The organism is Methyloceanibacter sp. (assembly GCF_050726195.1).
Lineage (GTDB): Bacteria > Pseudomonadota > Alphaproteobacteria > Rhizobiales > Methyloligellaceae > Methyloceanibacter.
In genome coordinates, this window is the sequence record NZ_JBOHJC010000003.1 from 171,516 (window position 1) to 222,419 (window position 50,904).

The 50,904-nt window shown below is 63.9% G+C and carries 55 protein-coding genes, 1 tRNA gene, 3 pseudogenes and 1 riboswitch (1 of these 60 cut by a window edge); of the genes and pseudogenes, 26 read left to right on the forward strand and 33 right to left on the reverse strand.

Annotated features, from left to right (window positions below; genetic code table 11):
* Positions 1 to 228, forward strand: the 3' portion of a protein-coding gene (locus tag ACRECX_RS03285; protein ID WP_431557377.1) for a DUF6460 domain-containing protein. 72 nt of this gene lie to the left of the window's left edge; only the last 228 of its 300 coding nucleotides appear in the window; its start codon lies off the left edge, out of view; it ends in the stop codon at positions 226 to 228.
* 17 nt (positions 229 to 245) lie between these two features.
* On the opposite strand, the gene ACRECX_RS03290 is transcribed toward ACRECX_RS03285, so the two are convergent.
* From ACRECX_RS03290 to ACRECX_RS03310, 5 genes are all read right to left on the reverse strand, one after another.
* Positions 246 to 776, reverse strand: coding sequence for a dihydrofolate reductase family protein (locus ACRECX_RS03290; RefSeq protein ID WP_431557378.1), 531 nt, complete (start codon positions 774 to 776; stop codon positions 246 to 248).
* Between the two features lie 72 nt (positions 777 to 848).
* Entirely contained in the window at positions 849 to 1,199 is a 351-nt protein-coding gene (gene arsC, locus ACRECX_RS03295) for an arsenate reductase (glutaredoxin) (RefSeq protein ID WP_431557379.1), read from the reverse strand.
* Positions 1,196 to 2,284, reverse strand: a complete 1,089-nt coding sequence (locus ACRECX_RS03300) for a quinone-dependent dihydroorotate dehydrogenase (RefSeq protein WP_431557380.1) — start codon at positions 2,282 to 2,284, stop codon at positions 1,196 to 1,198. Before ACRECX_RS03300 ends, arsC begins: the two co-directional genes overlap by 4 nt.
* Positions 2,281 to 2,631 carry a DUF952 domain-containing protein gene (locus ACRECX_RS03305; RefSeq protein WP_431557381.1) on the reverse strand — a complete coding sequence of 117 codons (351 nt, stop codon included), beginning with the start codon at positions 2,629 to 2,631 and terminating at the stop codon, positions 2,281 to 2,283. The genes ACRECX_RS03300 and ACRECX_RS03305 overlap by 4 nt, the downstream gene beginning before the upstream one ends.
* 57 nt (positions 2,632 to 2,688) lie before the next feature.
* Positions 2,689 to 2,853 carry a hypothetical protein gene (locus tag ACRECX_RS03310; protein WP_431557382.1) on the reverse strand — a complete coding sequence of 55 codons (165 nt, stop codon included), beginning with the start codon at positions 2,851 to 2,853 and terminating at the stop codon, positions 2,689 to 2,691.
* Between the two features lie 277 nt (positions 2,854 to 3,130).
* Between ACRECX_RS03310 and ACRECX_RS03315 the strand changes: the two genes are divergently transcribed.
* The gene (locus ACRECX_RS03315; protein ID WP_431557383.1) at positions 3,131 to 3,607 is read left to right on the forward strand and encodes a hypothetical protein; all 477 of its coding nucleotides are present in this window, start codon (positions 3,131 to 3,133) and stop codon (positions 3,605 to 3,607) included.
* Between the two features lie 236 nt (positions 3,608 to 3,843).
* Here ACRECX_RS03315 and ACRECX_RS03320 read toward each other — a convergent pair whose 3' ends face one another.
* Together ACRECX_RS03320 and ACRECX_RS03325 are read right to left on the reverse strand one after the other, a co-directional pair.
* Complete coding sequence (locus ACRECX_RS03320) at positions 3,844 to 4,362, reverse strand: hypothetical protein (protein WP_431557384.1); 519 nt, start codon at positions 4,360 to 4,362, stop codon at positions 3,844 to 3,846.
* A gap of 9 nt (positions 4,363 to 4,371) precedes the next feature.
* The gene (locus tag ACRECX_RS03325; RefSeq protein WP_431557385.1) at positions 4,372 to 5,484 is read right to left on the reverse strand and encodes an ImmA/IrrE family metallo-endopeptidase; all 1,113 of its coding nucleotides are present in this window, start codon (positions 5,482 to 5,484) and stop codon (positions 4,372 to 4,374) included.
* 119 nt (positions 5,485 to 5,603) lie between these two features.
* Between ACRECX_RS03325 and ACRECX_RS03330 the strand changes: the two genes are divergently transcribed.
* The 3 genes from ACRECX_RS03330 to ACRECX_RS03340 all read left to right on the forward strand — a co-directional run bounded on the left by ACRECX_RS03330 (position 5,604) and on the right by ACRECX_RS03340 (position 7,989).
* On the forward strand, positions 5,604 to 6,488 hold the full coding sequence (locus tag ACRECX_RS03330) for an IS1 family transposase (protein WP_431557386.1): 885 nt from the start codon (positions 5,604 to 5,606) through the stop codon (positions 6,486 to 6,488).
* 83 nt (positions 6,489 to 6,571) lie between these two features.
* Positions 6,572 to 7,213, forward strand: a complete 642-nt coding sequence (locus ACRECX_RS03335) for a S24 family peptidase (RefSeq protein ID WP_431557387.1) — start codon at positions 6,572 to 6,574, stop codon at positions 7,211 to 7,213.
* A 47-nt stretch (positions 7,214 to 7,260) separates the two neighbouring features.
* Positions 7,261 to 7,989, forward strand: a complete 729-nt coding sequence (locus ACRECX_RS03340) for a thermonuclease family protein (protein ID WP_431557388.1) — start codon at positions 7,261 to 7,263, stop codon at positions 7,987 to 7,989.
* An 85-nt stretch (positions 7,990 to 8,074) separates the two neighbouring features.
* On the opposite strand, the gene ACRECX_RS03345 is transcribed toward ACRECX_RS03340, so the two are convergent.
* The 4 genes from ACRECX_RS03345 to ACRECX_RS03360 all read right to left on the reverse strand — a co-directional run bounded on the left by ACRECX_RS03345 (position 8,075) and on the right by ACRECX_RS03360 (position 11,014).
* Positions 8,075 to 8,299: a hypothetical protein gene (locus ACRECX_RS03345; protein ID WP_431557389.1), complete on the reverse strand. Its 225-nt coding sequence runs from the start codon at positions 8,297 to 8,299 to the stop codon at positions 8,075 to 8,077.
* A 28-nt stretch (positions 8,300 to 8,327) separates the two neighbouring features.
* Positions 8,328 to 8,549, reverse strand: a complete 222-nt coding sequence (locus ACRECX_RS03350) for a hypothetical protein (RefSeq protein ID WP_431557390.1) — start codon at positions 8,547 to 8,549, stop codon at positions 8,328 to 8,330.
* A 237-nt stretch (positions 8,550 to 8,786) separates the two neighbouring features.
* Positions 8,787 to 9,152, reverse strand: coding sequence for a hypothetical protein (locus ACRECX_RS03355; RefSeq protein ID WP_431557391.1), 366 nt, complete (start codon positions 9,150 to 9,152; stop codon positions 8,787 to 8,789).
* 191 nt (positions 9,153 to 9,343) lie between these two features.
* Positions 9,344 to 11,014, reverse strand: coding sequence for a lysine--tRNA ligase (locus ACRECX_RS03360; RefSeq protein ID WP_431557392.1), 1,671 nt, complete (start codon positions 11,012 to 11,014; stop codon positions 9,344 to 9,346).
* 167 nt (positions 11,015 to 11,181) lie between these two features.
* On the opposite strand from ACRECX_RS03360, the gene ACRECX_RS03365 reads away from it, so the two are divergent.
* Together ACRECX_RS03365 and ACRECX_RS03370 are read left to right on the forward strand one after the other, a co-directional pair.
* Entirely contained in the window at positions 11,182 to 11,595 is a 414-nt protein-coding gene (locus ACRECX_RS03365) for a tellurite resistance TerB family protein (protein ID WP_431557393.1), read from the forward strand.
* A gap of 112 nt (positions 11,596 to 11,707) precedes the next feature.
* On the forward strand, positions 11,708 to 11,983 hold the full coding sequence (locus ACRECX_RS03370; protein ID WP_431557394.1) for a hypothetical protein: 276 nt from the start codon (positions 11,708 to 11,710) through the stop codon (positions 11,981 to 11,983).
* 9 nt (positions 11,984 to 11,992) lie between these two features.
* Here the strand turns inward: ACRECX_RS03370 and ACRECX_RS03375 are convergent, their stop codons facing one another.
* A complete protein-coding gene (locus tag ACRECX_RS03375; RefSeq protein ID WP_431557395.1) occupies positions 11,993 to 13,246 on the reverse strand; it encodes a hypothetical protein in 1,254 nt (417 codons plus the stop codon).
* A 386-nt stretch (positions 13,247 to 13,632) separates the two neighbouring features.
* Here ACRECX_RS03375 and ACRECX_RS03380 point away from each other — a divergent pair, with 386 nt between their 5' ends.
* The 4 genes from ACRECX_RS03380 (at position 13,633) to ACRECX_RS03395 (ending at position 17,197) form a co-directional block, all read left to right on the forward strand.
* Positions 13,633 to 14,565, forward strand: a complete 933-nt coding sequence (locus tag ACRECX_RS03380) for a LysR family transcriptional regulator (RefSeq protein WP_431557440.1) — start codon at positions 13,633 to 13,635, stop codon at positions 14,563 to 14,565.
* Positions 14,566 to 14,718: 153 nt separating this feature from the next.
* Positions 14,719 to 15,372, forward strand: coding sequence for an HdeD family acid-resistance protein (locus ACRECX_RS03385; protein ID WP_431557396.1), 654 nt, complete (start codon positions 14,719 to 14,721; stop codon positions 15,370 to 15,372).
* A 72-nt stretch (positions 15,373 to 15,444) separates the two neighbouring features.
* Entirely contained in the window at positions 15,445 to 16,293 is an 849-nt protein-coding gene (locus tag ACRECX_RS03390) for an aldo/keto reductase (protein ID WP_431557397.1), read from the forward strand.
* A 76-nt stretch (positions 16,294 to 16,369) separates the two neighbouring features.
* The gene (locus ACRECX_RS03395; protein ID WP_431557398.1) at positions 16,370 to 17,197 is read left to right on the forward strand and encodes a sterol desaturase family protein; all 828 of its coding nucleotides are present in this window, start codon (positions 16,370 to 16,372) and stop codon (positions 17,195 to 17,197) included.
* 12 nt (positions 17,198 to 17,209) lie between these two features.
* Here the strand turns inward: ACRECX_RS03395 and ACRECX_RS03400 are convergent, their stop codons facing one another.
* Complete coding sequence (locus ACRECX_RS03400; protein WP_431557399.1) at positions 17,210 to 18,079, reverse strand: transporter substrate-binding domain-containing protein; 870 nt, start codon at positions 18,077 to 18,079, stop codon at positions 17,210 to 17,212.
* 220 nt (positions 18,080 to 18,299) lie between these two features.
* On the opposite strand from ACRECX_RS03400, the gene ACRECX_RS03405 reads away from it, so the two are divergent.
* A complete protein-coding gene (locus ACRECX_RS03405) occupies positions 18,300 to 19,541 on the forward strand; it encodes a glycosyltransferase (protein WP_431557400.1) in 1,242 nt (413 codons plus the stop codon).
* Between the two features lie 24 nt (positions 19,542 to 19,565).
* Positions 19,566 to 20,426, forward strand: a complete 861-nt coding sequence (locus tag ACRECX_RS03410) for a hypothetical protein (protein ID WP_431557401.1) — start codon at positions 19,566 to 19,568, stop codon at positions 20,424 to 20,426.
* On the opposite strand, the gene ACRECX_RS03415 is transcribed toward ACRECX_RS03410, so the two are convergent.
* Positions 20,423 to 20,647, reverse strand: a complete 225-nt coding sequence (locus ACRECX_RS03415) for a DUF6471 domain-containing protein (protein WP_431557402.1) — start codon at positions 20,645 to 20,647, stop codon at positions 20,423 to 20,425. The genes ACRECX_RS03410 and ACRECX_RS03415 overlap by 4 nt on opposite strands.
* Positions 20,648 to 20,750: 103 nt before the next feature.
* Here ACRECX_RS03415 and ACRECX_RS03420 point away from each other — a divergent pair.
* The 4 genes and pseudogenes from ACRECX_RS03420 to ACRECX_RS03435 all read left to right on the forward strand — a co-directional run bounded on the left by ACRECX_RS03420 (position 20,751) and on the right by ACRECX_RS03435 (position 23,473).
* Positions 20,751 to 21,709: pseudogene (locus tag ACRECX_RS03420) on the forward strand (IS1595 family transposase).
* Positions 21,709 to 22,164: a hypothetical protein gene (locus ACRECX_RS03425; protein ID WP_431557403.1), complete on the forward strand. Its 456-nt coding sequence runs from the start codon at positions 21,709 to 21,711 to the stop codon at positions 22,162 to 22,164. The pseudogene ACRECX_RS03420 and the gene ACRECX_RS03425 overlap by 1 nt, the downstream one beginning before the upstream one ends.
* A gap of 122 nt (positions 22,165 to 22,286) precedes the next feature.
* Complete coding sequence (locus ACRECX_RS03430; protein WP_431557404.1) at positions 22,287 to 22,448, forward strand: hypothetical protein; 162 nt, start codon at positions 22,287 to 22,289, stop codon at positions 22,446 to 22,448.
* A 377-nt stretch (positions 22,449 to 22,825) separates the two neighbouring features.
* Complete coding sequence (locus ACRECX_RS03435) at positions 22,826 to 23,473, forward strand: glycosyltransferase family 2 protein (protein WP_431557405.1); 648 nt, start codon at positions 22,826 to 22,828, stop codon at positions 23,471 to 23,473.
* Here the strand turns inward: ACRECX_RS03435 and ACRECX_RS03440 are convergent.
* Both ACRECX_RS03440 and ACRECX_RS03445 read right to left on the reverse strand, forming a co-directional pair.
* Positions 23,442 to 23,609, reverse strand: a complete 168-nt coding sequence (locus ACRECX_RS03440) for a hypothetical protein (RefSeq protein WP_431557406.1) — start codon at positions 23,607 to 23,609, stop codon at positions 23,442 to 23,444. The genes ACRECX_RS03435 and ACRECX_RS03440 overlap by 32 nt on opposite strands.
* An 82-nt stretch (positions 23,610 to 23,691) precedes the next feature.
* A tRNA-Gly gene (locus ACRECX_RS03445) sits at positions 23,692 to 23,766 on the reverse strand.
* 125 nt (positions 23,767 to 23,891) lie between these two features.
* Here ACRECX_RS03445 and ACRECX_RS03450 point away from each other — a divergent pair.
* A complete protein-coding gene (locus ACRECX_RS03450) occupies positions 23,892 to 24,869 on the forward strand; it encodes a radical SAM protein (RefSeq protein WP_431557407.1) in 978 nt (325 codons plus the stop codon).
* A gap of 6 nt (positions 24,870 to 24,875) precedes the next feature.
* On the opposite strand, the gene ACRECX_RS03455 is transcribed toward ACRECX_RS03450, so the two are convergent.
* The 3 genes from ACRECX_RS03455 to ACRECX_RS03465 form a co-directional block, all read right to left on the reverse strand.
* Positions 24,876 to 25,451: a hypothetical protein gene (locus ACRECX_RS03455; protein WP_431557408.1), complete on the reverse strand. Its 576-nt coding sequence runs from the start codon at positions 25,449 to 25,451 to the stop codon at positions 24,876 to 24,878.
* Positions 25,452 to 25,552: 101 nt separating this feature from the next.
* The gene (locus ACRECX_RS03460) at positions 25,553 to 26,914 is read right to left on the reverse strand and encodes an alanine/glycine:cation symporter family protein (RefSeq protein ID WP_431557409.1); all 1,362 of its coding nucleotides are present in this window, start codon (positions 26,912 to 26,914) and stop codon (positions 25,553 to 25,555) included.
* A 55-nt stretch (positions 26,915 to 26,969) separates the two neighbouring features.
* On the reverse strand, positions 26,970 to 28,175 hold the full coding sequence (locus ACRECX_RS03465) for a 2'-deoxycytidine 5'-triphosphate deaminase (protein ID WP_431557410.1): 1,206 nt from the start codon (positions 28,173 to 28,175) through the stop codon (positions 26,970 to 26,972).
* Positions 28,176 to 28,293: 118 nt separating this feature from the next.
* A riboswitch (SAM riboswitch) is annotated at positions 28,294 to 28,371 on the forward strand.
* A 79-nt stretch (positions 28,372 to 28,450) separates the two neighbouring features.
* On the opposite strand from ACRECX_RS03465, the gene ACRECX_RS03470 reads away from it, so the two are divergent.
* The 3 genes and pseudogenes from ACRECX_RS03470 (at position 28,451) to argE (ending at position 31,216) form a co-directional block, all read left to right on the forward strand.
* On the forward strand, positions 28,451 to 29,656 hold the full coding sequence (locus ACRECX_RS03470) for an O-succinylhomoserine sulfhydrylase (protein WP_431557411.1): 1,206 nt from the start codon (positions 28,451 to 28,453) through the stop codon (positions 29,654 to 29,656).
* 76 nt (positions 29,657 to 29,732) lie between these two features.
* Positions 29,733 to 30,007: pseudogene (locus ACRECX_RS03475) on the forward strand (DUF2277 domain-containing protein).
* 45 nt (positions 30,008 to 30,052) lie between these two features.
* Positions 30,053 to 31,216 carry an acetylornithine deacetylase gene (gene argE / locus ACRECX_RS03480; protein ID WP_431557412.1) on the forward strand — a complete coding sequence of 388 codons (1,164 nt, stop codon included), beginning with the start codon at positions 30,053 to 30,055 and terminating at the stop codon, positions 31,214 to 31,216.
* Here the strand turns inward: argE and ACRECX_RS03485 are convergent.
* From ACRECX_RS03485 to ACRECX_RS03495, 3 genes are read right to left on the reverse strand one after another with little or no spacing between them, the layout of a single operon-like run.
* Positions 31,213 to 32,157 carry an Hsp33 family molecular chaperone gene (locus ACRECX_RS03485; RefSeq protein ID WP_431557413.1) on the reverse strand — a complete coding sequence of 315 codons (945 nt, stop codon included), beginning with the start codon at positions 32,155 to 32,157 and terminating at the stop codon, positions 31,213 to 31,215. The two genes, argE and ACRECX_RS03485, sit on opposite strands and share 4 nt — an antisense overlap.
* Positions 32,154 to 33,170: an ornithine carbamoyltransferase gene (gene argF / locus ACRECX_RS03490; protein ID WP_431557414.1), complete on the reverse strand. Its 1,017-nt coding sequence runs from the start codon at positions 33,168 to 33,170 to the stop codon at positions 32,154 to 32,156. The genes ACRECX_RS03485 and argF overlap by 4 nt, the downstream gene beginning before the upstream one ends.
* 22 nt (positions 33,171 to 33,192) lie before the next feature.
* Entirely contained in the window at positions 33,193 to 34,380 is a 1,188-nt protein-coding gene (locus ACRECX_RS03495) for an aspartate aminotransferase family protein (protein ID WP_431557415.1), read from the reverse strand.
* Positions 34,381 to 34,764: 384 nt separating this feature from the next.
* On the opposite strand from ACRECX_RS03495, the gene ACRECX_RS03500 reads away from it, so the two are divergent.
* Positions 34,765 to 35,271 (forward strand): GcrA family cell cycle regulator, encoded by a 507-nt coding sequence (locus tag ACRECX_RS03500; protein WP_431557416.1) that lies wholly within the window; start codon positions 34,765 to 34,767, stop codon positions 35,269 to 35,271.
* Between the two features lie 176 nt (positions 35,272 to 35,447).
* Here ACRECX_RS03500 and phoB read toward each other — a convergent pair whose 3' ends face one another.
* The 7 genes from phoB to ACRECX_RS03535 form a co-directional block, all read right to left on the reverse strand.
* Positions 35,448 to 36,173: a phosphate regulon transcriptional regulator PhoB gene (phoB, locus tag ACRECX_RS03505; protein WP_431557417.1), complete on the reverse strand. Its 726-nt coding sequence runs from the start codon at positions 36,171 to 36,173 to the stop codon at positions 35,448 to 35,450.
* A 3-nt stretch (positions 36,174 to 36,176) separates the two neighbouring features.
* Positions 36,177 to 36,908: a phosphate signaling complex protein PhoU gene (phoU, locus tag ACRECX_RS03510; RefSeq protein ID WP_431557418.1), complete on the reverse strand. Its 732-nt coding sequence runs from the start codon at positions 36,906 to 36,908 to the stop codon at positions 36,177 to 36,179.
* A 26-nt stretch (positions 36,909 to 36,934) separates the two neighbouring features.
* Entirely contained in the window at positions 36,935 to 37,708 is a 774-nt protein-coding gene (gene pstB, locus ACRECX_RS03515; RefSeq protein ID WP_431557441.1) for a phosphate ABC transporter ATP-binding protein PstB, read from the reverse strand.
* An 89-nt stretch (positions 37,709 to 37,797) separates the two neighbouring features.
* Positions 37,798 to 39,429 (reverse strand): phosphate ABC transporter permease PstA, encoded by a 1,632-nt coding sequence (pstA, locus tag ACRECX_RS03520; protein ID WP_431557419.1) that lies wholly within the window; start codon positions 39,427 to 39,429, stop codon positions 37,798 to 37,800.
* Positions 39,422 to 40,801, reverse strand: a complete 1,380-nt coding sequence (gene pstC, locus ACRECX_RS03525) for a phosphate ABC transporter permease subunit PstC (RefSeq protein WP_431557420.1) — start codon at positions 40,799 to 40,801, stop codon at positions 39,422 to 39,424. Before pstC ends, pstA begins: the two co-directional genes overlap by 8 nt.
* 143 nt (positions 40,802 to 40,944) lie before the next feature.
* Complete coding sequence (locus tag ACRECX_RS03530) at positions 40,945 to 42,003, reverse strand: PstS family phosphate ABC transporter substrate-binding protein (RefSeq protein WP_431557421.1); 1,059 nt, start codon at positions 42,001 to 42,003, stop codon at positions 40,945 to 40,947.
* 189 nt (positions 42,004 to 42,192) lie between these two features.
* Positions 42,193 to 43,533 carry an ATP-binding protein gene (locus ACRECX_RS03535; protein ID WP_431557422.1) on the reverse strand — a complete coding sequence of 447 codons (1,341 nt, stop codon included), beginning with the start codon at positions 43,531 to 43,533 and terminating at the stop codon, positions 42,193 to 42,195.
* A gap of 571 nt (positions 43,534 to 44,104) precedes the next feature.
* On the opposite strand from ACRECX_RS03535, the pseudogene ACRECX_RS03540 reads away from it, so the two are divergent.
* Positions 44,105 to 44,654 (forward strand): annotated as a pseudogene (locus tag ACRECX_RS03540) (2OG-Fe(II) oxygenase).
* A 12-nt stretch (positions 44,655 to 44,666) separates the two neighbouring features.
* On the opposite strand, the gene ACRECX_RS03545 reads toward ACRECX_RS03540, so the two are convergent.
* Positions 44,667 to 45,014, reverse strand: a complete 348-nt coding sequence (locus tag ACRECX_RS03545) for a gamma-butyrobetaine hydroxylase-like domain-containing protein (protein ID WP_431557423.1) — start codon at positions 45,012 to 45,014, stop codon at positions 44,667 to 44,669.
* A gap of 19 nt (positions 45,015 to 45,033) precedes the next feature.
* Positions 45,034 to 45,228 (reverse strand): DUF6494 family protein, encoded by a 195-nt coding sequence (locus tag ACRECX_RS03550; RefSeq protein ID WP_431557424.1) that lies wholly within the window; start codon positions 45,226 to 45,228, stop codon positions 45,034 to 45,036.
* A gap of 90 nt (positions 45,229 to 45,318) precedes the next feature.
* Between ACRECX_RS03550 and ACRECX_RS03555 the strand changes: the two genes are divergently transcribed.
* The 3 genes from ACRECX_RS03555 (at position 45,319) to ACRECX_RS03565 (ending at position 48,690) form a co-directional block, all read left to right on the forward strand.
* The gene (locus ACRECX_RS03555; protein WP_431557425.1) at positions 45,319 to 45,519 is read left to right on the forward strand and encodes a hypothetical protein; all 201 of its coding nucleotides are present in this window, start codon (positions 45,319 to 45,321) and stop codon (positions 45,517 to 45,519) included.
* Positions 45,520 to 46,524, forward strand: coding sequence for a GTP 3',8-cyclase MoaA (moaA, locus tag ACRECX_RS03560; RefSeq protein ID WP_431557426.1), 1,005 nt, complete (start codon positions 45,520 to 45,522; stop codon positions 46,522 to 46,524).
* Positions 46,525 to 46,722: 198 nt separating this feature from the next.
* Positions 46,723 to 48,690, forward strand: coding sequence for a putative bifunctional diguanylate cyclase/phosphodiesterase (locus ACRECX_RS03565; protein WP_431557427.1), 1,968 nt, complete (start codon positions 46,723 to 46,725; stop codon positions 48,688 to 48,690).
* Positions 48,691 to 48,693: 3 nt separating this feature from the next.
* Here ACRECX_RS03565 and ACRECX_RS03570 read toward each other — a convergent pair whose 3' ends face one another.
* The gene (locus tag ACRECX_RS03570) at positions 48,694 to 49,320 is read right to left on the reverse strand and encodes a hypothetical protein (protein WP_431557428.1); all 627 of its coding nucleotides are present in this window, start codon (positions 49,318 to 49,320) and stop codon (positions 48,694 to 48,696) included.
* An 85-nt stretch (positions 49,321 to 49,405) separates the two neighbouring features.
* Positions 49,406 to 50,587 (reverse strand): iron-sulfur cluster carrier protein ApbC, encoded by a 1,182-nt coding sequence (apbC, locus tag ACRECX_RS03575; RefSeq protein WP_431557429.1) that lies wholly within the window; start codon positions 50,585 to 50,587, stop codon positions 49,406 to 49,408.
* Between the last annotated feature and the right edge of the window lie 317 nt (positions 50,588 to 50,904).

Here is a 50,904-nt window from a genome sequence, read left to right on the forward strand (position 1 = left end):
GTGGTCCTTGCGGCACTCGGCTTCAGCCCCTACGACCTCATCCAGAACATTCGCGACCTGGCTCAGCGCATCTACGACATGGGCTTCGCCGCGGTGGAAAAGGCGTTCCGCTACTTCCTGCTCGGCGCGGTGATCGTGTTCCCGGTGTGGGTTGTGATGCGCGTGCTCAAGATGTTTGGGCGCGAACCGGGCACCGAGGTGGCCGAGACCGGCCAGCAGAAGCGCTAGGCCGGCAAGTCGCGAGATTAAGCAGGAACGTAGGTCAACCTGATCACATCCTCGCCAATCCGATCACTCGTCATAAGGCGGAGCGGCGGCCGGGGTCCGGCGAAATATGGCTTGCCGTGACCGAGCACGACGGGGTGCAGATAGATTCGATACTCATCAATCAGGCCAAGTTCGGTGAGGCTTTGCGCCAAGTCCGGGCCAGCAACTTCGATCTCCCCGTCGCGCTCGGCCTTTAGCTTGCTGATCGCGCCCTCAAGATCATCCTCAACAAGCCTGGCGTTGGGGCCGACCGACTTCAACGAGCGCGAGACGACCCATTTCGGCTGGTTCCGCCACGCCGCCGCGAAGGCGTGTTGTTCTGCATCCCATTCAGGATGATCGTCGTCCCAGTAACGCATGACCTCATACATTTGGCGACCGTACACACTGCCCGCCTGCCCCTGAGCCTCCTCGATGAAGTGGCGGAAGAGCGTGGGGCTTGGCGCAAACGCCATATGATCGACGTAGCCGTCCAGGGACTGGTTCATTCCGAACACGAGCTTAGCCATACCTACTTCCTTTCCTTACACGGCGCATCCGCGCGGTTCCCTAGTAGGTGGGCACGCTTCACTTTGCCCACCCTACGGAAGAATCTTCAGCACGGCTTCGGGCGGGCGGCCGATGGCGGCCTTGTCCCCGCTCACGACGATGGGCCGCTCGATGAGGATCGGGTTCGCCGTCATGAGGGCAATCAACGCGTCGTCCGTGAGGTCCTTGTCCTTGAGACCAAGCTCGGCGTAGCGCGGCTCGCTCTTGCGCAGGATGTCGCGCGGCTTCAGGCCGAGCTTGGTCAAGATGCGCTTGAGCTCGGCTGCGGACGGCGGGGTCTTGAGATACTCGACGATCTTCGGCTTAACGCCGCGCTCCTCGATCAGCGCCAGGGTCGCCCGCGACTTCGCGCAGCGCGGGTTGTGGTAGATGGTGACCGTCATACGACGACCTCCGGCAGTTTCTTCTCGGCCCATTCCTCTGCACGGCGCCCGACAAATGGCGCCAGCGACTCGACTTTTGCGCCCGCCATCGCCTCGACCAGCTTACGCTTGACCCGGCCGATGAGGCCGGGCCCCTCGAACACTAGCCCCGTATAAAGCTGAATGAGGGAGGCGCCCCCTTCGATCTTGGCGAGCGCCGTCTCTGGCGAATCGATGCCGCCGACGCCGATCAAAGGCAGCTTCCCTTGCGTCGCGAGATAGACGCGGGCGAGCATGCGGGTCGCGCGGTCGAACAGCGGACGTCCCGACAGGCCGCCGGTCTCGCGGGCGAAAGCCCGGTCAAGGAAAGCCTCGCGGGCGAGCGTGGTGTTGGAGACGATGACGCCGTCGACGCCGTTCGCCGCAATGACACGGGTCACTTCCGGGAGATCGGCATCGGCGAGATCGGGCGCGAGCTTGACGAAGAGCGGCGGCGGCTTCGGCCCGATTGCCGCCCGCGCGGCCTGCACTTTGCCCAGCAGCTGATCGAGCTTCCGCGGCGCCTGGAGATCGCGCAATCCCGGCGTATTGGGCGAGGAGATGTTGATGGCGAAGTAGCTCGCCACTGTCGCCATGCGCTTCACCCCTTCCACGTAGTCGGCAATGCGGTCCCGGCTGTCGCGGCCCGCGCCGAGATTGACGCCGACAATGCCGCCGGGCCGGCGCTGCAGGCGCCTGAGCGCCGCCACCTGGCCCTCGTTGTTGAAGCCGAGCCGGTTGATGACGGCGCGGTCGGCATGGGAGCGGAACACGCGGGGGCGCGGGTTGCCGGCTTGGGGCAGAGGCGTCAACGTGCCGACCTCGGCGAAGCCGAAACCCATGGCGAGCAACTCGCGCGGCACGCGGGCATTCTTGTCGAAGCCCGGCGCCATGCCGACGGGATTGGGGAAGTCGAGGCCGAACAGGCGCCGCTTGAGGCGCGGATCGTCGGGGCCGGCGGCACGCGGATAGATGCCGAGCTCCAGTGTCTTGACGGCAAGATCGTGGGCGCGCTCGGGATCGAGGGCGAGGAGCAGCGCCTGGCCCAACCCGAACAGCGCGCTCACGCGAGCATCCCTTCCGGCAGGACGTGGCGGCCGCCCTCCCCGAGCGTCAGCTTCTGGGCCCACAGGACCGCGGCGAGGTCGAGCGGCGCGTAGAGGTGCGGGAACAATGCCCCGCCACGAGATGGCTCCCATTTGAGGCTCGGCCCAAGCCGCTCGGGATCAAGGGCCAGGAGCACAAGACGGTCTTGTCCGGCGAAGTGCTTGGCGAGTGTGCCTTCAAGCTGATGGTCGGCGGAGAGATGGATGAAGCCGTCGCGGAGGTCGTCGGCGGAGCCCGCGAATCGCCCGTCAGTCTTCATCGCGGCATAGGCGGCTTGGGAGAGGATCTTGTAGACGGACTCTGGCATGGCGCGGAGACTAACCGCCGCCTTCCATCCCAACAAGGAGAGCCGCGCCCTCGCGTCTCAGTTTGATTTCTTCTTGGGTTTCTCGGTTGAAGCGCCGTCGCGTTCGGCGATCGCCTGGGCGAGACACCAGTCCGCCATAGACAAATCCTGGCTGATCACCTCGGGGGTGGTGGCGTCACGGGCGCGCTGGATAAACTTCTTCGCTTCAACGAGATAGTCCATCGAACCCTCCCCATATGCCGGCACTCTTCGTCATATGGGTACGGGCCGGTGCGGGGGCAATCGGCCAGGAAGCGGGCCCGGCGCGCTCTTTGTACGGAAGCGTATCAAATTCGGGCCAGCCCGCGCGGGATCGCCCCGGGGGCCGAAATCCGGTGGACGGCAGTAGGGCGGGTAGTGTCTCAGTTTGAATTTAGTCTCCCTTGACGCGCTATCGAATCCGCGCCTCGCTTCCTATAGGCTTAGCGGAACGCATGGCAAGCCGTTGGGAGCGTGAATTATGGAGCCCAAGGAAAAGTTCGATGCATTGATGCAGATCGCTAATTTCGCGGTGGCTAGATGCGATGGTCGGCGTCAGTACGAATGGAAGCTTACCTTTGGTGTTTGGGCCCTGTTGAGTGCTACCCTGATTTACGTGAAAGCCGACGCCTTTCCTCTGGTGTTCGGTTTTGCCGTGCTTGTACTGTATGGAGCTTGGTTACAGGCCATTCTGAAAAGAAACCAAAATGATACTGTAATAGCATGGCATTCTCTTAGAAAAGCTAATTCTGATCTAAAGCTTGGCCTTGATCTAAAACAACCGTCGTTTATCAAACCGTTGGAAGGCTGGCGCAACTATTTCGGGTTTTTTGTGAATTGGTCGATGGGTTTGCAATTTTGGTTCACCGCTGGGCTCATAGCGCTTTTTTACTCGTTAAAGGTAAATGAGCCTACATGGTTCTGTGCTACGAACATGACAATTGATAGGGGAATCTGATTTCCCATGCCCAAAGGACCCAAAGGCGAGAAGAGACCGGCCGACGTGATCGGTGCGGCAATCACTGTGGCGAAGATCGCAACAGGTGAGGTCGAGGAAGGGAAGCCGACGCGAACCGAGAAGCGTGCAAGAAAGGCGGGGTCGAAGGGGGGCCCAGCGCGCGCGAAAGCTCTTACGCCAGCGCAGCGTTCGGAGATTGCCAGGGCAGCGGCCAGCGCGAGATGGAAGAAGGGCGGCTAGGCAGCAGCGGCTGCGCCTCCGCTAGGCGGCTCGCCTTTGTCATCATCATCTAGCCCTCTCGCGATCTTCATTTCCTCAATGTCCTCCTCGAAGTTGAAGGGGATTTGCAGAGGCTCTTCTCTGGGGTGGCTGGCATTGTAGTGCTCCACCTTCATCGCGAGTGCGAAACAATCGTTCGCGATCTGGCGTCGTTCGTTTTGGACGCCCTTTTCAACATGAGTGCGAGGTGCGAGGTCGATGTCGGCCCACTTGAACAGCGGCGCTCCGTCCTTGCTAGTCGATTTGGCCGGGATAAATGCGCGGTACTCACGGCCGTCCTTGTCCACGCGTACTTGTTCGCGAAGAATATCCGCCATGTCGCGGGCGAAGCTTGCGCTCACGTCTACCGGTTTGGGCGCCCAGAGCTTCTTTTTGATCGCCCAATTTCCTAACTCTCGCAGGTCGGCCGGCTCGGAGGAAACCTCCTTGCAGTACTTTTCCCAAATCGCCAGCATGTTTTCTTTGTAAGTGCCCATGTCGGTTCCTTATCTTCCCACGGGGACAACGTCGCCCCACCCGTCCATCATCATCGACCCGGCGAGGTGGGAGCGAATCCTAACCAAGTGCTTGCGCAGAAGGTCATACCGCTTTGCCATGCGCTGTAACTGACCAACCGCCAGACCAGGGTGAACACTCATGCGCTTTGAAAACGCGATGACATCGCTCTCGGAGAAGTAAGGGTTCTTACGAAGATAAAACGACCGCATTTGTTCAGAAGGAACGCAAAACTCTGCGGCATCGGTGTTTGCAACGCGTTCTTCTTCACTGGTCGGCGACATGCTGTTCGCCTCAATGTCTTCATCGAGGATAGCTTGGTCCTTGCCATGGCCGTGAAGAACATGCGCGCATTCGTGTCGTAGCACGAACCAAAAATTATCAATGCGATCGAACCTAATTGACATGCCGATGACCGGCGCCTTCGGATCAAGCCAGAAGCAAACGCCATCAATTAGCGCGCTTGGCAGACCTTCCGACACCACGTACCGGACCCCGGCCTCGTTTAGGAATCGCGGAACGCGGCGCACCGATTCTGGGTCGCCGCGCATATCTTTAAATGCCTCGACTGCATCTCGAAGCTTCGCCTCGCTGTAGGTGGGAGGGTGCATCTCTAATGCGATTTGGCGAACGCGGAATAGCCAAGCAAGCTGTGCGGGGGGAATGTCGGAATAGTCCGTTTTCTTCGCTGAGTGATTCAGATGTGGCACTTCATCAAGGGACCGCACGCCGAAGAACTGGCAGACCTGTTCTTCAAGTGTGCCCGGACGGTGGTCGGGGTCAATCCAGCCGCGCTTAACCATTTCGCGAAGTGGATAGCGCGAAAGAATGCGAGAGCGAGATGAAACAAGCGGGTCTGGGCCATCGGCTCGTTGAACATCGTACTCAGCCTGCGCCCGAGCAAATTCCTCTGCGGGCCGGTCAAGGGCCGCGCCAAGCGCCCTAGCCATGGCAAGACTGATGCTGCGGCGGTCATGTAGGATCTGGTTGATGGGTCCTGGAGCCGTGCCGATGGCGAACGCCAAATCACGTTCTCCCCAGCCTTTCGCTTCCATTGCCTCACGCACTAGCTGGCCCGGGGTCTTTGCTTGCAAACTGTTCATGCCGCCCTCTACGAATCATCTTTATAGACCATGGGCTTAAATAGTCAATAACGGGTTAACGAACTCTGTAACCTGAACAAAATGCTTGACTTAATAGGGGGGTTGTAGTTTATTGGGGCATGAACAGGCTGCCCCTTGAAAAGCGCGTTCGTATCCTTTCGATGATGGTGGAAGGTTCGTCCCTCCGCTCGATTTCTCGTGTCTGCGACGTGTCAATCAACACGATCTCGAAACTGCTTGTTGACGCGGGCGCAGCGTGCGCAGCATTCCACGATGTGAAGGTCCGCAACGTCAAAGCCGAGCGCGTTCAAGCCGACGAAATCTGGTCGTTCTGCTACGCCAAGCGCGTGACCGCTCCGAACACGAAGAAGCAGGTTGAAGGTCGCGGCGACGTTTGGACCTGGACCGCGCTTGATGCTGACAACAAGCTGATCATTTCGTGGATCACCGGCTATCGTGATTCGGTGGCCGCTTGGGCCTTCCTAGACGATCTTCGCAGCCGCCTTGCTAACCGGGTACAGCTGACCAGCGATGCCTTCCCCGCTTACGTGCAAGCCGTAGGATCGACGTTCGGCGATGAAATCGACTATGCGCAGCTAGTTAAGCTCTATGGCCCCGCGCCCGAAGGTGAGCGCCGCTACAGCCCTCCGGTGTGCATCGGAGCCCGCAAGAGGACGCTGACCGGCAATCCCGATCCGAAGCATATCAGCACGTCATTTGTTGAGAGGCAGAACCTCACGATGCGCATGTCCATGCGGCGCTTCACGCGCCTCACCAATGCGTTCAGCAAGAAATTTGAGAACCACTGCCACGCGCTCGCGATCTACTTTGTTTGGTACAACTGGGTTCGCCAGCATAAGTCCCTCAAGGGCCTGTCCCCGGCAATGGCCGCTGGTCTAACGGACACTCTCATGGGCATGGAAGATATTGTGGCCCTAGTTGACGCCCGCGAACAGAAGCTGCTACATGAGAAGCGGTTAGGAATGCTGACCTATTCAAACTGAGACACTACCGTAGGGCGAATAAGTCATAATTCCTACGGATAGGCATGAATTCCCGTGGCACCTCTGATTCGGGACGGTCTTCCATGAACAAGCTTACCCATGCCAGGGTTTGGTCCGCCATCGACGCGCTCGCGCGGCGCTACGGCTTGTCTGCGTCTGGCCTCGCCAAGCGCGCCGGGCTCGACCCCACCGCTTTCAACAAGTCGAAGCGGGTGACTGGCGAGGGACGCCCGCGCTGGCCGACCACCGAGAGCATCGCCAAGGTCCTCCAGGCGACCGGCGCGTCGTTCGACGACTTCACGACCCTCGTCACCGCCGAGCCGCGGCGCCGCCACACCGCCCGACCCATACCGCTGATCGGCATGACGCAGGCAGGCGCCGGCGGTTTCTTCGACGACGGCGGCTTTCCCGTAGGCGGGGGCTGGGATGAAATCCGCTTCCCCAAAGTGGACGACGAGAACGCCTACGCGCTCGAAGTCACCGGCGACAGCATGGCGCCGCTCTATCGCGACGGGGACATCCTCATCGTCTCGCCTAACTCGGCACCGCGCAAAGGCGACCGCGTGGTGTTGCGCACCTCGGACGGCGAGGTAATGGCCAAGGTGCTGGTCCGGCGCACGACAAAGACCGTGGAGCTTGCATCCCTCAACCCGTCCCACCCCAATCTCGTGTTCCCTCTGGATCGGATCGAGTGGATGGCGCGCATCGTGTGGGCGAGCCAATAGGGGGCCGCGACCTTAAAGCCGCCCAGCATCTGGGCTAGCATAAGGCCATGTCATTCGCCTCACGCATCGTCACCGCCGTGCTCGGCCTCGCGGTTGTTCTCCTGTTCTGGCCGATCGGCATGCCGGTCGGGTTTCAGCAGGCGTGGTGGGCCCGGGAACAGGTCATCGGGCCGGTCGAGCCGCCGCCGCCCGACACGCGGCTATTCACCAAGCCGCCAACGCCACCGCCTGCTCCAGCTGCGGCACCTGGCGAGGTCGTGGGGCCAAAGCAGACTCATGCCGTTCCGGCACCGGAGCCCAAGTCGAAGGCCGCGCCTGATGCTCCGGCCGAGGCCAAGGCCGATGCGGCCCAGACGGCCGCCATCAACAAGACCGACGAAGCGGCCGTCACGCCGCCGGTCAAGCCCAAACTCCATTATCGCGTGGTGGTACGCGATGGCGGCACGCTCGAGCTTAACGGCGTCGTCATTAAGCTTGGCGGCATCGTAGCGCGGGACGCCGATGCCAAATGCATGGACAAGACGGGCCGGTCCTGGGCCTGCGGTGCGCAGGCGCGCACGGCGCTGACGCGGTTGATCCGCGGCCGCGCCGTCTCTTGCGACCCCCCCGCGTCAAGCAAGGCCAAGTCGATTACGGCGCGCTGCACCGTGGGCGGCACCGATCTCTCAATTTGGATGGTCGCGCAAGGCTGGGCCGTGCCGAGTGAGACGACACAGGCGCAGCTTAATGAGGCCGCCGGCGCGGCGCGCAAGAAACGCCTCGGCCTATGGCGTTAGCGCAAAAAGATGCGGACCGGGCTGTGTGCCCGATCCGCATCGTGAAACGAAAAACGCCGCTTTGGACGGCGGCGCGTGAAGTGACTTACGAGTTGTCGCAGATCACCTTGACGTCGATGTTGGCTTCCTCGCGGGAGGGATAAGCCTGCTTGCCGATCTGCATGCCGAGCTCATCCTCGCTGACGAGGTGCTTCTCGATCACGCGGCAGTGCTTGTTGGCGTCCTTGATGATAACGAACTGGCTGGCGTCGGCGGCGATGGCGGCGCCGGCAAAGCCGAGAACCAGAGCGGCTGCGAATACGTACTTCATGTCGTCGTCCTTTCTATCGGTTGGGGCGCTAGTTGCAGATCACCTGGCTATGGACCTCGGCTTCCTTGCGGGTCGGATAGCCGTCTTTGCCGATCAACATGCCAAGCTCGTCGTCACTTGCCGTGTGCTTCTCGATTACGCGGCACTGCTTGTTCGGGTCCTGCACGATCACAAACTTGGGGTTTTCGATGGCGATGGCCGTGCCGGCAAAACCGAGAACCAGCGCGGCGGCAAGCGTGTACTTCACCATGGGGGAGCGTCTCCTCAGATGTGGGGCTGACTAGCGTTCGTCAGATGGCGCCTATCTTCCAGGCGCGGCTTAAGGAGCAGTGAAAATCGACGGGCGCCGCGCCACAGTGGTTAGCGCCGCGCTACATCGATCGCTCAAGTTAAGCGCTAAGTCACGCGAGCCCCACGAGCGGATAGAAAACAGCGGCCTCGGAACTGCCCGAGGCCGCTGGTCTTAGCCTAACAGGGAACGCTCGGATTACATCTTTTTCTGCTCGGGATCAGAAGGCGTGCCCTCCATATCCTGCTCGGTCGCGGCGTCGGCGCTGACCCAGCCTTTGGCGCAGCCTTCCTTCCACTCGTCGGCGGAAATCTTGGCATCCTTGGACGTGTCCACCATTTGGAAATTGAGGATGAACGGCGTGGCCTTGTCCTCCGATAAAGTGTCGCCGTCGGGGCCCGCCGTCTCCCAAGCCTTTTGGCACTCAGCCTCGCTCAGCACCTTGCCCGGACGCCCCGAGGGAGGATCCTCTTGCGATCCTTCGGGTACGGGCGCGCCGCCGCCGGCGAAGGCATAGGTGCCGGTGGCGAGAAGCGCGATTGCGGTAAAGGTCGTGAGTTTCATTACAGTGACCTCCTTGGTTTTGCTTGAGCCCTGCCGCGGAAGATGGCTTCCGCCGGACCTATTAGATACTAAACGCGGGGGTCGTTGCTTGAGTTCCGGGGGAAGAGCGCGTGGACTGCCTGAGCCTGTTCTGTGCGCTACCGCGCTTCCGCCTTCGCGAAGCCCGCTTCGGCGGGCGAAGAAAGGTCGCGCTATTTGAGCGCCTGTTGAATCAGCGCGCGGGTCTCGGGAACGCCGTAAAGCTCGACGAACGAGCCGAAGCGGGGGCCTTGCGTTTGACCGAGCAGCACCTGGTAGAGCGCCTGGAACCAGTCGCGCAGGGGCTCGAAGCCATGCTCCTTGCCGACGGCGTAGACCTCGGCCTGGATCTCCTCGGCGAGAACCTTCTTCGGCAGCACGCCAAGCCGCGCATCGAGGTCGAGAAGCGCGGCGCGCTCCTTGCCGGTTGGCGCGCGGTATTGTTTCGCCGGCTTCACGAAGTCGTGGAAGTAGCGGATGGCGTAGCCGACCAGTTCGTCGAGCAGCGGGTGGCCCTTAGGCGTGGCGTCCGGCGCATAGCGTCGGATGAAGCCCCATAGCACCTCGCGATCCTCAGAGTTCGACGCGGAAGCGAGATTGAGCAAAAGCGCGAAGCTGATGGGAAGCTCCGCTTCGGGCGGCGCGCCGCTATGGACATGCCATACCGGGTTCATCAATTTCGCCGCCTGCTCCTCTTTCGGATACGCGGCAAGATGGCCGATATATTCGTCGACCGCGCGCGGGATCACATCGAAGTAGAGACGCTTCGCCTTTCTCGGGCTCTGGTACATGTAGAGCGCAAGACTCTCCGGCGACGCATAAGCGAGCCATTCCTCGATGGTGAGACCGTTGCCACGCGACTTTGAGATCTTCTCGCCGTTCTCGTCGAGGAACAGTTCGTAGTTGAAGCCTTCGGGCTGCTGGCGACCGAGAATGCGGCAGATGTGGCCGGAGAGGCGGACCGAGTCGATCAAATCCTTGCCGGCCATCTCGTAGTCGACGCCGAGGGCCGCCCAGCGCATGGCCCAGTCCGCCTTCCATTGCAGCTTGCAATGGCCTCGGGTCACGGGAACCTGGGTAAGCTTGCCGGTGCCGGGGTCCTTGTAGACGATCGCGCCCGAGGCGAGGTCGCGATCGATGATGGGCACCTGCAAAACCTGCCCCGTCGAGGGCGAGATGGGCAGGAACGGGCTATAGGTGGCGCGGCGCTCCGGGCCCAAGGTCGGCAGGATCACGTCACGAATCGCGTCGTAGTGCTCCAGCACCTTTAGCAAGGTCGAGTCGAAGCGCCCGCTGGTGTAGCACTCCGTGGCGGACAGGAACTCGTAGTCGAAGCCGAACGTGTCGAGGAAGGCTTTCAGCCGCGCGTTGTTGTGATGGCCGAAGCTCTTGTGCTCACCGAACGGATCGGGGACTTGCGTTAGCGGCTTGCCGAGATGCTCCCTCACCATCTCCTTGTTGGGGATGTTGTCCGGCACCTTGCGCAGGCCGTCCATGTCGTCGGAGAAGCAGATCAGCCGCGTCGGCACCTTGTCTTCGGTGAGGACGCGGAAGGCATGACGCACCATGGTGGTGCGGGCGATCTCGCCGAAAGTGCCGATATGCGGCAGCCCGGAGGGCCCGTAGCCCGTCTCGAAGATGATGGGGCCGGTGGGCTGCGGGATGCGCTTGATGCGGCTCAGGACCTTGCGCGCCTCCTCGAACGGCCAGGCCTTGCTCACATGGGTGTGGGCGAGGAGCTCGGAATTGATCTCTATAGGGGGCACGGCCTTGGGCTTTCCGCCCGTGGGCTTTGCGCCTTGGGTCTTGGCGTTTGACGAGGTCGCGGAGGTCGGGCGGGCCATGATCGGGGAGGCGTCTGACGGTTCTTGAGGCATTTTTCGTCCGACAAATTTCACAGTTTTTCGAACGACGCCAGCATTTCCGCCTTTCCCCCGACTCGGCGCTTGCCCGGATACGCGCAATTTCCTACGGTCGCGCCGCTTCAATGGCGCCGAAACGAGGGAACCCCATGACCGAGCCGTTGCACCATCACGATGCGCTGATCTATGCGATGGTCACCATGTCGGCCGTGGACCGCACCATGACCGACGCCGAGCTTGCCCGCATCGGCGAGATTGTCGCCAACCTGCCGGTGTTCGCTGGCTACGACGGCGACAAACTGGTCCAGACATCGCAGACCTGCGGCGAGATCCTCGGCTCGGACAACGGGCTCGAGCAGGTGCTCCAGTTGATCCGCAGCGCGCTGCCGAAGAAGCTTCGTGAGACCGCATACGCGGTGGCGCTGGAAGTCGCGGCGGCCGATCTCAGCGTGCGGCCGGAGGAGCTGCGGTTCCTCGACATGTTGCGCGACAACCTCGACCTCGACAAGCTGACCACCGCCGCCATCGAACGCGGCATCCGCGCACGCAACATGGTGCTCTAGCGGCGCGCCAGCGTCGCGGGACTCTCCAAGCGGAACAAAGACGAGCCGCGTCCGTTTTTGCTATGATCGGCACGAGACGGGTGCGCACGCCGCTTCAAGGGAGGACTGGATCATGTGGGGCCTGGCCGAGCGCAAGACGTCGAGGTTACGCGATCTCGATTTGGACGATCTCTACGATCAAGTCGATACGTTGCGCGGGTATGTGCAGGACCTGTCGCGTAGCGCCGGCAAAAGTGCCGGTCATAGCTATGGACGCGCCCGCGATCTCGCCTCGGAGGCGGCGCAAGACGCCGAGGAGGCGATGAAAGATCACCTCGTCGCGTCGCTCGTTCTCGCGCTTGGTCTCGGCGTGCTGGTCGGCTACTTCCTCCGCCGCGGTACGGAGTAGTCTGCTTCCTCAATGGGCGAGCTTGGCGGCGCCGGTATAGAGCGCGCCGCCGATCACGCACGGCACCGCGATCTGCGCCTGGCCGAGCGCGGTGGCGGCGACGCAACCGGTGGCGATGGCGATCGAGCCTGCGCTCATGCCTTTCGACATGCCGGCCTCGGCCGATAGCTGCCGCTTCTGGGCGTCCTCGATGGCGCCGAACTGATCCTTGCGGATGCTCTCCGATTCGAACAGCTCGGCCGCCTCGATCACGTCCTTCAAGGGCTTGGAAATCTCCGGCGGTTGACGCTCGTACTCGGAGCGGTAGAGTCTGATCAGCTCGCGGTCGCGCTCGGCGTAGGAGGCCAGCGTCCATTTGGCGGTGCCGCCCGTGGTGATCTTGTCGACGGCGCTTGGGTCGGTCCCCCAGCCGGAGAAGATCTTGCGGAAGGAGAAGCCCGAGTCCTCCTTGTTCTTGGACCACTTCAAAGCTTCCATGATGCGCATGACCGGCTCGTGCTGGCCGGTGGCGACATAGTAGCCCCACAGCGCGTAGATGCCGGGAGCGCCGCCGTGATCGAGCGGCAGATCCATGAGAACAGGCCGCTTGCCGTTGAGGAAGTCGTCGATCAGCGGCCGCCTGAGCGGCATGCGCGACGAGTTTTTCTCCAGCAACTCGCGCCAGTCGGGACGACCCGAATAGGCGATCGCCCGGATGAGGACCTCCTGCTCCTTGTCGGGCATGGGAAACATCTTGGTGATGAGCGCCGGGCCATCTTTCGGATTGGTGCCGAGAATGCCGGCGATGAAGCCGATGCAGAACCACTGCTTCTCCTCGTCGCCGAAGACGCCGTAGTCGAGCATGGCGCGCACGGCGGGAGGCACACTCCAGATGTTCGGATGCTTGCGGTAATTGGAGACCCAATCGATCAGCCGCTCGGGCGACGAGAACGCCGACTGCTGCTGCTGTTCGGTGCGCTCGATGTAGACCGGCTCGATTTCCGGCGCGGGAGGGAGGACATCGTGCGGCTTTGGGGCCTCCACTTCCTGCGGCGGCACGCGGCGCGGCGCGGCGGCAACGGGCTGCGTCGATTCCGGTTGCGTATCCTCACGCGCGGCCTTCGGGGCAGGCGCCTCGGGCGGACTCAGACGCTGAGGGGCGGATTGCTTCGCCACGGAGCTGGTCTTAGGCGTCACGGAAACGGCGCCGGACTGCGCGGCGCAAGGCAACGCAGCTACGAGAACGCCGATGGCGGCGAGCGCTAGGGTCGCAGCAATACGCATGTCATCAGCTTCCTCCCCCCGGCCCCTGAGTGCTGACGATTACACAGACATAGTTAATGCCTGCGGGCGCCCCAGCCCGCAGGCAACATGATGATTTTCAAGCGTTTCGTGGCATTTTGAAGGCCGGGCCGTTAACCATAACAAAAGGTTACCGCCGCTCGGCCAACGATCCGCCGTCCAAACAATGTCCGGCCGCCCTTCCAACTCGCGGAGTAGAAGGACGGCCGGGGCCTCGCACTCACGCCGCTAGGGAGCGATTTTCATCGCGCGAGGTCGACCTTTGGTCCTGGCATCTCCTGGGTCCGTCGGTCTTCCGTCCTTTCAATTCGGCTGTTGCTTACAACATGGGCCCTTTAGTACCATTATTCCAATCGATGGGATCGATGATGAGTATCGACCACGCTAATCTCAGCCGGCTGGACCTCAACCTTCTCGTCGCCTTCGACGCGCTCCTGACCGAGCGCAGCGTCACCCGCGCTGCGTCCCGCGTCGGGTTGGGCCAATCGGCCATGAGCCATAACCTCGCCCGGCTCCGAACCTTGTTCGGCGACGAACTCCTGACACGCGGCGCCGACGGCATGCGGCCGACGCCGCGCGCGCTCGCGCTGGCCGATCCCGTGCGCGTGACCCTCGCGCAGATTCAGTCGGCGGTCTTGCAGCGCGAAGCCTTCGATCCGGCGACCGCCGACCGCGTGTTCCGGATCGGACTTGCCGATTCCATCGAGGTCGCGGTCATCCCCGGCCTCATGGAGCGCCTCCAACACCAGGCGCCCGGGGTGTCCTTGCGGCTCCGCTCCACCAATCGCATCAACATTCTCGAGGATCTCGATAGCGGCAATCTCGACCTCGGCATCGGCGTATTCGATCACGGCCAAACCCATCACAAGCGCCGGCAGCTTTACACCGACAGCTTTCTCTGCCTGTTCAATCCCGAGCAGCTCCAACTCACGCCGCCGATTTCACTGGAGGACTATCTGCGCTGGCCGCACGTGCTGACCAGCATCGCCCACGACGCGCATGGCGCGGTCGACGAGGCGCTCGCCAAGCGCAAGCTGCGGCGCAGCATCGTCATGACCACACCCGGATTTCTCGCCGTGCCGTTCGTCGTGCGCCGCGCGAGGGTGATCACCACCATGCCCTCGCGCCTCGCCCGCTACTTCTCCGAGACCTTCGGACTGGCGACGAGCCCTGTGCCGATCCCGCTGCCGAGTTTCACCATCTCGCTTTTGTGGCACGCGAGCTTCGACAACGACCCGGGACATGTATGGCTGCGCCAGACCGTGGCTGGGCTTGCCGCCGAAGACAATTTGGAGCTTTGAGCGTCCTTACGGGGTGTGGACAACCGCCGAATTTGCGGCGCTTTGACTTTATATTGGCTTCATCATTGGCGCCGATTCGAGTCGCGCGTTCCGGCGTAAGTGGCAAAGATTCAATAACGATCAAAACCCCCGCTGGTCGAAGGAGGTCATCTCATGGCTGCAAGCACGACATCGACGAGGGGTCGCACATCGCTGGGAAAAGCGAGCGACCCGCTCAGTGAAGTCTTGACCGACAGTTGGTGGGCGGTAGGCCTGCGCGGCCTGCTCGGCATCGCCTTCGGTCTCATCTGCCTACTGGTTCCGGCCGCAGCGATCCTCGCGCTCATCCTGTTGTTCTCGGCCTATATGCTGGTTGACGGCGTGCTCGCCATCATCTCCGGCATCAAGGCGGCGCGGAGCGGCGAACGTTGGGGCCTGCTCATCCTCGAAGGCGTCGTCGACATCGCCGCCGGCGCCGTCGCCTTCCTGTGGCCTGCGATCACGGCAATCGCCTTCGTCATCCTCATCGCCGTGTGGGCGATCATCTCCGGCGCTCTGATGCTCACCGCGGCGTTCAGCCTCAAGATCGACCATGGGCGCTGGTGGCTTGCGCTCGGCGGCATCGCCTCGGTGGTGTTCGGCATCGTGCTGCTCATCGCGCCAGTGGTGGGCGCCGTGGTGCTGACCTGGTGGCTCGGTGCCTACGCCATCGTGTTCGGCGTGTTCCTGCTCGTCCTCGCGTTCCAGCTCCACGCCAAGAAGGAGCAGCGCGAGTCGAAGAAGCCGGCGTCGAAGCCGGCGGGGCGGGCCGCGGCGAAGAAGGCCTAAGAACCCTGGCCTAGCCAACTCAATCGGGGGCGGCGCCACGGTGCCGCCCCTTTGACATTGCACTGACAGATTATGCAGGGCGCCGCTCTACCACTTGTGAAGTTGCCTTCAGGCGAGATGGTGCCGCAGCTCGGCCAGGGAACCTGGCACATGGGCGAAAGCCGGCGCGCCTTTGCCGACGAGGTGCGCGCGCTCCGGCTCGGTCTCGATCTCGGCATGACCTTGATCGACACGGCCGAGATGTACGGCGACGGCGGCGCCGAGCTCGTGGTGCGCGAGGCGATCGCGGGACGCCGCGAGGAGGTGTTCCTCGTCTCGAAGGTCCTGCCGCAGAACTCCACGCGGGCCGGCACCATCGCCGCCTGCGAGCGGAGCCTCAAGCGGCTCGGCACCGACCGTATCGATCTCTATCTCCTGCATTGGCGCGGCGCGCCGAGGCTGGAGGAGACGTTGCGCGGCATGGAAGCGCTGCGCGACGCGGGCGCGATCCGCTATTGGGGCGTGAGCAATTTCGACGTCGACGACATGAGGGAGCTGTCCGCTCTTCAAGGCGGCGAAGCCTGCGCGTCGAACCAGGTGCTCTACAATTTGATGCGCCGCGGCCTCGAAGCGGGGCTCTTGCCTTGGTGCCGTGCGAAAGCCATGCCGATCATGGCCTATAGTCCGATCGAGCAGGGCCGGCTCTTGCGCAACCGGACGCTGCGCGCCGTCGCGGTGCGCCATGGAGCGAGCCCGGCGCAGATCGCGCTCGCCTGGGTGCTCAGGCAGCCAGACATGATGGTGATCCCGAAGGCGACGGCAGAAGCGCATGTGCGGGAGAACCGCGCCGCCCTCGACATCACGCTTACACCTGAAGACGAGGCCGAACTCGACGGGGCCTTCCCGCCGCCAAGAGGCCCGCGGCCCCTGGAGCTGCTCTAGGCGCGTTGTCATTTGGCTTGTCCCGCGGCGCGCGGCACACTAACTGACAGTCACCGCAACAGTTCAGGGCAATTCGATGGATGGTTTGTTCGGCCAGAGCGACGGCTTGATCCGCTTCGCCGTATTCCTCGCCGTGTTCGTACTCATGGCGCTGATCGAACTTGCCTGGCCGAAGCGGACCTTGATCGCCTCGAAAGGGCGCCGATGGCTCACCAATGTCGGCATCAGCGTCACCGCAAGCATCGTGCTCCGGCTCATGGCTGCGCTTGCCGTGCCGGTGGCGGCGATTGCCGCCGCGTTCTATGCCGACCGCCACGGTATCGGGCTCCTGAACCAAGTGACGTGGCCCGAATGGGTGAAGGTCGCTATCGCCCTTATCGTGCTCGACCTCGCCATCTGGGCGCAGCACCTCGCCTCCCACAAGATCTCCATCCTGTGGCGCTTGCACAAAGTGCACCACGCCGACCGCGACATCGACGTGACGACGGCGGTGCGCTTCCACCCAATCGAGATCGCGCTGTCGATGGTATGGAAGATCGCAGTGGTGGTGCCGCTCGGCGCCTCGCCGCTCGCGGTGTTCCTGTTCGAGGTGATCCTCAACGCCTGCGCCATGTTCAACCACGCTAACATCGCGCTGCCGGACTGGCTCGATCGCGTGGTGCGGCTCATCATCGTGACGCCGGACATGCACCGGGTGCATCACTCGGTGCTTCACCGCGAGCACAACACCAATTACGGCTTCAATCTCTCGGTTTGGGACCGGCTGTTCAGGACCTACACCGCCCAGCCGGAGGGTGGCCATCAAGGGATGAAGATCGGGCTCACGCCATATCAGAGCGAAGAGCCGACCCGCTTCGGGTGGAGCCTGTGGCTGCCGTTCCGATCCGGGGACAGAAATCAGTAGTCAGTTATCAGCCTAGAAGAAGCTCATGGGGAAGTAGCGCAGGAACAGCTCCTCGTAGCGGCCGCTCGCGTGCACCTGCTCGAGCCCATAGGTGAGAATGTCGGCGAGCTTGCGGTCGCCCTTCTTCACGGCGATGCCCACCCCCTCGCCGAAGAACTTCGCCTCGATGTAAGGTCCGCCGCGGAACTCGCAGCAGGCCTCGCTGGTCACGCCGTTGATCCAGAACGTGAGGCTGATCCCGTCGCCGAAGATGAGATCGATGGCGCCGTTCTTGAGCGCCTTCTGCGCGTCTTCCGGGGTATCGAAGGAGGCGACCGCAGCGTCGGGGAAGAACGTCTTGAGGTAGGCCTCGTGGCCAGTACCCGTGGCCACGCCAATCTTGAGGTCTTCGATCGTCTCGGGGCGGACGTCGGTGAGCTCGCTCTCCTTCCGCGCCACGAAGCGCGCCGGCGTGGCGTAGTAGCGGGAGGTGAAGTCCGCCTCCTGTAGCACCTCCTTGGTGATGCGGATGGAGGCGATCGCCGCGTCGGCCTCGCCCTTATCGAGGCTCGGGATGAGATCGCTCCAGTTCGTGGCGTTGACCTCGCACTGGACCTCCAGCACCTCACAGATGGCCTTGGCAAGATCGACGTTGAAGCCGGTGAGCGCGCCCACCTCGTCGTAGTAATGGAACGGCGGGTAGTCGGAGTCGGTGACGAATCGGATCTTCTCCAGATTCTTCATGTCCGGCTTGGGGCGGAGCGCATCGCCCTGCCAATTGTCCGGAACGATATTGGTTTTGTCCTGCTCAGCCGAAGCAGGCGAAAACCAAACGAGCGCAAGCGCCACCGCGGTAAGCCCAAAGAGCGCCGCGCGGCTTGGCTGTGACAGGGGATCGCTCATCTTCACATGCAATCTCTAGCGCGGCTTTGTGGCCGCCGCTAGGGCGATGATACCCGCTTTACTAGTATGTGCCGAAAAAACAATTCCTGCTTGTATCCGCCCATACGGCCGCATCGCGCAATCAATGGTTGCGTCTCGGCCGAAAGCGCAAAATACTATCGAGGGAGTTGTGGGGGGCGTTCCCGTGTCGCTTGTAGCTACAAGCGGCCGGGCCGCGCGGTTGGGCCTACGTTTTTTCGGCGCAGCCCCGCGTGTTCCGGCCGAAGCCGAATACCACTTTCTTCTAGGCCGCTATATCGATGCCGCGACCTTGGCGCGGGCGAGCGCGCTTGCCGCGCGGTGGGGCGTCCACCCGCATGAGGTCCTGATCGCCAACGGCTGGCTCGATCCGGACGACTACTACCGCGCGCTGGCCGGCACCTGCGATGCGCCTTTCAAGGCAGCGCTTCAGCCTGGCGCCGCGACGCCGCCCGGCGGAATGACGCCGCGGCAATGTCTGACGAACGGACTCATATACGAGCGCACATCCTATGTGATGGCGGCAGACCGGCTAAGGCCGAACGCCTTGCGTGTGATGTTGGCGCGGCTTGGGCGTCCCGACCTCGCGCTCGCCTCTCCGGCCACCGTCAGGGAGTCGATCTATCACCATTTCGCTCCCATCTTCTTGCGGAGCGCGGTCGACGCACTCGCCGCGCGCCGGCCCGATTTGAGCGCGCGCAGCGGTACGGCACCCTGGCAGCGGCTTGTCATCGCCATCGGCGCCGCTGCATTCGTCGGCGGACTCCTCATCGCGCCAATCGAGACCATACGCATAGTCTCGCTCATGCTTGCGGTTCTGTTCGTGCCGGTGATCGGGCTCCGCCTCATCGCCGCATTCGGACTGGTCAGCGGCAAGGCTGAGAACCGCGATCAACATGCGCCCCGCATACCCGACGCCGCGCTGCCCACCTACACGCTTCTCGTGCCGCTGCTGCACGAGGCGGACATGCTGCGGCCTCTGGTTTACGCACTCCGGCAACTCGACTGGCCGGCGGCGAAGCTCGACATCAAACTCATCCTCGAGGCGACGGACAAGGAGACGGTGGCTGCCGCGCGGGCGCTGCGCTTCCCCGGCAATGTCGAGATCGTCGTGGTGCCGGACGGGGCGCCGCGTACCAAGCCGAAGGCGCTGAACTATGCCCTGCCGCTTGCGCGCGGCGAATATGTCGCGATCTACGACGCCGAGGACCGGCCCGATCGCGACCAGCTGCGCCGCGCGTTCCACGCGTTTCAATCGGGACCGCCCAACCTCGCCACGGTCCAGGCGCGGCTCAACATCTACAACGCACAAGACAGCTGGCTGACCCGGCAGTTCACGCTGGAATACTCCGCTCTGTTCGACGGGTTGCTTCCAGCGCTCGACCGGCTCCAGCTGCCGATTCCGCTCGGCGGCACGTCAAACCATTTCCGCGGCATTGCGTAGCAAACGCATAACTGCGGAGATGAAATGGTAGATGACAACCTAGGGCTGCGTTCCTATGCTGCCGCAATGGCAAAGGGCGAGCCATTCATCATTCTGAGGCTTAGCACTGAGGAACCTATTGAAATTGGGGCCTTTGTGGGGGCGTTCGCGGCGCTTGGCGACGAATACGACCGTTACATCAAGACAACGAACCCTGACCTGGTTGGCGTGGCGGACATGTACGTCCGCGAGGTTCGCCCTGGCAGCATTGAGGCCGACTTGATCCCATGGTTATCGACCTTCGCGCCCTTCATTAGCGAGATGGACAAGGCGCTCATTGTCGAGAACTTCATCCGAGCGTGGGGTGGGCGCTTCCAGGCTCTACTCGGCAAGGGGCAAACGGAGCCACCAGCAACGCGCTCCGAATTGAAAGATTGGGCCGATGCCGTAGAGGCCGTCGCAAATGACCCCAACGGTAGTGCGACACTTGAGGCTGCGACCTTCGAGGACGGCAAGAAGAAGGTCCGTGCGGCCTTCAAGTTCACGACCCCAGAGGCCCGCCACGCGCGGCGTGCAATCGAAGCTAGACAAATCAACCTTGAGCGAACGGAACGCGCCGATCACCAGCGCGTGCTAATGCGCTTCACACGGTCTGACATTGGCGACGTGAACGTGGGCAAGCGATCCGGCGAGCGAGTCGTAATCGAGGAAATCTCGACCAAGCCCCTTGCCCTGATCTACGCCTCGGAACTTGCCGAGCAACGCATCAAGCATGAAATCCGCGATGCCGATGAGAATGTTTACAAGAAAGGCTTTGTGGTTGACGTGAACGTGCGGTCCAGCGGGGGCAAGCCTGTGGCCTATGCCATCACGAACGTTCACCAAGTCATTGACCTGCCCGACTAGCTCAGGCGTACCTCCCTCACGCCAACTGCCTCTAGGCACGCGAGCATGAAGGCGGCGGTGAACTTGCCCCGGCTCACCTTGTTCCGCAGGTTCCGCTCATCCTCTTTGACGCCTACCGCTGCCAGCCTCTCGACGAGCTGGGCGTAGGTAATCCCTTGGCGGGCCATCTCCCCCCGGATCAGCCCCCTAGCCCTGGATTCCCAATCTGTGCGCTCTGGCATGTCACACTCTGCGATGCTTTCTGTCATCATATAGCGTGCTTTTGCCCTTGACAAGGTGACACTGTATCATTATCTCTAGTACATAAGCACTGGAGACGATGACGTGTCTACCCATTTCCTTCTCAGCACCGCCGCCCGGACCCTGTCTCTCATGGCGGTGTATTCCATGGGCGAAGAGAAGGCCTATGAGACGTTCTGCAAGCTCCGCTGGCACGATACCGACGGCGAGCCTGTCTGCCCGCGTTGCGGCTGCGTTGACGTGTGGCAGATCAAGACCCGCCGCAAGTTCGACTGCAAAGGTTGCCGTCACCAATTCAGCGTGACGAGCGGAACCATCTTTGCTTCGCGCAAGCTCAGCTACACCGACTTGCTGGCAGCCATTGCGATCTTCACCAACGCGGTGAAGGGTATTAGCGCCCTTCAACTCGCTCGCGATCTCGATTGCCAGCACAAGACGGCTTGGGTTCTGGCACACAAAATCCGTGAGGCCATGGCTGCCGAGACGAAGGGCTTGAAGCTCTCGGTGACGTGGAAATCGACGGTGCCTACTTTGGCGGTCACATTCGCCCGGCCAACAAGGCAGAGGATCGCATTGACCGCCGCTTAGCGCAGCACCAAACCGGCAAGCGCCGTGTCGTTGTCGCCCTTCGTCAGCGCGAAGGCCGCACGCTGACCTTTGTGGTTCGCAACGAGGCTGACGGCGTGTTCTACGCCAACCAGCGCGCCGATATGGCCGCCCGTATCCATGCCGACGAAGCTACGCATTGGGACGTGTTGCACGCCCGTTTCGACACGAAGCGCATCAATCACTCGGTTGCCTACAGCTTGGACGGCATTTGCACCAATCAGGCCGAAAGCTATTTCGCCCGCCTTCGCCGGATGGTCGAAGGGCAGCATCATCATGTGAGCCCGCAGTACCTTCACCAATACGCCAGCGAAGCAGCGTGGAAAGAGGATCACCGCCGTCTCGACAACGGCGCGCTCGCTCACCGCGCGCTTCGTCTCGCGATGGTGCATCCGAAATCGAAAGACTGGTGCGGCTATTGGCAGAGGGCACGATAATGGCTAGGACCGAGACATACGAACACACGATCTCAGGTTTGCTCCAGAAGCGGGCGGACCTACTGGGCGAAGCTGAACGTATCCGTGATCGGCTCGCCGAAATCAAAAATGACGTGAGCGCCGTTGACCGCGTGCTGACGACGCTCGGCTACACTGGCGACCTTGACGCTCAGATGCCGCGCCAGAAGCGCGAAGTGATCTTCGGTCGCGGGGAACTAACCAGGGCCATCCTTGGCGAGCTACGCGGCGCTGACGGGCCAATGACAAGCCGAGAGATTGCCCAAGCCATCATCGCCGTCAGCGGTCAAGACGCCCGCGACCGCAACTACGTCTCCGATCTCACCAAGCGCGTGTCTAAGGCGCTGCGCTCGCTTCGCGAGGAAAACGTGGTCAGGTCGTCCGTGGATACGAAGGGCAACGTCATGTGGGCCACGCGCAGCCTCCGCCAACCATAAACGTCAGAATTGCTGACCTAAAAAGGACTCGCTTAGGGCCAGCGAATCGCTGAACTTTTAATCAGCGGTCATGGCTTCCCTGCGCATGACCGCGTTTTTTCACCGAACGAAAGGAACCCGCCATGCCTAAGAAAGACCCGTGGCACTCGATTAAGCAGCACGTGCATCACAACAACACCGAGTGCAACACCGGCAACAACATCGAGCGTGAGAACCTTCGCTCCGGCACTGGCGGCAAGCCGCTGTGTCAGGAGTGCGCCAATCTGAACCGGCAGGGGCGCTAGAAGGTCAATTCCCAATATGGCCCGTGCGGCTCATCATTTAGCACGGGCCATACCCTTCTTAGACACGCTGGATTAAGCCCCGCGTGCATTGCGGCGGCCAACGCTCTTAGGCCCTCAGCCTGATCGCCATGGAATCGGACGGTCGGCTCTGCATAGGCGTGGCCGGAGCCGCCCTGGCAGGACTCAAAAGTATCTACCCCCGCAGCCCTTAGAGCCTCGACGGCGTCAAAGATGCCAGGATCAAGCGCCGGGTCATACGGTCCGCTCATTATTACCATCTCCTGCTACGTCAACTCGGAATCCAGGCCGACTCTCAAGAGTCGGTGATTCCCCGTTAACGAAACGACTCCGGCCAGATTTGGTGCCTTTGCTACCTAATGCCGCATTTCCGCGTGTCGGCGCTGAAATGGCTCATGGCGTGGGACCCGTACAACGTGACCGAGGACGCCGATCTCGGGACGCGGCTCGCACGTGGCGGCTATCGCTGCCAGGTCATCGGCTCCACCACCTATGAGGAGGCGCCGCGCCACTTGGGGAACTGGCTCCGCCAGCGCACGCGCTGGCTCAAGGGTTTCGTGCAGACCTGGCTCGTGCATATGCGCGCGCCGCGCATTCTGTGGCGCCAGCTCGGACCGCGCGGCTTCCTTGCCTTTCAGGTCATGGTCGGCGGCACTATTCTTTCGGCGCTGGTGCATCCCTGGTTCTACGCGCTGGCCATTTGGGAGCTTCTCGGCGGCGGCTTCTTGGCACCTCCTGAGAGCTGGCTCGGCGTGCCCTTCTGGGTGATCGCCTGGTTCGCACTCGCCGCCGGCTATCTCGCCGCCATGGGGCTCGCATTCCTCGCGGCACGCCGCCGAGGGCTCCCGCGCTTATACCGGCAGATCCCCCTGATGCCGCTCTATTGGCTCTTGATCTCGGCCGCCGCCTACCGGGCGCTCTGGCAGTTCGCCACCGCGCCGTTCAAATGGGAAAAGACGGCGCACGGTCCCGCCGCTAGCCGCCGCGGCGATAGTTCTCGCGGGTAACTTCCGCTTGCTCATGCTTCGCCGCATAGTCCTTGCGGCGATGACGCCACATGTCGTTGCCATAGGCGATGCCCAAGCCCAGCACGATCACGCCGAGGCCGACAAGGGCCCATATCCAACCACCAAGGTCTTCCATAGGAGGGCTCCTTCCGTCGTTTCTCCTGGGGAAAACGCGGAGCGGGGGCGGCAGGTTTCGCCGGGCGGAGAAAAGGGGGAATTGGAGCGGGTAGCGGGAATCGAACCCGCGACACGTAGCTTGGGAAGCTACTGCTCTACCACTGAGCTACACCCGCGCCGACTCGCAGTTGTACAATGACGGGCAGCCGCCGAAAAGCAAGCCGGCTTCACGGAGTGGTGAAACGCTTTGCCTTGCGGCCGACAGCCGCCCGCCTGTTAATGTTATGGCTGGAGGGTATTCATGACCGACGCCGCGGTGTTATTGCCGGAGGCGAAATTCGCCGAACCCGACCTGACCGCCACGGGCGAGCGGCGGGCGCGAGTACCGCTCATGGCTTTGCGGACGCTGTGGATCAATACCGGCAGCCTCTGCAACATCACCTGCCGCAACTGCTACATCGAATCGAGCCCGGAGAACGACCGGCTCGCCTATATCACGCGGGGGGAGGCGGCGACCTATCTCGACGAGATCGCCCGTGACCGGCTGCCTGTCACCGAGATCGGCTTTACCGGCGGCGAACCATTCATGAACCCCGAGATTCTGGAAATGCTCGGCGACGCGCTCGAGCGCGGCTTCTCGGTGCTGGTGCTGACCAACGCCATGCAGCCCATGCTGCGGCCACGTATTCGCGATGGCCTAAGCGCGCTGCGCGACGTCCACGGCAACCGGCTCACTTTGCGGGTCAGCCTCGACCATTACTCGAAGGCCTTGCATGAGGAGGAGCGTGGTCCGCAGACCTTCGACAAGACCTTGGAAGGGATCGACTGGCTGGCGCAAGAAGGCTTTTCGATTGCGCTCGCCGGACGCACCTGCTGGGGCGAGAGCGAGGCGGACGAGCGCGCCGGCTATGGGGCGCTGATCGAAGCGCGCGGCTGGCCGGTCGATGCGCACGACCCCGCCTCGCTCGTGCTGTTCCCCGAGATGGACGAAAAAGCTGACGTGCCGGAGATCACCGAAAGCTGTTGGAGCATCCTCGGCAAGACGCCATCAGACGTCATGTGCGCGTCGAGCCGCATGGTGGTCAAACGCAAGGGCGCGGAAGCGCCCGTCGTGCTCCCCTGCACGCTGCTTCCCTACGATCCCGCGTTCGAGATGGGCACGAGCTTGGCCGAGGCGGCGCGCGCCGATGGCGGCATGTTCGACCGTGGCGCGGTCAAGCTCTGCCATCCCCACTGCGCCAAGTTCTGCGTGCTCGGCGGCGGATCCTGCTCGGCCTGACCACAGCTACTTGATCTCGAAGGGCAGCGCGAACTTCGCCGACTTGTCGCCCATCTGATCGCGAAAGGTGCACTCGACGACATACTTCCCCGGGGGCGCGCCGGTGAAGTCGATGGTCAGCACGGCCATGACCTCCATATTCTGCTCATGGCTGTCGAACCTGAACTCGCCGAAGCTTTCCTGGCTGGCGACGACGTTGCCATCCTCGGCACGCAGCACGAGATCGGCGACGAGAAGGGCGTGCTCGAGACCATCCTTGTTCTGCCATTTGAAGCCGACGGGTTCGGCATAGATGACGAGCTTCTCGCCAGGCTTGAACACAGTGTCGGGGCGCGCATTGTAGATGCCGAAGCCGCCAGGGGAGTCGGCAACAAACAGGGCGCGGCGGAACAGAAGCGGCCCTTCGTCCCAAACCTTGAGCCGCGCTTTGCGCATGCTTTCGAGGGCTTCGAGATTCTTGGCGGCTTCAGCTTCGCTCGCCGCCGGCGCCGCTCCTTGCGCCGGGGCGTCCTCCGCGGACGCCGTCCCGGCAAGGCCGGCGCCCAGCAGGACGAGCGCGACGACGAGCGCTGCATGTTTCATGATGGCCTCCCGAAACCCGCGCAGAATCGAGCGGCGGGAGCATGGCACACAAGCCCCGTGCGTGCCAACGGCTCGCGCCGCAACCTCCGGCGCTACGGCACCTAGAAGGGATTGTCCTCCGACTTGCCGCGCGTGCGGAAAAACTCCTTGGAGAGCGCGAATACGACGGGGCTCAGCAACGCCAGGGCGATCAGGTTCGGCAGCGCCATCAGGGCATTGAGCGTGTCGGCGAGCAGCCAAACGAAGGCGAGCTCCATCGTGGCGCCGACGATGATGGCGAGGCACCAGACAATGCGGAACGGGGTGATGATCCTGACGCCGAACAGATACTCGAGCGCGCGCTCGGAGTAGTAGCTCCAGCCGATCAAGGTGGTGAAGGCGAACAGAGCGAGCGAGAACGACACGATGTGATGGCCCACGACCGGAAGCGTCGCCTCGAAGGCGTTGGAGGTCAACGCGGCGCCGGTGGCGCCACTCGACCACACGCCGCTCGTGAGGATGACGAGGGCGGTGAAGGTGCAGACGATAATCGTATCGATGAACGGCGCGAGCATGGCGATCAGCCCCTGACTCACGGGGCCGTGCGTCTGCGCCACGGCATGGGCGATCGGGGCCGAGCCGAGGCCCGCTTCGTTGGAGAACACGCCGCGGGCGACGCCAAATCGGATGGCCGCCCAGACGGCCGCGCCGGCGAAGCCGCCGGTCGCCGCGGCAGGCGAGAACGCATGGGTGAAGATCAGCGCAAATGCGCTCGGGATGGCGGCCGCGTTGAGAATAATGACGAGGAGACCGGCGGCGACATAGGTGATCGCCATGAACGGCACTAGCTTGCCGGCGACCGCGCCGATGCGCTTGATGCCGCCGATCAACACTGCGCCCACGAGCACAAACAAGACGAGACCCGTCACCCAGAGCGGGATCGATAGAGAGTTCTCGAGCGCGTGGGAGACCGAATTGGCTTGCACCATGTTGCCGATGCCGAAACCGGCGATCCCGGCAAACACCGCGAAGCAGGCGCCGAGCCAGGTCCAGCGTTCGCCGAGCCCGTTCTTGATGTAGTACATGGGGCCGCCGACCCATTCGCCGCGCGAGTCTTTCTCGCGATAGCGGACGGCAAGGACGGCTTCCGCATATTTCGTGGCCATGCCGACCAGCGCGGTCATCCACATCCAGAACACGGCGCCCGGACCGCCCAGGAAGATGGCGGTTGCCACCCCGGCGATATTGCCGGTGCCGATCGTGGCGGAGAGTTCCGTCATCAACGCATTGAAGGGCGTGATCTCGCCCTTGCCTTCGGGCCGGCGCCCGCGCCACAGCATCCAAAGGCTCAAAGGCACGTTGACGATGGTGCGGAGCTTCAGGCCGAAAGTGAGAAAGAGCCCGACCCCCAGGATCAGGATCAGCATCGGCACGCCCCAGACGATGCCGTTCAGCCAGTTCAACGCCTGGGTAACCCCGTCCATGCCATCCCCCCGTCCGATAATGATTGTTTAGGCTGCCCCCGCTCCCTCTAGCGGGTCACTCCTGGCGGAAGTGTTTCGACAGCTTCAGTCCTTGTGCCTGATAATGCGAGCCAATGCCCTGGCCGTAAAGTGTTTCCGGCACGTCCGTGAGCTTGTCGTAGACGAGGCGACCGACAATCTGGCCGTCCTCGACGATGAACGGGATGTCGAGGCTGCGCACTTCGAGCACGGCCTTGGCGCCTGGCGCCTTGCCCTCGGCGTAGCCGAAGCCGGGGTCGAAGAAGCCCGCATAGTGCACACGATACTCGCCGATCAGAGGATCGAACGGCGCCATCTCGGCGACATAGGCGGGCGGCACCGAGACGCTCTCCTTGGAGGCGAGGATGTAGAAGTCATGCGGGTCGAGCACGAGGCGCCGGTCGTCGCCGAGACGGACCTTCTCCCAGAACTGGTCGATGTCGTAGGCGCCGACCTGATCGATGTCGACGACGCCGGCATAGCGCCGGGCGCGATAGCCGACGAGCCCGGACGGCGGAATGGGCGCGAGGCTGATGCGGAGTTTGAGCCCCTCGCGGATCGCCGCCTCTCCTTCCACCAAGCCCACATCGGAGTGGATGGCGCGCAGGTGACGGTCGCCGACGCGGCCCGGGTGATCGTCGGCGTCGATCTGCTGGCTGACCCTACGGCGGAAGCGGATCTGATTGAGCCGCGAGCCGTAGCGGACCTTGATGGAGAAGGTGCGCGGGCAGACCTCGGCGAACAGCGGACCCGCGTAACCCTCCTCGACCGCGTCGAACGAATCCTGGTGATCGCCGATGAGACGGGTGAACACGTCGAGGCGCCCGGTCGAGCTTTTCGGGTTGGCGAAACCGGCGATGGTGGAGCGGAGCTTCAGGCGCTCTATCAAGGGCACGAGGTAGACGCAGCCCGCCTCGAGCACCGCACCCTTGGTGAGATCGATCTCGTGGAAAGTGAGGGCGGTAAGCTTCTCGCGCACGGTCGCCTTGGTGCCGGGCAGGAAGCTCGCGCGGATGCGGTAGGCGACCTTGCCGAGCCGCAGGTCGAGGCTCGCGGGCTGGATTTGGCCGTCGTCGATCTCCGGCGCGGCGGCAATCTCGCCGGCGGCGATCAGGGCGCGGATGGCTTGGCTCGGCAGGATGCCGGTGCGCACCAGGGCGCTCCTCCGTGCCTCGCCAGCCGTGGAGGGCGGGTCCTCAGGCAGCGCCTCGAACAGCTGATCGCTCTGGCTCATAGGCGGCATGGACGATGTTCTTGCATTTGCCGGGGCTTCGGTCACCTTAAGCTCGGCCTTCTCCCCCGGATTCACAAGGGGCACCTTTGCCCGAGAAGGCTTGACGGGGCGCGCCAGGGGCGCGATTAATCGCCCCCGTGGTGATTTGGCCGGCCGGCTTGCAGCCACGTAAAACAAGTCGCTAAAAGGCCGTGGACGTGGATCATCCCGGCTTTCGGCGGCAGCCAAAGTCCGGGTTTTTTTGTGCGGCCGGCCTGGTGCAGAGAGTTCAAGGAGGACTGGTCATGGCCGCAAAGGACCGGACGGGGCGCCGCTCAAGCTGGCAGCCCGCCACGCAACTCGTCCACGAGGGGACGCTCCGCAGCCAGTTCGGCGAAACGTCCGAGGCCATCTTTCTCAACTCGGGCTATGTCTATGAGAGCGCCGAGCAGGCCGAGGCGCGCTTCAAGGGCGACGAGGACGGCTATGTCTATAGCCGCTACGCCAACCCGACCGTCGCCATGTTCGAGTCCCGCATGTGCGCGCTCGAAGGCGCGGAAGCCGCGCGCGGCACGGGTAGCGGCATGGCGGCGGTGGCGGCTTCTCTTCTGTGCCATCTGAAGGCCGGCGACCACGTGGTCTCGGGCCGGGCGCTGTTCGGCAGCTGCCGCTATATCGTCGAGGACCTCCTGCCGCGCTACGGCATCGCCTCGACCTTGGTCGACGGGCGCGACCTTGCCGCCTGGGAGGCGGCGGTCAAGCCCAACACCCGTGCCTTCTTCTTCGAATCGCCGACCAACCCCGTGCTCGAGCTCGTCGACATCGAGGGCGTGTGCGCCATCTCCAAGCGCGCCGGCGCGCTCACCGTGGTCGACAACGTGTTCGCGACGCCGCTTGGCCAGCGGCCGATCCCGCTCGGCGCCGACATCGTGGTCTATTCGGCGACCAAGCATATCGATGGCCAGGGCCGCTGCCTCGGCGGCGTCGTGCTCGGCAGCAACGAGTTCATCGAGGAGAAGCTGCACAACTACTTGAAGCACACCGGGCCGTCGCTCAGCCCGTTCAATGCCTGGGTTATGCTGAAGGGGCTCGAGACCCTGCCCTTGCGGGTGGCGCGTCACAACGAGACGGCGGCGGCGATCGCCGATTTCCTCGCCGGGCGGCCGGAGGTGGCGCGGGTGTATTATCCCGGCCGCGTCGACCATCCCCAATATCAGCTTGCCACGCGGCAGATGATAGGCGGCGGTCCCATGGTCGCCTTCGAGATTAAGGGCGACAAGAAGACAGCGTTCCGTAGCCTGAACGCGCTCGACATCATCAGGATCAGCAACAATCTTGGCGACGCCAAGAGCCTCGCCACACATCCCGCCACGACGACGCATCAGCGGCTGACGCCGGAGGCGCGGGCCGAGCTCGGCATCTTCGACAATGCGATCCGCCTGTCGATCGGGCTCGAGGACGCCGGCGACCTTATGGCCGATCTCGACCAGGCGCTGTCCGCCGCGCGCTAGCCCGTGGCGCCCACCGTCTTGCGGGCTACGCCTCCCATGTGTCACCCTTCCAAGACCAATTTGCGTGAGGATCATCATGTGCCGGAACATCAAGACGTTGCATAACTTCGAGCCGCCTGCGTCCGACGACGAGATCCGCGCGTCGGCGCTGCAATTCGTGCGGAAGCTGAGCGGCGCAACGCGCCCATCAAAGGCGAATGAGCCGGCTTTCAACCAGGCCGTGGAAAAGTCACCGAGGCCGCCCGTGAATTGATCGATTCGCTTGTGACCAGCTCACCGCCCCGCAACCGCGAAGTGGAGGCGATGCGGGCGAGAGCCCGCTCGGCCGAGCGCTTCGGCCGCGCCGTCTAGCCCGCAGCGAGAAGCCGACGCCAGTAGCCCGCGCGCCGCAAAGGAGTGTCCTTGTTGGCTTCTCAATCCACCGTGCAGGAGCTGCTCGCCAAGCTCGTGGGCTTCGACACCACGAGCGCCAAGTCGAATCTTGAGCTGATCGCGTTCGTGCAGGACTATCTCGCGAAGCGCGGAGTCGCTTCGGTATTAGTCCCCTCGGAGGACGGGAAGAAGGCGAGCCTCGTCGCCACGATCGGCCACGGTAGCGGCGGCATCGGGCTTTCCGGCCATAGCGACTGCGTCCCGGTCACCGGCCAGACCTGGACCAGCGACCCGTTCACGCTCACAGAACACGACGGCAGACTCTATGGGCGCGGCACCTGCGACATGAAAGGCTTCATCGCCTGCGTGCTCGCCTCCGTGCCGCTGTTCAAGGCGCGCCCGCTGAAAGAGCCGATCCACATCCTCATCTCGTACGACGAGGAGGTGGGCTGCGCCGGAGTACGGCCGCTGATCGCCCGCCTCGGCGCGGACTTGCCGCGGCCGCGCGTTGTGATCGTCGGCGAGCCCACCAGCATGGGCGTGATCGACGCGCATAAGCGCATCGACGCCTATCGCACCATCGTCACCGGCAAGGAAGCGCATTCAAGCCTGCCCGCCATCGGCGTCAACGCCATCTCGGCGGCGGCGGAGTTGATCGGCGAGCTCGACCGGCTCGCAGAGGAGATCGCCGAGACGGAGAACGATCCGCGGTTCGAGCCGCCCTGTTCCACGGTGAGCGTCGGGGTCGTCGAAGGCGGCACGGCGACCAACATCGTGCCCAAGAATTGCGAATTTCGCTGGCAGGTTAGGAGCTTACCGACCTCTTCTGCGGGCGAGACGGCGCGCGATCTCGCCGCCTTCGCAGAGACGGCGCTGCTGCCGAAAATGCGCAAGGTGGCGAAGGACGCCGCGGTCGTGACCGAGAGCCAGACGTCGGTGCCGGCGTTCGTCGCCGCGCCGCACTCCGATGCCGTGGCGCTGGCGCTCGCGCTCACCGGCGCGAACCGCACGGGCACCGTGTCTTACGCTACGGAGGCAGGCTTGTTCGAAGAGTCGGGCTGCCCGGCAGTGATCTGCGGGCCAGGCGACATCGCGCAAGCGCACGCGGCGAACGAGTTCGTGTCGATCGCGCAGCTCGAGACGTGCATGACGTTTCTTGCCGACCTCACGGACATGCTTCGCGCTTAGTTGTTGCCCACGAACTCCGCCGGGTCGAAGTGGTAGCGCCTGTTGCAGAACTCGCAGGTGACCCACACCGCTCCGTCGACCACCATGTCGGCGAGATCCTCCGGCGAGAAACGCCTGAGCAGCTCCTCGACCCTGTCGCGCGAGCAGCTGCAATAGGTCTCAAGTGGGATCGCGCGGTAGACGCGCACCTGCTCTTCGTGGAACAGGCGGTAAAGCAGCCGGTCGGGCGTCAGCATGGGGTCGAGCAACTCGTGATCCTCGACCGTCTCGGCGAGGCTCTTGGCGCGGGTCCAATCCTCCTCGAAGTCCTTCGCGCTCGACACGCCGCCCTCGCGGGTGAGCTTCTGCACGAGGAGACCGCCCGCGCGCCAGGTCCATGTACCCTCGCCTGACTCGCCGGCGCGATAGTGGCGCGCCACGGCGAGGCGAATGAAAGTGGGGAGTTGCTCCGATTGACGGAAATAGGTGTCGGCGGCTTCCGTGAGGCTTTCGCCTTCGAGCGGCACGACGCCCTGGTACCGCTCGGTCTCTGACCCACGGTCGATGGTCATGGCGAGGTGGCCTTCGCCGAGCAGCGACGCGTCGTCGTCGCGAGCGACCTCCGCCAGACGATCCGCCGAGAACCGCGCGTAGCCGCGCAAAGCCCCCGGCACCTGGTAGTCGGCGACCAGGAGATCGACCTGGCCGTCGGTCGCCGCCTGGAGGATGAACTTGCCTTCGGTCTTGAGGGACGCCCCGAGGAGCGCGGTGAGCGCCACGGCCTCGCCGAGGAGCCGCGACACGGGCTCGGGATACGCGTGGCGGGACAGGATGGTGTCGACGGTCGGCCCGAGCTTGACCAGGCGGCCGAGCACGTCGGCGTGCTCCGCCTGGAACGGCAGGATCAAATCGTCCGCCGGGATGGTGAGCCCGCGGCGCGCTTCCGGGGCGGGCTCGGTCACCGCTTCGTTCCTCGGCGTTTGGCGGCTGGACGTTTAACAGGGCTGCGCTTCGCCGTGCCGCGCTTGGCGCGTTGCCGGCCGGTGCCGAGACACCAGGCGAGAATGGCCTTTTGAACGTGAAGGCGATTTTCGGCCTCGTCCCACACGGCGGATTGCGGCCCGTCGATGACCTCGGCGCTCACCTCGTCGCCCCGGTGGGCCGGCAGGCAGTGCATGAAGATCGCGTCCATCTTGGCGGCCTTCATCACCGCCCCGTCGACTTGGAACGGGCGGAGCGCCGCCTTGCGCTTACTTTCGTCATTGTCGTCCATTGACACCCACACATCCGTCACCACACAGTCGGCACCGGTTGCGGCCTCGAGCGCACTTTCGCTCACCTCGATCCGGGCGCCCTGGCCCCTCGCCCACGCCAGAAGCTCGGCCGACGGCGCAAAGCCGGCAGGCGCCGCGATGTGCAAGGTGAACCCGAAGCGCGCGGCAGCATGCACCCAAGACGTGGCGACATTATTGGCGTCGCCGATCCAGGCGATGGTGCGGCCTTTGATCGGCCCCTTCAGCTCCTCGAAGGTCATGACGTCGGCCATGACCTGGCAGGGATGGGACCGCGCCGTCAGCCCGTTGATCACAGGGATTGAGGCATTCCCAGCCAATTCGGTCAGGGTGGCGTGCGGGCCGGTCCGCAGCATGACGGCATCCACGTAACGCGACAGGACCCGCGCGGTGTCGGCCACCGTCTCGCCGCGGCCGAGCTGCATGTCTTGCGCATGGAGCACGATCGAGACGCCGCCCAGCTGGTGCATGGCGACCTCGAAGGAGACGCGCGTGCGCGTCGATGGCCGCTCGAAGATCATGGCAAGCACCGCTCCCTGCGGCACGCCGAGGGATTTCGGCACCTTGCCCTTCCTTTTGATCTCAGCGGCAGCATCGATGATGGTGCGCAAGGTCTGCGCGTCGAGAGCATCGAGATCGAGAAAATGCTTGGGTGACGTGTCGGATGACATCTTGGGTGTCATGGGCCAGGCCTCGGGAGAACCGTTAGACCCGGACGCGCGCGTCGCTTTTCAAAGCGACGCACGCGGCATCGATGGTGTCGCAGGCAAGGTCGATCTCGGCCTCGCTCACAATCAAGGGCGGCAGCAGGCGCACAACATTGTCCCCCGCCTGGACGGTCAGCAAGCGGCGGTCGCGCAGCGCCGCAAGCAGCTTCTGATTTTCGATCCTGCACTTCATGCCGACCATCAGGCCCTGGCCCCGTATCTGCTCGACGACGTCGCCATGCTCGTCAACGATGGCGGCGAGCCGCTGTTTCAACCTTAGCCCCATCTGCGCGACACCTTCGAGAAAGCGCGGCGCGAGAACCACATCGAGCACGGCATTGCCCACGGCCATGGCGAGCGGGTTGCCGCCGAAGGTCGAGCCGTGGCTACCCGCCGTCATGGCACTGCCCACCGCCTCGGTGGTGAGGCACGCGCCTACGGGAAAGCCGCCGCCCAAGCCTTTGGCAGAGGCCATGATATCAGGCGTGATGCCGGCCCACTCATGAGCATAGAAGCGCCCGGTACGGCCGACGCCGGTCTGTACCTCGTCGAGGATGAGCAGGATGCCCTTCTCGTCGCAGAGCGCCCGCAACGCTTGCAGGAAGGGCCACGACACCTCGCGCATGCCGCCCTCGCCCATGATCGGCTCGATGAGGATGCCGGCGGTCTCCTCGCCGACCGCCGCCTCCACGGCCTCAATGTCGAAGCCCGCGACGTGGTCGAAGCCGTCGACCGGCGGGCCGAAGCCTTCCAGGTGCTTGGCCTGGCCGCCGGCGGCGATGGTGGCCAAGGTGCGTCCGTGAAAGGCGCCGTCGAAGGTGACGAGGCGATAGCGCTCAGGCGCGCCGCTCTTGAAGTGATAGCGGCGCGCGGCCTTGATGGCGCACTCCACGGCTTCGGCGCCGGAATTGGCGAAGAACACGCGGTCGGCGAAGGTGGCGGCGCAAAGCCGCTCGCCGAGACGCTCCTGCTCCGGGATGTGATGCAGATTTGAGACGTGCCAGACCTTGTTCGCCTGCTCGGTCAGCGCCGCGATGAGATGGGGATGCGCGTGCCCAAGCGCAGTGACGGCGACGCCGCTCGCGAAGTCGAGATAGCGCTCGCCCGCCTCGGTGACGAGAAAAGCGCCGTCGCCGCGCGCGAAGGACAAGCCGCTGCGGGCGTAGGTCGGAAGGAGGGCCGACATGAAAGTTGCGTATCCCTGAAACAAAATTGCCGCCGATGGGCGGCAGCAAGGAAACTCAGAGTGTTAGGTCCCGTGCGGATGCGTGTCAATCAGCGCTGACGACCGCTTATCCAACGCTTCTCCACCTTTCCATCAACGACCGCGTTTGTGTTCTCGCTCGAGAAGTGGCAGAATCCGCTTGTTCCGGTGGAAAACGAAGTTTTCAAGCGTGGCGGACGCTTGTCGGATTCTACCGGCTCTAGTAGGGTAATAACCGCTCGGCTACCAGATGTCGTGGGTGCGGTATGCGCCCGAGCGGTCATTCTCAGCAGTAATTTCCGAGTATTTCGAAACGCCGTCTCTAGCGGACGGGGGGAATCTGAGTCCAAACGAGGAGGCCAAACCATGGCTTGGACTGATGAGAGAGTTGAACTGCTGAAGAAACTCTGGGCGGAGGGACTGAGCGCGAGCCAGATCGCGGGTCGCTTAGGCGGCGTGACCCGCAACGCGGTGATCGGCAAGGTTCATCGGCTCGGACTTTCGGGGCGCGCCACAAGCTCGCGTTCCAGCTCGCCAAGGCCGCGGCGCGTGCATGCGCCACGGCAGCATCGCGCGGCGTCGCTGACGTTCGGCACACGTGGCAACGTGGCGCTCAAGCCCAGCTACGAAGCCGAATTCGAGCCGGAGCTTCTCCCGCTCGAAGAGCTCGTCATCCCGCTGCATGAGCGGGCGAGTATCCTCACCTTGAAGGAGTCGATGTGCCGCTGGCCCATCGGCGACCCGGCCGAGGAAGACTTCCATTTCTGCGGGCGCAAGAAGGCCGGCACGTTGCCCTATTGCGAGCACCATGCCCGCATGGCGTATCAGCCGGTACAGGCGCGCCGCCGCGAGAAGCGTTTCGCCGGCGGCTAGGGGATCGAGGTCAAATCAGAGAAGCGAACGAGGCGCCGTTTCGGCGCCTCTTCCATATTCGCTCGTTGTCATTGCCCGCGAAAGCGGGCAATCCAGTAACCTACGGCCTCGCGATTAACTTTTGAAAGTGGTTACTGGATCGCCCGGTCAACCCGGGCGATGACAAGGAGAGGGCTTCAGGCCGTTTCTTCGAGCTTGTCGGAGAAAGCGTAGCCCGCGCCGCGCACGGTGCGGACGGGGTCGCGCTCGTTGCCGCGCATCATGGCCTTGCGCAGACGGCCGATATGCACATCGACGGTGCGCTCGTCGACATAGACGTTGCGGCCCCAGACGCCGTCGAGCAATTGCGCGCGGCTGAACACACGGCCGGGGCTCTGCATGAGAAACTCGAGCAGCCGGAACTCGGTCGGCCCGAGATGGACCTGGCGCCCGTTCCGCGTCACCCGGTGGGACTCTCGGTCGAGCTCGATGTCGCACACGGAGAGCACCGAGGCGATGCGCTCGGGGTTGGTGCGACGCAGAATGGCGCGGACGCGCGCCATCAGCTCGGGCAGCGAGAACGGCTTGACTACGTAGTCGTCGGCGCCGGTAGTGAGGCCCCTGATGCGGTCGTTCTCCTCGCTGCGAGCCGTGAGCAGGATGATGGGAATGGTGCGCGAGTCCTTGCCGGTGCGCAGGCGCCGGCACAGCTCTAGCCCGGAAATGCCCGGCAGCATCCAATCGAGCACGATCAGATCCGGCGAACTTTCGGCGATGGCAACCTCGGCCTCGTCGCCGCGATGCACGACGTCGACCGAATAGCCTTCGGCTTCGAGGTTGTAGCGGAGGAGCAGAGCCAACGGCTCCTCATCCTCGACTACCAAAACCTTGGCTCCCGCGCTCATGGCGTCCGTCTGCAGCATGCGTTAGACCGCCGTCCGCTTCAGCGAGACCGGCGTCGTGCTTGTGGTGTCGCCCTTCGGGCGCTGATCGGTGATGGCCCGGCCATGCACCAGATAGTAGACCGTCTCTGCAATGTTGGTGGCGTGGTCGCCGATGCGCTCGATGTTCTTGGCGCCGAACAGGAGATGGGTGCAGAGCCCGATATTGCGCGGGTCTTCCATCATATAGGTCAAGAGCTCACGGAAGATCGAGTTGTACATCGCGTCGATCTCCTCGTCCTTGTACCAGACCCCCAGCGCGCGATCGGCGTCGCGCTCGATGAAGGCGTCGAGGACGTCTTTCAGTTGGCTGAGGGCCAGCTCGCCCATATGCTTGAGGCCGAGCATCAGCTGCTTCGGCTGCTGCTCGGAGGCGACGGCGCCGGCGCGCTTGGCGATGTTCTTGCCGAGATCGCCGATACGCTCCAGATCGGTGGAAATGCGCAGCGCAGCCATGATCTGCCGGAGATCGTAGGCCATGGGCTGGCGGCGAGCGATCATGATCACCGCCTGCTCCTCGATCTCGCGCTGGAGATCGTCGATCTCCTGGTCTTCCTTGATGGTGGCGGCGGCCAGATCCGGGTCGCGACGCTCCAGCGCCTCGAACGACTGGCCGAGCACCTGCTCGGCAAGACCGCCCATCTTGGCGATCTTGTTGTTGAGGAGGGCAAGCTCCTCCTCGTAGGACCTGACGATGTGTTCGTGCTGCTGTTCCATCTAAGCGAACTCCTGAAGCGCCGGCATCAACCGAAGCGGCCGGTGACGTAATCCTGCGTGCGCTGATCGGTCGGGTTGGTGAACATCTTCGACGTCTCGTCCACCTCGACCAGCTTGCCGAGATGGAAGAAGGCGGTGCGTTGCGAAACGCGGGCGGCCTGTTGCATCGAGTGGGTGACGATGACCATGCAAAGGCTTTCTTTCAGCTCGTCCATCAAGGTCTCGATCCTGGCGGTGGCGATCGGGTCGAGCGCGGAGCAAGGTTCATCCATGAGCAGCACTTCGGGGTTGACCGAAATGGCGCGGGCGATGCAGAGCCGCTGCTGCTGGCCGCCGGAGAGGCCGGTGCCGGGCTCATTAAGCCGGTCCTTCACCTCTTCGTAGAGACCAGCCCGTTGAAGGCTCTTGACCACGATCTCCTCGAGATCGGTTTTCGACCGGGCGAGGCCGTGAATGCGCGGCGCATAGGCGACGTTCTCGAAGATGGATTTGGGAAATGGGTTGGGCTTCTGAAAGACCATGCCGACCCGGGCGCGGAGCTGCACCGGATCGACCCGCGGCGCATAGATGTCCTCGCCGTCCAGCCTGATGTCGCCCTTGATGCGAACGCCCTCGATGACGTCGTTCATGCGATCGAGGCAGCGGAGGAAGGTCGACTTGCCGCAGCCGGACGGTCCGATCAACGCCGTCACCGACCGGTCGAAGACGTCGAGATTGACGTCGAACAGCGCCTGTTTCTCGCCGTACCAGAGGTTGACGTTGCGCGCGGCCATCTTCAGCTCAAGCTGCTCAGCCGGCATGGCGCCTTCCTCTTTCTGCGGCACTTCGGGTGCCTTTATGCGGACGGCCGGTTCTGCCTCCACTCGAGCCTCCATGACTAGGTCCCTTTCTACCACTTTCGCTCGAACATCTGCCTAAGCGCGATGGCGACGATGTTCATGACGACGAGAAAGCCGAGCAGCACCAAGATCGCCGCCGAGGTCCGCGAGACGAAGCCGCGCTCGGGGCTGTCCGCCCAGCTGAAGATCTGGGTTGGCAACGAGGTGGCCGGCTCGAGAAGTCCCATGTTCTCGATGCTCGGAATGAAGGCGTTCATGCCGATCAGGAGCAGCGGCGCCGTCTCGCCCAAGGCCTGCGCCATGCCGATGATGGTGCCGGTCAGAATTCCCGGGATCGCGAGCGGCAGCACATGGTGCAGCATGACCTGGTGCTTGGAGGCGCCGACGCCAAGGGCCGCTTCGCGGATCGAGGGAGGGACCGCCTTCAGCGCGGCGCGGGTGACGATGATGATGGTCGGCAAGGTCATCAGGCTCAGCACCATGCCGCCAACGAGCGGCGCCGAGCGCGGCAGGCCAAAGAAGCCGAGGAACACGGCCAATCCCAAGAGACCGAAGACCACCGAGGGGACGGCGGCGAGGTTGTTGATATTGACCTCGATCAGGTCGGTGAACCGGTTCCTCGGGGCGAACTCCTCGAGATAGACGGCGGCGGCGATGCCGATGGGGAAGCTTAGCAGGAAGCACACCAGGAGCGCGAAGAAGGAGCCGGTGATGGCGCCCGCTAGGCCCGCGCGCTCCGGGAAGCGGCTGTCGGCATTGAAGAACAGTTCCCAATTGAACGGCGTGTGGAGGAGGCCCTTTTCCTCCATGACATCGAACACCTTGATCTGCTCCGGCGTGAAGCGCGGATTGAGCACCATCGGCGCCTTGCCCTCCGCCAACTCGGCGAAGGGTGGAGAGACGGGGAAGAAGACTTGGATGGTCTTGCCGACAACGCCGGGGTCCTCGGCCACGCGCTTGGCAAGCACCTCCGGCGCATCGTCGGCGAGCATGGCGAACAGCGCCGTGTCGTGCACTGTCGGTAGATAGGCCTGGAGGCTGTCGCGCGCCATCGCGGCGAAATCCCCTTCCTCGGCGTTTGTCGCGTCGACAAAGACGTCGAGTTTGAGGCTGGTTTGCCCGTCGTGCTCGACCACGACACCGCGATTGTTGAGCCGCTCGAAATAGCGGACCTGGCTCCAGGTCAGCGCCTCCACCTCTTTCGGGATCACGCCCTTGTAGAGCTGATCGAACGGGTCTGAGAGCGCAACCGGCAGGGTGATGGTCGTGCCGATGGTGCCGGGGTTGCCGACCACGTAGTCCCGTATGATGTAAGGCGCATCGGAGGTGAGGATCTTGCTGACATCCCGATATTGATTTTCGGGGATTCCGGGGACGATGGTGTTCAACGCCTCGCGCACGAGGGTCCGATAATTGCCGGCTGCCGGGTCCTTGGGATCGACCTTGGCCGGGTCGACGTAAACCGCGAGATCGACCTTGGTCTGCACGAAGGCTGGAAATCCGGTGGAGATCAGCGACGCCACGAGGACGCCGAGGAGGCCCACGGCAAGCGCAATGGCGATGATGCCATAGGCCTGAAGGCGGCGATCCGCGGCATAGCGGCGACGGAGGCGCCGGCGCGCCTGCTCCGAATTCCAGTCAACGGTGCGAGGCACCTGATCTATGGCCGCTGCGTCACTCATATTGCTCTCGATATTTGCGCACGATGTGCAGGGCGACGACGTTGAGGGCCAGGGTGGCAAGGAACAGCACAAGGCCGAGGGCGAAGGCGGCCAGCGTCTTCGGGTTATCGAATTCGGTATCGCCGATGAGGAGCGTCACGATCTGTACCGTCACGGTGGTGACCGGCTCGAGCGGATTGGCCGTGAGCGAGGCGATGATGCCGGCTGCCATGACCACGATCATGGTCTCGCCGATGGCCCGGCTGACCGCGAGCAGGACGCCGCCCATGATGCCGGGAAGGGCGGCGGGAAGCAGGACCTTGGTAATGGTCTCGCCCTTGGTGGCACCCATAGCATAGGAACCGTCGCGCATGGACCGGGGCACCGCGGCGATGGCATCGTCGGACAATGACGAGATGAAGGGAATAATCATGATGCCCATGACCGCGCCGGCGGCGAGCGCGCTGTTCGGGGCGATCGGCAGACCGATGGTGTCGCCAAACTGGCGCATGGCGGGCGCGACGGTTAGCACGGCAAAGAAGCCGTAAACCACGGTCGGAATGCCGGCGAGCAGCTCGAGCACCGGCTTGATGGTGGCCCGCACCTTGGGATGCGCGTACTCGGTGAGGTAGATCGCCGAATAGAGGCCGATAGGCGTCGCCACCGCCATGGCAATGGCGGCAATGAGGAGCGTGCCGGCGAACACTGGAATGGCGCCGAAAGCGCCGCCCGCCGTCACCTGGCCTTCGCGGATGGGAATTTGTGGCTCCCAGTTCAGCCCGAAGAAGAACTCGAAGGGGTTGACCTTGTCGAAGAAGCGCAAGGTTTCAATCAGCAGCGAAATGACGATGCCGAGCGTGGTCAGAATGGCGATGAGCGAGCAGGCGATCATGAGCCCGCTCAGGATGCGTTCGGCGCCATGGCGCGCCCGGAACTCGGGACTGATGCGGCGGCTGGCGATGATGAGCCCGAGAAGTGCGACGCTCAGCGCCACGCCGACCATGGCCCAGCGGGCGATCCCCTGCCAGCGGTTGTAACGCTCCGCCGCTTCCTGGACTACGAGGCTCGGCTCGCCGAAGACATTGCCCTGAGCGACCGACTTGATCTCGCTGAGCAAAAGACTGACTTGGCCGCGGTCCATGCCGTCGGTGGTGCCGGGAGGCAGGCTCCACAGCAACAAGGTGTCGATGACCTGGCCCTGGAGCACCAACCAGACAAGGACCAGCAGGATCGACGGGATGCCGACCCACGCGGCGACAAAGGCGCCGTGATAGCTCGGGCGCGAGTGCAACTCGTATTCGCGGCCCTCGACGAGGGCGATGGATCGCCTGCGGGCAAGGACATAGCTGACCGCGGCAAGCACGATGAGCAGGAGCAGAAGGTAACCGATCATGTCCGCCCGCCGGTTACTCGGCAAACGCCGTTTCTCGTGGCGTGCGCCGAAGGGCCGTGTGTTGTCCTACGATCGCCGGCGTGGCCGCACAGGTGGAATGCGGCCACGCCTTGGATCAACTCAGTTCAAGCGTGCCTGCGGTCTTACGAAGTCGGCGCAGACATCTTCTCCGCGTTCTTCGCGCGATCCTGCATTTCTTTCAGCGGCTCCGGCGCCAGAACAACAAGGCCGCGCTCTTGGAGATAACCGCCCTCACCCATGGCCTCGTCGCTCGTGTACTCAACGACGAAGTCGGTCAGGCCGGGGATGACATTGCGATGCGCATTCTTAACGTAGAAGAACATCGGCCGCGCGATCGGATAGCTTCCATCGGCGATAGTCTCGAACGTCGGGGTGATACCTTCGATCTTCACGCCCTGGAGCTTGTCCTGGTTCTCATACAGGAACGAGTAGCCGAAAATGCCGAGGGCATTCGGATCGGCATCGATGCGCTGCACGATGAGGTTGTCGTTCTCACCGGCCTCGACGAACGGGCCGTCCTGACGCATCGGCGTGCACTTCTCGCCGATGAGCTTGTCGAAGTCAGCTTTCTCCATCTCGCCCTTCTTGGTCTTGAAGTAATCGAGGGCTTTGCAGCCGTCATGCATCGTCAGCTCAACGAAGGCATCGCGCGTGCCGGACGTCGGCGGCGGGCCGTAGGCCAGGATGGCGACATCGGGAAGCGACTTGTCAACATCGCTCCACTTCTTGTAGGGATTAGGCACGAGCTTGTCGCCGTCCGGGACCTCGGCCGCCAAGGCCAAGAAGATCTGCGCCTCGGTCAGATCCATGGGCGTGCCCTTCTTTGACTGGGCAATCGACAACCCGTCATAGCCGATCTGAATCTCGGTGACGTCGGTAACGCCGTTCTTGGTGCAGAGCTCCCACTCCGACTTCTTCATGGCGCGCGACGCGCCGGTCAAATCGGGGTTCTGCTCCCCGATGCCTTGGCAGAAAATCTTCATGCCGCCGCCGGTGCCGGTCGACTCGACCACCGGGGGTTTCTGGCCGGTTTTTTTGCCGAACTCCTCGGCTGCCGCCTGCGAATACGGGAAGACCGTCGACGAACCGACGACCTTGATCTGGTCACGGGCCAGCGCCGGGCCGGCCGTGCAAAGGGCGGCGACGACAAGCGTCGACGCTGCGATACTGTATCTGTTCACTGTAGCTCTCCCTTCGGAAATTGGATGTGAGCCTCCGCCAGCGCGAGCAACGCCGCTACCAGCTCGCGGGCACGCTAGTCCCTAGGGATAATTGTTCTATGACAGGGATGATTCGACTTTATGACAGTCTAAACGACTGATCTACATGTCTTTTGTGAAATTTCCCTGTGGATAACAGCACCGGCCGCGTCAGCCCGCGCGAGCCTCGTTAAGCATAACCGTGAAGGTCGATCCCTTGCCCGGCTTGGAGGCGATGGCAAGCTCGCCCCGGTGGCGGTTGAGGATATGCTTAACGATGGCGAGGCCGAGCCCGGTGCCACCTTTTTCGCGGCTGGAGGCCACGTCGACCCGGTAGAAGCGCTCAGTGAGGCGCGGCAGATGCTCGGGCGCGATGCCGGGGCCATCGTCGACCACGGCAATGGCGTAGCGGCCGGCCTGGCGGCCGAGCGAGGGGATGTGCTTTGGCTCGATGCGCACCCGGCCGCCGCGATTGCCGTATTTGAGCGAGTTCTGCACCAGGTTCTGGAGCACTTGCAGCAGCTCGTCGCGGTCGCCCCGGACCACGGCCGGGCGGGAGAAGCGCCCGACTTCGAGCGTCATGCCGGAGTCGCTCGCGAGCGGCTCGAGCGTATCGCGGGCGTGGCCGAGAACGTCGTTGAGATCGACGAGATCGCTTGGCGGCACGTGGGCGTTCATCTCCACCCGGCTCAAGGACAGCAGCGCGTCGATCAGGCGGGTCATGCGCGAGGCCTGCTCGGCCATGATGGGCAGGAAGCGCTCGCGCGCGCCGGTATCCTCCTTGGCGGTGCCTTGCAAGGTCTCGATGAACCCGCGCAGCGATGCGAGCGGCGTGCGCAGCTCGTGGCTCGCATTGGCGATGAAGTCGGCGCGCATCTGGTTGATGCGCTCGACCTCGGTAAGGTCGCGCAAGAGGACCAGAATATTGCCATCGCGTTCGCCTCCCCGGCCCAAGGGCGCGACGGTCACGGCCATGCGCCGGCCGACCGGCACGCGCTCGGCATAGGTGACGGTGACGGCGCGGCCGCTCTTTGGCGCGGCGCTGACGGCATCGAGAAACTCCGGCGTGCGGATCACGGAGGAGATGTGGCTCCCTTCACGCAAGGTGGCGAACAGGCCGCGCGCGGGGCCGTTGCAGGACAGCACCTGCCCGGCGCGATTGAGCAGGATCACGGGGTCGGGCAGCGCCTCGGCCATCACATGCATGGCGGAAGTTGACCGGGCGGAGGCCGTGGAGCGGCCGAGATCGGCCTCGAGGATATTGTCGACATCCTGGCGGGGAAGCAGCGCCACCGACGCGACGAAGCTGACAAAGGCGATGAGCGCGAGCCCTAACGGCAGGTCGGCGATGGCCACGAGGGCCGCCATGATCACGGCGACGATCACGATCTGCCACAGCGCGGCCCACAGTCTCGCGGCGAGTTCGCGAAGGCCGCGCCTGATCGCTTGGCCGGTCCGCCAGAAGAGGCCCGGAGGGAGGGCCCGCGCGCTTTGTTCTGCCCGGTCGCTCAATGGTTGCTCTAAGGCTCCGTGACGAATCGGCCGAAGGACGTACCCCTATGTTTGCGCTTGGAATATCACGATTTTGCGACATCCCCCCATCGATCTGCAACGAATCGGTGACAGGACGAAGGACCCGTCATGCGGTTGCAATAGTCGCCAGCCAAGGACCGGCACGCGTTGCCATGGCCGGCGTGGACTTGGCTCCAAGGATGTGGGGGGCCGGAACCGGCGATTCCATCCCCTCCTCGCAATTGTCCAAGTTAATGGCGGCGCCTCATTCCACAGACGCGGTGGCCGCTTTCAACCCGGGAGCAGCAATGGTGTTATCATCGAGCGGAATCGCCAGGGCATGTTTGGCCTTGGGGGCAGCGACAGAGGCCAAGTGATGAACCCCTCGACTGCGGCAGCGAAGCAAGCCGTCCCGCCAAGACAACGGCTGGCAGGTCTCGCATGGGAGCGAGTCGTGGCCGACTTGGACGCGCGGGGCTTCGCAATGATCGAGGGCCTGCTTGATGCCGGGCAATGCCGCTCAACGACGGCGCTCTATCCGGACGACCGGCTCTTCCGTAAGCACGTGATCATGGAGCGCCATGGCTACGGGCGGGGCGAGTACAAGTACTTCGCCTATCCCTTGACTGACACGATCGCCGCGTTGAGGCGCGCGGCCTACCCGCATCTCGCCGAGGTTGCCAATCGCTGGACGGCGGCGATGTGCATGGACGTGCGTTACCCCGCCGATCACGATGGCTTTCTCAAACGGTGCCACAATGCCGGCCAGACGCTACCGACGCCGCTCCTGCTCAAGTACGGACCGGGGGACTTCAACTGTCTGCATCAGGATCTCTATGGCGAGCATGCATTCCCGCTGCAAATGGCGATCCTGCTGTCGGCCCCTGGCCGCGACTTCACCGGCGGGGAATTCGTGCTCACCGAGCAGCGACCGCGCATGCAGTCGCGCGCGACCGTCGTGCCGCTCGGGCCAGGGTGACGCCGTGATCTTCGCCGTGCAGAACCGCCCGGTGCGCGGCACGCGCGGCGTCTACCGCGTCAACGTCCGCCACGGGGTAAGCGAGCTTCGGAGCGGCGGGCGCTATACGCTCGGCATCATCTTCCACGACGCAAAGTCCTAGGCCGCCCTCCCGCTATCGACCAAGCCCCTTGGCGGCGAGCTCGTCGAGATAACTTTGGAAGTGCGCGTCCCGGTTCTCGCCGAGGTCGCGGAGATAGTCCCAGACGAAGAGCCCGGTGTCGTGCCCGTCGTCGAACACGATGCGCACCGCGTAGTTGCCGACGGGCTCCAGCTGCAGGATGCGCACGTTCTTCTTGCCGGGCACCGTGACGCGCTGCTCGGGGCTATGGCCCTGCACCTCGGCGCTAGGGCTCATCACGCGCAGTAGCTCCGCCGGCAGGGCGAAGCTTTGCCCGTCGTCGAAACTCACGGTGAGGGTGCGCTTCTCGGCGTCGAGCTTGAGTTCCGTGGGCCAGGCCATCGCCGGGAGCTCTCCAGGCTTAGCCGAGGTCGATATCGCCATCGACCACATGATCGAGGGGCGCCCGTTCGGCGGTCAGGCTCATCTTCACCCTAAGCTTGCCCTTGCCGCCCAACCCCTCCTCGCGGACCACGCGCTCGATCGCCTGCTGCGAGGTCACGCCGACCTCCTTCAGGAATTTTCGCATCGACATATTGAAGCGTTGCTCGTCCATGCTGTCCTCCTTCGACGCGCCTTTCCCGTGATATGGATAGGGCGAAGCCTATATATTAGAGACAAAAGGCAATATTAGAGATCAAAGACGATGGCGATCACCTCGCGCGGCAAGAGCCGTGGCAGATCGAAGACGCGAGCCGGTACGATGAAGCGGAAAAGCCCCATCAAGCGTAGAAACGCGCCGGCGGCCGCGCTCGCCGATCCGCGCTACCGCAAGCGCGTGGTCAAGAGCGCCAAGGCCTACAGCCGCAAAGGCAAGGCTCAGGTGACCGAGGACGAAGAGGCATAGATGAGCCAAATCGTATCTCCCCTGATCGACCGGTTCGGCCGCGCCATCACCTATTTGCGGGTGTCGGTCACCGACCGTTGCGACTTCCGCTGCACCTATTGCATGGCGGAAGACATGACCTTCCTGTCGCGCAAAGACCTGCTGACGCTCGAGGAGATCGACCGGCTCACAAGCGCATTCATTGCCAGGGGCGTGCGAAAGATCAGGCTTACCGGCGGCGAGCCTCTGGTGCGGCGGAACATCATGTGGCTGGTCGAGGCGGTGTCGCGGCATCTCGGCAACGACCTCGACGAGCTGACCCTTACCACCAATGGCAGCCAGCTCGCCCGCTACGCTGACGCGCTTGCCGGCGCCGGCATCGTGCGCATCAATGTTTCGCTCGATACGCTCGATGCGGCGAAGTTCCGCGTGCTGACTCGATGGGGCGACTTCGACCAGGTCATGCGCGGTATCGACGCGGCGGACCGCGCCGGCCTCAAGATCAAGATCAACACCGTGGCGCTGAGGGACTGCAACGAGGACGAGATCGCCGACCTCCTTCGCTGGTGCCATGGCCGCGGCTTCGATCTCACCTTGATCGAGACCATGCCCATGGGCGAGATCGAAGCCGACCGGACCGATCAATATCTGCCGCTGTCGCTGGTGCGGGCGCGGCTCGAACAGCGCTTCACGCTCGCCGATATTCCGTATCGCTCAGGAGGGCCGGCGCGATATGCGCAAGTTGCCGAGACAGGCGGCCGGCTCGGCTTCATCACGCCGATGACTCACAATTTCTGCGAATCTTGCAATCGGGTGCGCGTGACCTGCACCGGCACACTCTATATGTGCCTTGGCCAGGACGACGCCGCCGACCTCAGAGAACCGTTGCGCGCAAGCGTCTCCGATGACTTGCTGCATGCCACCATCGACGCGGCTATCGCGCGCAAGCCCAAGGGGCACGATTTCGTCATCGACCGCAGGGCAGCGCCTGCCGTTTCGCGCCACATGTCGGTCACGGGCGGCTAAGTCGCCCTAGGGTTAAGAAAATCCTAGAGGCGGAAATTTCCCAGCGGTTCCAAGCGTTCGGCTGGCAAAACGAAACCCGGTTTTCACCCCTCCCGGCACAGTCGCTCAGCTTACGGCGTTTCTTAACCTACGCCCGGCTAATTTGCCTCCGTGATCAGTGGACTAGCCGGTCCGCTGGCCGTGGGTTCGGTTCGCTTCATGTTGCGCAAAACGTCGGTAAAAAAATACTGGCACTGGGCGGGGCTGGCGCTGCTTTCGGCGCTGATTGCCGTCACGGCTCTCATTGCGCCAAGCAGAGTGAGCCAGCTTGAGCTCGAGCGCGAGGCTCTCGTCGCGCAGGACCGCATCCAAGCGCAGTTGGTTAAAGATCCCAACGTCGTGCTTGAGGCGCTGACGCGTCCCGGCTTCGCACCGCAGCTCGATCAAGTCTTCCAGCAAGCGGGTTATGCGCATCGTGTGCTCCGCTTCGAGCTTTACGACGCTAGAGGGCGACTGACCTTCACGAGCGGCCTTGCCAGTCTGCCGCTCGATGATTCCTTGGTGGACGTGAAGACGAATCCGGCGCAGGAAGGCGCCGTCATCGGCCTCTACACAAGCAACGTCGACGGCGCGCCATCGCACTTCGCGGTCCTCAGGCTGCCCCTCGACTTCAACCATCTCACGCGCGGATCGCTGGTCGTTTACCTCGACCAGAGCGACCAGGCGAATGTTCTCTCCGGTTATTTCAGCCTCATTGCCGCGGTCACCTTGCTCTTGCTTGGCGTCGGCATCGCCACGCCGGTCGCCTTCGCCTGGATGCGCAGCCAGGAACGGCGGCAAGCGGTGGAGCAGGTGCGCTATCTCGAAAGCCACGATGCGTTGACGGGCCTCGCCAACCGCCGAGCCTTTGCCGAGGGTTTGGCCGAGGCCATGAGCCGCACCCTGCGCGAGGGCACGCATATCGCCGTCGTGTGTCTCGACATCGACAAGTTCAGGGAGATCAACGACGCCACCGAACATGGCGGCGGCGACCAAGTGCTCCGTGAGATGGGTCTGCGCATAAAAGGCACCTTGCGCGATCGCGATTTGATCGCGCGGCTTGGCGCCGACGAGTTCGCCATCGCCCTCGTCGACATCACCAATCTCGGCGACGTCATGGCGTTCATGAACCGGCTCGTCGCCGCGCTTCGCGATCCGTTCCACGTCGCCGGGAAGGACCTCCTCATCACCACGAGCGTCGGCATTGCTCTCGCGCCGGCCGACGGTGACACCGCCGCGACGGTGCTGCGCCACGCCACGATCGCCTTGTCGCGGGTCAAGGGCGACGGCGGACAGCGCATGTGCTTCTTCGAGGAGAGCATGGACAAGGCGCTGCAGCGCCGGCGCACCGTCGAGCACGAGCTTCGCCTGGCGCTCGGCCGCGAGGAGTTCGAGGTCGTCTATCAACCCCAATACGACCTGACGTCAGAGCGGCAGTGCGGCTCGGAGGCACTGATCCGCTGGCATCATCCGGTGCACGGCAAGATCGCCCCGGGACATTTCATCTCGGTGGCCGAGGAGACCGGTCTCATCGTGCCGATCGGCGAATGGGTGCTGCGGCGGGCGTGCCGCGATGCGGCGACGTGGCCCGAGGGGCTGACGGTGGCGGTGAACCTGTCGCCCGCCCAGTTCCGCGACGGGGACATCGCCGAGACGGTGGCGGAGGTGCTGAAGGAAACAGGCCTGCCGCCGGAGCGCCTCGAGCTCGAGATCACCGAGAACCTGCTCATCAACGACACCGAAGAGGTGCTCGGCAAGCTGAACCGGCTGCGCGAGCTCGGCGTGGCCATCGCCATGGACGATTTCGGCACCGGCTATTCAAGCTTGAGCTATCTCGCCCGCTTCCCGTTCTCCAAAATCAAGATCGACCGGCAGTTCATTCGCAACATGACGCGCGATCCGGCCATGCGGGCCATCGTCAAGACCATCATCGCGCTCGGCAAGTCGCTCGACGTGATCATCACGGCGGAGGGCGTGGAGACGCCCGAGCAGGCGGAGATGCTGCGCAAGTTCGGCTGCCCGCAGGTGCAGGGCTTCCTCTACGGCTATCCGGAGGGCGCCGAGGAATCCGCCAAGCCCAAGGGCAAGCCGAAGGACACGGCGCAAAGCAAGGTGACGCCGATCCGCACGCGCTCGAGCGCGGCCTGACCTCTATCGGATCGGCCTAGGGGCCGGCTTGAACGCCGGCTTGCCGAGGAGAACTTCCCAGGAATCCTTGTAAGGCACGATGTCCGGCCTGGCCGCCACGGGGCGGCGGGGGGCGGGGCGGGCGACTGGCGCAGGTTTCGGCGCGGCGCGCTTGACGGGGGGCGGAGCGGCCTTGGGCGGGGCGAGGCGGGCGGCCGCCGCGTCCCGGTCGACGCGGACCGGCAGAGGAGGCGGATTGGCATCCACCGCGGCGATCGCGTCCTGCTCCGCGGGCTCAGCTTCAGCCTCAGGCTCGGGCTCTGCCGTAGCCCGGGGCAGAGCGTAGGTGACGTCATCCGCCTCGGGCGCGAAATCGGCCGGGCCGGGCGGGAGATCGCTGCCGATGCCGGCGCGCGCCACCAGTTCGCCGATGGCGTCGAGCGCTGGGGCTTCGAGCGCAGGCGCTGCGGACACAGGCGGCGGCGGAGTCTCGGCGAGGATCTCGACCGGAATGGCGACGAGGCGGAGCGCCTCCCCGCCGGGCGCAGGCAGAGTGATCAGGATCGGCAGCACGAGCGCGAGCGCCGCCACATGGGCAAGGCCGGCGCCGAAGGCGCAGGCCGGCAGATTGACCTTGTCGATGCCGATCACGGACCGCCGCGGTATGAGGTTCCCCGATAACGCTCAACCACCCTTGGAATCGAGTTAGCTGAGTCGGCCCCATCACGGCAAGTTCCTAACCTTCCATGACAATTCTGGGCGCAGGCCGGTCGGCGCCGGCGAGGCGCTCAAGCTCCGCCCAGACGCGCGCGCCGATCTCGCGATAAACCTCCGCGACCGGCGAGGACGGGTCGGTCGCCACCACGGGACGGCCCTCATCGGAGGTCTCGCGCACCGCAATCGTGAGCGGCACCTCGCCGAGGAACGGCACGCCGAGCCGCGCGGCCTCGGCTTTCGCGCCGCCATGCCCGAAAATGTCGGAACGCTCGCCGCAATGGGGGCAGAGGAAAGTCGACATGTTCTCCACCAGCCCGAGCACCGGCACGTTCACCTTGCGGAACATGTTCAGCCCTTTGCGCGCATCGACCAGCGCCAGGTCCTGCGGCGTCGATACGATGACGGCGCCGGCGAGCGGCACCTGTTGCGCCATGGTGAGCTGGGCATCGCCGGTGCCGGGCGGCATGTCGACGACGAGCACGTCGAGATCGCCCCAGGCGACGTCCTTCAGCATCTGCGACAGCGCCGACATCACCATGGGCCCTCGCCAGATCATCGGCGTCTCCTCGTCGACGAGGAAGCCCATGGACATGACCTTGAGCCCGTAGGCCCGCATGGGATCGAGCTGATTGCCGGCGACCGGCTGCGGCTGGCCCTTGATGCCGAGGAGCCGCGGCATCGACGGCCCGTAGATATCGGCATCGAGCACGCCGACCTTGAGCCCCTGGTCCTTCAGAGCGAGCGCGAGATTGACCGCGGTGGTCGATTTGCCGACGCCGCCCTTGCCGGAGGCGACGGCGATGATCTTGCTGACGCCGGGCACGCCACCTGGGCGATGGCGGGCATCGCGCGCCGCACCTGGCCTGGTGAAGGCCGGACCCTGATGCGCCTGACGCGGCGGCTGAACGGGGCTCGCGCCGCCATTGCCGCCGCGCGCCGCGCCGGGCTCGCGGTCGGCGGTCAAGGTGACGGCGACGCTGGCGACGCCGGGGATGTCCTTGACCGCGCTCTCCGCGGCGCGCCGCAGCGCCTCGAGCTCGCCGGCGCGGGCGGGATCCACGGAAATGGCGAAATAGACCTTGCCCTGGTGGATCACCACCTCGGAGACGAGGCCGGCCGAGACGATGTCGTGCTCGAGGTCGGGGCCCTTGACGGCCTTCAGCGCGGCGAGAATGCGGTCTTTGGTCAGCGTTTCGGTCATGGCCGGATATGTATTCCTGTCTAGCGCCAACACCAACCTGTCATTCGCTGAAGGTTACCACCCCTATTGTCATCGTCCGCGAAAGCGGACGATCCAGTAACCCCAACCGTGCGCATTCGCGAAGCGCGGTGGCTACGTCATGCCCGCTTGCGCGGGCATGACAAATCGTTGCCGCGATGCGAAGGCATCCGCGGTTTGCTCCTTTCTTCCCCTCGTTCCAGAGGGGGGTGGCGCGCCGAACGGCGCAGTCCGTAATGGTGTCGTGTCCTTGCGAGGACACGCGGGCGCCTTCCGGCGCGCCACTCGCGGCGTCTTAC

Coding starts and splice junctions, on each gene's coding strand:
- ACRECX_RS03345 (WP_431557389.1), bottom strand. CDS start 8,299: ATGAAGTACGTATTCGCAGCCGCTCTGGTTCTCGGCTTTGCCGGCGCC.
- ACRECX_RS03305 (WP_431557381.1), bottom strand. CDS start 2,631: ATGCCAGAGTCCGTCTACAAGATCCTCTCCCAAGCCGCCTATGCCGCG.
- ACRECX_RS03500 (WP_431557416.1), top strand. CDS start 34,765: ATGGCTTGGACTGATGAGAGAGTTGAACTGCTGAAGAAACTCTGGGCG.
- ACRECX_RS03435 (WP_431557405.1), top strand. CDS start 22,826: ATGCCGCATTTCCGCGTGTCGGCGCTGAAATGGCTCATGGCGTGGGAC.
- ACRECX_RS03450 (WP_431557407.1), top strand. CDS start 23,892: ATGACCGACGCCGCGGTGTTATTGCCGGAGGCGAAATTCGCCGAACCC.
- ACRECX_RS03440 (WP_431557406.1), bottom strand. CDS start 23,609: ATGGAAGACCTTGGTGGTTGGATATGGGCCCTTGTCGGCCTCGGCGTG.
- ACRECX_RS03460 (WP_431557409.1), bottom strand. CDS start 26,914: ATGGACGGGGTTACCCAGGCGTTGAACTGGCTGAACGGCATCGTCTGG.
- ACRECX_RS03390 (WP_431557397.1), top strand. CDS start 15,445: ATGCAGGGCGCCGCTCTACCACTTGTGAAGTTGCCTTCAGGCGAGATG.
- ACRECX_RS03310 (WP_431557382.1), bottom strand. CDS start 2,853: ATGGACTATCTCGTTGAAGCGAAGAAGTTTATCCAGCGCGCCCGTGAC.
- ACRECX_RS03335 (WP_431557387.1), top strand. CDS start 6,572: ATGAACAAGCTTACCCATGCCAGGGTTTGGTCCGCCATCGACGCGCTC.
- ACRECX_RS03465 (WP_431557410.1), bottom strand. CDS start 28,175: ATGCCGCCTATGAGCCAGAGCGATCAGCTGTTCGAGGCGCTGCCTGAG.
- ACRECX_RS03495 (WP_431557415.1), bottom strand. CDS start 34,380: ATGTCGGCCCTCCTTCCGACCTACGCCCGCAGCGGCTTGTCCTTCGCG.
- ACRECX_RS03415 (WP_431557402.1), bottom strand. CDS start 20,647: ATGCCAGAGCGCACAGATTGGGAATCCAGGGCTAGGGGGCTGATCCGG.
- ACRECX_RS03290 (WP_431557378.1), bottom strand. CDS start 776: ATGGCTAAGCTCGTGTTCGGAATGAACCAGTCCCTGGACGGCTACGTC.
- ACRECX_RS03470 (WP_431557411.1), top strand. CDS start 28,451: ATGGCCGCAAAGGACCGGACGGGGCGCCGCTCAAGCTGGCAGCCCGCC.
- ACRECX_RS03395 (WP_431557398.1), top strand. CDS start 16,370: ATGGATGGTTTGTTCGGCCAGAGCGACGGCTTGATCCGCTTCGCCGTA.
- pstA (WP_431557419.1), bottom strand. CDS start 39,429: ATGAGTGACGCAGCGGCCATAGATCAGGTGCCTCGCACCGTTGACTGG.
- ACRECX_RS03355 (WP_431557391.1), bottom strand. CDS start 9,152: ATGAAACTCACGACCTTTACCGCAATCGCGCTTCTCGCCACCGGCACC.
- ACRECX_RS03385 (WP_431557396.1), top strand. CDS start 14,719: ATGGCTGCAAGCACGACATCGACGAGGGGTCGCACATCGCTGGGAAAA.
- ACRECX_RS03325 (WP_431557385.1), bottom strand. CDS start 5,484: ATGAACAGTTTGCAAGCAAAGACCCCGGGCCAGCTAGTGCGTGAGGCA.
- ACRECX_RS03425 (WP_431557403.1), top strand. CDS start 21,709: ATGGCTAGGACCGAGACATACGAACACACGATCTCAGGTTTGCTCCAG.
- pstB (WP_431557441.1), bottom strand. CDS start 37,708: ATGCCGGCTGAGCAGCTTGAGCTGAAGATGGCCGCGCGCAACGTCAAC.
- ACRECX_RS03400 (WP_431557399.1), bottom strand. CDS start 18,079: ATGAGCGATCCCCTGTCACAGCCAAGCCGCGCGGCGCTCTTTGGGCTT.
- argF (WP_431557414.1), bottom strand. CDS start 33,170: ATGACACCCAAGATGTCATCCGACACGTCACCCAAGCATTTTCTCGAT.
- ACRECX_RS03320 (WP_431557384.1), bottom strand. CDS start 4,362: ATGGGCACTTACAAAGAAAACATGCTGGCGATTTGGGAAAAGTACTGC.
- ACRECX_RS03380 (WP_431557440.1), top strand. CDS start 13,633: ATGAGTATCGACCACGCTAATCTCAGCCGGCTGGACCTCAACCTTCTC.
- ACRECX_RS03350 (WP_431557390.1), bottom strand. CDS start 8,549: ATGGTGAAGTACACGCTTGCCGCCGCGCTGGTTCTCGGTTTTGCCGGC.
- ACRECX_RS03550 (WP_431557424.1), bottom strand. CDS start 45,228: ATGGACGAGCAACGCTTCAATATGTCGATGCGAAAATTCCTGAAGGAG.
- ACRECX_RS03545 (WP_431557423.1), bottom strand. CDS start 45,014: ATGGCCTGGCCCACGGAACTCAAGCTCGACGCCGAGAAGCGCACCCTC.
- moaA (WP_431557426.1), top strand. CDS start 45,520: ATGAGCCAAATCGTATCTCCCCTGATCGACCGGTTCGGCCGCGCCATC.
- apbC (WP_431557429.1), bottom strand. CDS start 50,587: ATGACCGAAACGCTGACCAAAGACCGCATTCTCGCCGCGCTGAAGGCC.
- ACRECX_RS03455 (WP_431557408.1), bottom strand. CDS start 25,451: ATGAAACATGCAGCGCTCGTCGTCGCGCTCGTCCTGCTGGGCGCCGGC.
- arsC (WP_431557379.1), bottom strand. CDS start 1,199: ATGACGGTCACCATCTACCACAACCCGCGCTGCGCGAAGTCGCGGGCG.
- ACRECX_RS03430 (WP_431557404.1), top strand. CDS start 22,287: ATGCCTAAGAAAGACCCGTGGCACTCGATTAAGCAGCACGTGCATCAC.
- ACRECX_RS03360 (WP_431557392.1), bottom strand. CDS start 11,014: ATGGCCCGCCCGACCTCCGCGACCTCGTCAAACGCCAAGACCCAAGGC.
- ACRECX_RS03370 (WP_431557394.1), top strand. CDS start 11,708: ATGTGGGGCCTGGCCGAGCGCAAGACGTCGAGGTTACGCGATCTCGAT.
- pstC (WP_431557420.1), bottom strand. CDS start 40,801: ATGATCGGTTACCTTCTGCTCCTGCTCATCGTGCTTGCCGCGGTCAGC.
- ACRECX_RS03410 (WP_431557401.1), top strand. CDS start 19,566: ATGGTAGATGACAACCTAGGGCTGCGTTCCTATGCTGCCGCAATGGCA.
- ACRECX_RS03555 (WP_431557425.1), top strand. CDS start 45,319: ATGGCGATCACCTCGCGCGGCAAGAGCCGTGGCAGATCGAAGACGCGA.
- ACRECX_RS03565 (WP_431557427.1), top strand. CDS start 46,723: ATGTTGCGCAAAACGTCGGTAAAAAAATACTGGCACTGGGCGGGGCTG.
- ACRECX_RS03330 (WP_431557386.1), top strand. CDS start 5,604: ATGAACAGGCTGCCCCTTGAAAAGCGCGTTCGTATCCTTTCGATGATG.
- phoU (WP_431557418.1), bottom strand. CDS start 36,908: ATGGAACAGCAGCACGAACACATCGTCAGGTCCTACGAGGAGGAGCTT.
- ACRECX_RS03375 (WP_431557395.1), bottom strand. CDS start 13,246: ATGCGTATTGCTGCGACCCTAGCGCTCGCCGCCATCGGCGTTCTCGTA.
- ACRECX_RS03365 (WP_431557393.1), top strand. CDS start 11,182: ATGACCGAGCCGTTGCACCATCACGATGCGCTGATCTATGCGATGGTC.
- ACRECX_RS03340 (WP_431557388.1), top strand. CDS start 7,261: ATGTCATTCGCCTCACGCATCGTCACCGCCGTGCTCGGCCTCGCGGTT.
- ACRECX_RS03315 (WP_431557383.1), top strand. CDS start 3,131: ATGGAGCCCAAGGAAAAGTTCGATGCATTGATGCAGATCGCTAATTTC.
- phoB (WP_431557417.1), bottom strand. CDS start 36,173: ATGCTGCAGACGGACGCCATGAGCGCGGGAGCCAAGGTTTTGGTAGTC.